At 47.0% G+C, this 57671-nt stretch carries 57 protein-coding genes and 2 riboswitches (2 of these 59 cut by a window edge); of the genes, 20 read left to right on the plus strand and 37 right to left on the minus strand.

The genetic code is table 11. The annotated features are described in order from the left end of the window. Window positions 1–466 carry the 5' end (the start) of a glycosyltransferase family 4 protein gene (locus EI981_RS23520; protein ID WP_227011564.1) on the minus strand. The gene continues 725 nt to the left of window position 1, outside the view, so the window shows 466 of its 1191 coding nt (coding positions 1–466); its start codon is at window positions 464–466; the stop codon falls past the left edge of the window. A gap of 247 nt (window positions 467–713) precedes the next feature. Here EI981_RS23520 and EI981_RS23525 point away from each other — a divergent pair, with 247 nt between their 5' ends. Next, the gene (locus EI981_RS23525) at window positions 714–1799 is read left to right on the plus strand and encodes a YheC/YheD family endospore coat-associated protein (RefSeq protein ID WP_127002386.1); all 1086 of its coding nucleotides are present in this window, start codon (window positions 714–716) and stop codon (window positions 1797–1799) included. A gap of 142 nt (window positions 1800–1941) precedes the next feature. Here EI981_RS23525 and EI981_RS23530 read toward each other — a convergent pair whose 3' ends face one another. From EI981_RS23530 to EI981_RS23540, 3 genes are read right to left on the minus strand one after another with little or no spacing between them, the layout of a single operon-like run. Beyond that, window positions 1942–2742: an energy-coupling factor transporter transmembrane component T family protein gene (locus EI981_RS23530; RefSeq protein WP_127002388.1), complete on the minus strand. Its 801-nt coding sequence runs from the start codon at window positions 2740–2742 to the stop codon at window positions 1942–1944. Then, complete coding sequence (locus EI981_RS23535) at window positions 2735–4330, minus strand: ABC transporter ATP-binding protein (RefSeq protein ID WP_127004953.1); 1596 nt, start codon at window positions 4328–4330, stop codon at window positions 2735–2737. Before EI981_RS23535 ends, EI981_RS23530 begins: the two co-directional genes overlap by 8 nt. Before the next feature lie 2 nt (window positions 4331–4332). Beyond that, window positions 4333–4938 (minus strand): ECF transporter S component, encoded by a 606-nt coding sequence (locus EI981_RS23540; RefSeq protein WP_127002390.1) that lies wholly within the window; start codon window positions 4936–4938, stop codon window positions 4333–4335. A 127-nt stretch (window positions 4939–5065) separates the two neighbouring features. Next, a riboswitch (TPP riboswitch) is annotated at window positions 5066–5177 on the minus strand. 153 nt (window positions 5178–5330) lie between these two features. Between EI981_RS23540 and asd the strand changes: the two genes are divergently transcribed. Beyond that, window positions 5331–6128: an archaetidylserine decarboxylase gene (gene asd / locus EI981_RS23545; RefSeq protein ID WP_127002392.1), complete on the plus strand. Its 798-nt coding sequence runs from the start codon at window positions 5331–5333 to the stop codon at window positions 6126–6128. Window positions 6129–6198: 70 nt separating this feature from the next. On the opposite strand, the gene EI981_RS23550 is transcribed toward asd, so the two are convergent. Continuing rightward, window positions 6199–6984 carry a helix-turn-helix domain-containing protein gene (locus EI981_RS23550; protein ID WP_127002394.1) on the minus strand — a complete coding sequence of 262 codons (786 nt, stop codon included), beginning with the start codon at window positions 6982–6984 and terminating at the stop codon, window positions 6199–6201. A gap of 193 nt (window positions 6985–7177) precedes the next feature. Here EI981_RS23550 and EI981_RS23555 point away from each other — a divergent pair, with 193 nt between their 5' ends. Then, a complete protein-coding gene (locus EI981_RS23555; RefSeq protein WP_127004955.1) occupies window positions 7178–8467 on the plus strand; it encodes an aminotransferase class I/II-fold pyridoxal phosphate-dependent enzyme in 1290 nt (429 codons plus the stop codon). Window positions 8468–8575: 108 nt separating this feature from the next. Further along, on the plus strand, window positions 8576–8689 hold the full coding sequence (locus EI981_RS29815; RefSeq protein ID WP_227011565.1) for a sporulation protein YjcZ: 114 nt from the start codon (window positions 8576–8578) through the stop codon (window positions 8687–8689). Window positions 8690–8778: 89 nt separating this feature from the next. Here EI981_RS29815 and EI981_RS23560 read toward each other — a convergent pair whose 3' ends face one another. The 5 genes from EI981_RS23560 to EI981_RS23580 form a co-directional block, all read right to left on the minus strand. Further along, window positions 8779–9993, minus strand: a complete 1215-nt coding sequence (locus tag EI981_RS23560) for an ABC transporter permease (RefSeq protein WP_127002396.1) — start codon at window positions 9991–9993, stop codon at window positions 8779–8781. A gap of 3 nt (window positions 9994–9996) precedes the next feature. Then, window positions 9997–10743 carry an ABC transporter ATP-binding protein gene (locus EI981_RS23565; protein WP_127002398.1) on the minus strand — a complete coding sequence of 249 codons (747 nt, stop codon included), beginning with the start codon at window positions 10741–10743 and terminating at the stop codon, window positions 9997–9999. A gap of 29 nt (window positions 10744–10772) precedes the next feature. Beyond that, the gene (locus EI981_RS23570; protein ID WP_127002400.1) at window positions 10773–12158 is read right to left on the minus strand and encodes a DEAD/DEAH box helicase; all 1386 of its coding nucleotides are present in this window, start codon (window positions 12156–12158) and stop codon (window positions 10773–10775) included. Between the two features lie 174 nt (window positions 12159–12332). Beyond that, entirely contained in the window at window positions 12333–13109 is a 777-nt protein-coding gene (locus EI981_RS23575; protein ID WP_127002402.1) for an SDR family NAD(P)-dependent oxidoreductase, read from the minus strand. 45 nt (window positions 13110–13154) lie between these two features. Further along, entirely contained in the window at window positions 13155–13610 is a 456-nt protein-coding gene (locus EI981_RS23580; RefSeq protein ID WP_127002404.1) for a chemotaxis protein CheX, read from the minus strand. Window positions 13611–13875: 265 nt separating this feature from the next. On the opposite strand from EI981_RS23580, the gene EI981_RS23585 reads away from it, so the two are divergent. Beyond that, window positions 13876–14778, plus strand: a complete 903-nt coding sequence (locus tag EI981_RS23585) for a LysR family transcriptional regulator (protein ID WP_127002406.1) — start codon at window positions 13876–13878, stop codon at window positions 14776–14778. Window positions 14779–14816: 38 nt separating this feature from the next. Beyond that, entirely contained in the window at window positions 14817–15626 is an 810-nt protein-coding gene (locus EI981_RS23590) for a histidinol-phosphatase (RefSeq protein WP_127002408.1), read from the plus strand. 394 nt (window positions 15627–16020) lie between these two features. On the opposite strand, the gene EI981_RS23595 is transcribed toward EI981_RS23590, so the two are convergent. The 3 genes from EI981_RS23595 to EI981_RS23605 all read right to left on the minus strand — a co-directional run bounded on the left by EI981_RS23595 (window position 16021) and on the right by EI981_RS23605 (window position 18035). After that, window positions 16021–16560 (minus strand): GNAT family N-acetyltransferase, encoded by a 540-nt coding sequence (locus tag EI981_RS23595; protein WP_162616256.1) that lies wholly within the window; start codon window positions 16558–16560, stop codon window positions 16021–16023. Continuing rightward, window positions 16505–17344, minus strand: coding sequence for a DUF1361 domain-containing protein (locus EI981_RS23600; RefSeq protein ID WP_227011566.1), 840 nt, complete (start codon window positions 17342–17344; stop codon window positions 16505–16507). Before EI981_RS23600 ends, EI981_RS23595 begins: the two co-directional genes overlap by 56 nt. Window positions 17345–17477: 133 nt before the next feature. Then, window positions 17478–18035 carry a GNAT family N-acetyltransferase gene (locus EI981_RS23605; RefSeq protein WP_127002412.1) on the minus strand — a complete coding sequence of 186 codons (558 nt, stop codon included), beginning with the start codon at window positions 18033–18035 and terminating at the stop codon, window positions 17478–17480. 71 nt (window positions 18036–18106) lie between these two features. Here EI981_RS23605 and EI981_RS23610 point away from each other — a divergent pair, with 71 nt between their 5' ends. Next, window positions 18107–18454, plus strand: coding sequence for an MGMT family protein (locus tag EI981_RS23610; protein WP_127002414.1), 348 nt, complete (start codon window positions 18107–18109; stop codon window positions 18452–18454). Here the strand turns inward: EI981_RS23610 and nagZ are convergent. The 7 genes from nagZ to EI981_RS23645 form a co-directional block, all read right to left on the minus strand. Beyond that, entirely contained in the window at window positions 18446–19753 is a 1308-nt protein-coding gene (nagZ, locus tag EI981_RS23615; protein WP_227011567.1) for a beta-N-acetylhexosaminidase, read from the minus strand. The genes EI981_RS23610 and nagZ overlap by 9 nt on opposite strands. A gap of 158 nt (window positions 19754–19911) precedes the next feature. Next, window positions 19912–20946, minus strand: coding sequence for a tRNA 2-selenouridine(34) synthase MnmH (gene mnmH, locus EI981_RS23620; RefSeq protein WP_127002416.1), 1035 nt, complete (start codon window positions 20944–20946; stop codon window positions 19912–19914). A 251-nt stretch (window positions 20947–21197) separates the two neighbouring features. Next, the gene (selD, locus tag EI981_RS23625; RefSeq protein ID WP_127002418.1) at window positions 21198–22247 is read right to left on the minus strand and encodes a selenide, water dikinase SelD; all 1050 of its coding nucleotides are present in this window, start codon (window positions 22245–22247) and stop codon (window positions 21198–21200) included. A gap of 107 nt (window positions 22248–22354) precedes the next feature. After that, window positions 22355–22744: a YbaN family protein gene (locus tag EI981_RS23630; protein WP_127004961.1), complete on the minus strand. Its 390-nt coding sequence runs from the start codon at window positions 22742–22744 to the stop codon at window positions 22355–22357. Window positions 22745–22989: 245 nt separating this feature from the next. Further along, on the minus strand, window positions 22990–23754 hold the full coding sequence (gene sdhB, locus EI981_RS23635) for a succinate dehydrogenase iron-sulfur subunit (RefSeq protein WP_127004963.1): 765 nt from the start codon (window positions 23752–23754) through the stop codon (window positions 22990–22992). An 18-nt stretch (window positions 23755–23772) separates the two neighbouring features. Then, on the minus strand, window positions 23773–25518 hold the full coding sequence (sdhA, locus tag EI981_RS23640) for a succinate dehydrogenase flavoprotein subunit (RefSeq protein WP_127002420.1): 1746 nt from the start codon (window positions 25516–25518) through the stop codon (window positions 23773–23775). Between the two features lie 142 nt (window positions 25519–25660). Next, window positions 25661–26326, minus strand: coding sequence for a succinate dehydrogenase cytochrome b558 subunit (locus tag EI981_RS23645; RefSeq protein ID WP_127002422.1), 666 nt, complete (start codon window positions 26324–26326; stop codon window positions 25661–25663). Window positions 26327–26602: 276 nt separating this feature from the next. On the opposite strand from EI981_RS23645, the gene EI981_RS23650 reads away from it, so the two are divergent. Next, window positions 26603–27505 carry a LysR family transcriptional regulator gene (locus EI981_RS23650; protein ID WP_127002424.1) on the plus strand — a complete coding sequence of 301 codons (903 nt, stop codon included), beginning with the start codon at window positions 26603–26605 and terminating at the stop codon, window positions 27503–27505. A gap of 28 nt (window positions 27506–27533) precedes the next feature. Here EI981_RS23650 and EI981_RS23655 read toward each other — a convergent pair whose 3' ends face one another. From EI981_RS23655 to EI981_RS23665, 3 genes are read right to left on the minus strand one after another with little or no spacing between them, the layout of a single operon-like run. Next, a complete protein-coding gene (locus EI981_RS23655; protein ID WP_127002426.1) occupies window positions 27534–28778 on the minus strand; it encodes a cation:proton antiporter in 1245 nt (414 codons plus the stop codon). A 24-nt stretch (window positions 28779–28802) separates the two neighbouring features. Next, window positions 28803–29474, minus strand: a complete 672-nt coding sequence (locus EI981_RS23660) for a potassium channel family protein (RefSeq protein WP_127002428.1) — start codon at window positions 29472–29474, stop codon at window positions 28803–28805. A 14-nt stretch (window positions 29475–29488) separates the two neighbouring features. After that, the gene (locus EI981_RS23665; RefSeq protein WP_127004965.1) at window positions 29489–30823 is read right to left on the minus strand and encodes a TrkH family potassium uptake protein; all 1335 of its coding nucleotides are present in this window, start codon (window positions 30821–30823) and stop codon (window positions 29489–29491) included. Window positions 30824–30898: 75 nt separating this feature from the next. Continuing rightward, window positions 30899–31055, minus strand: a riboswitch (cyclic di-AMP (ydaO/yuaA leader). 352 nt (window positions 31056–31407) lie between these two features. Between EI981_RS23665 and EI981_RS23670 the strand changes: the two genes are divergently transcribed. Next, window positions 31408–33126 carry a CPBP family intramembrane glutamic endopeptidase gene (locus EI981_RS23670; protein WP_127002430.1) on the plus strand — a complete coding sequence of 573 codons (1719 nt, stop codon included), beginning with the start codon at window positions 31408–31410 and terminating at the stop codon, window positions 33124–33126. Here the strand turns inward: EI981_RS23670 and uvrC are convergent. Together uvrC and trxA are read right to left on the minus strand one after the other, a co-directional pair. Beyond that, window positions 33092–34963: an excinuclease ABC subunit UvrC gene (gene uvrC, locus EI981_RS23675; protein ID WP_227011568.1), complete on the minus strand. Its 1872-nt coding sequence runs from the start codon at window positions 34961–34963 to the stop codon at window positions 33092–33094. The genes EI981_RS23670 and uvrC overlap by 35 nt on opposite strands. A gap of 159 nt (window positions 34964–35122) precedes the next feature. Further along, on the minus strand, window positions 35123–35437 hold the full coding sequence (gene trxA / locus EI981_RS23680) for a thioredoxin (protein ID WP_068777944.1): 315 nt from the start codon (window positions 35435–35437) through the stop codon (window positions 35123–35125). Between the two features lie 344 nt (window positions 35438–35781). Between trxA and EI981_RS23685 the strand changes: the two genes are divergently transcribed. After that, window positions 35782–35937, plus strand: a complete 156-nt coding sequence (locus tag EI981_RS23685) for a YqzM family protein (RefSeq protein WP_127002435.1) — start codon at window positions 35782–35784, stop codon at window positions 35935–35937. A gap of 145 nt (window positions 35938–36082) precedes the next feature. Here the strand turns inward: EI981_RS23685 and dnaI are convergent, their stop codons facing one another. From dnaI to EI981_RS23700, 3 genes are all read right to left on the minus strand, one after another. Beyond that, window positions 36083–37039: a primosomal protein DnaI gene (gene dnaI, locus EI981_RS23690; protein WP_127002437.1), complete on the minus strand. Its 957-nt coding sequence runs from the start codon at window positions 37037–37039 to the stop codon at window positions 36083–36085. A gap of 24 nt (window positions 37040–37063) precedes the next feature. Further along, the gene (locus tag EI981_RS23695; protein WP_127002439.1) at window positions 37064–38584 is read right to left on the minus strand and encodes a replication initiation and membrane attachment family protein; all 1521 of its coding nucleotides are present in this window, start codon (window positions 38582–38584) and stop codon (window positions 37064–37066) included. A gap of 283 nt (window positions 38585–38867) precedes the next feature. Beyond that, window positions 38868–39161, minus strand: a complete 294-nt coding sequence (locus tag EI981_RS23700) for a YuiB family protein (RefSeq protein WP_127002441.1) — start codon at window positions 39159–39161, stop codon at window positions 38868–38870. 202 nt (window positions 39162–39363) lie between these two features. Here EI981_RS23700 and hemQ point away from each other — a divergent pair, with 202 nt between their 5' ends. Further along, window positions 39364–40110: a hydrogen peroxide-dependent heme synthase gene (hemQ, locus tag EI981_RS23705; protein ID WP_127002443.1), complete on the plus strand. Its 747-nt coding sequence runs from the start codon at window positions 39364–39366 to the stop codon at window positions 40108–40110. Window positions 40111–40206: 96 nt separating this feature from the next. Here hemQ and EI981_RS23710 read toward each other — a convergent pair whose 3' ends face one another. Next, a complete protein-coding gene (locus tag EI981_RS23710; RefSeq protein WP_127002445.1) occupies window positions 40207–40467 on the minus strand; it encodes a hypothetical protein in 261 nt (86 codons plus the stop codon). 1 nt (window position 40468) lies between these two features. Further along, window positions 40469–41662, minus strand: a complete 1194-nt coding sequence (locus tag EI981_RS23715; RefSeq protein ID WP_127002447.1) for an NAD(P)/FAD-dependent oxidoreductase — start codon at window positions 41660–41662, stop codon at window positions 40469–40471. A 403-nt stretch (window positions 41663–42065) separates the two neighbouring features. Here EI981_RS23715 and EI981_RS23720 point away from each other — a divergent pair, with 403 nt between their 5' ends. After that, window positions 42066–43088 carry an NAD(P)/FAD-dependent oxidoreductase gene (locus EI981_RS23720; protein WP_227011569.1) on the plus strand — a complete coding sequence of 341 codons (1023 nt, stop codon included), beginning with the start codon at window positions 42066–42068 and terminating at the stop codon, window positions 43086–43088. A gap of 226 nt (window positions 43089–43314) precedes the next feature. On the opposite strand, the gene EI981_RS29820 is transcribed toward EI981_RS23720, so the two are convergent. From EI981_RS29820 to EI981_RS23735, 3 genes are all read right to left on the minus strand, one after another. Next, window positions 43315–43509 carry a hypothetical protein gene (locus tag EI981_RS29820; protein ID WP_227011570.1) on the minus strand — a complete coding sequence of 65 codons (195 nt, stop codon included), beginning with the start codon at window positions 43507–43509 and terminating at the stop codon, window positions 43315–43317. A gap of 152 nt (window positions 43510–43661) precedes the next feature. Beyond that, window positions 43662–43805, minus strand: coding sequence for a sporulation histidine kinase inhibitor Sda (sda, locus tag EI981_RS23730; RefSeq protein ID WP_127002453.1), 144 nt, complete (start codon window positions 43803–43805; stop codon window positions 43662–43664). A 232-nt stretch (window positions 43806–44037) separates the two neighbouring features. Next, window positions 44038–44697, minus strand: a complete 660-nt coding sequence (locus EI981_RS23735) for a YheC/YheD family protein (RefSeq protein WP_418789024.1) — start codon at window positions 44695–44697, stop codon at window positions 44038–44040. 382 nt (window positions 44698–45079) lie between these two features. Between EI981_RS23735 and EI981_RS23740 the strand changes: the two genes are divergently transcribed. Both EI981_RS23740 and EI981_RS23745 read left to right on the plus strand, forming a co-directional pair. Further along, window positions 45080–45280 (plus strand): hypothetical protein, encoded by a 201-nt coding sequence (locus tag EI981_RS23740; RefSeq protein WP_127002457.1) that lies wholly within the window; start codon window positions 45080–45082, stop codon window positions 45278–45280. Window positions 45281–45422: 142 nt separating this feature from the next. Continuing rightward, window positions 45423–46631 (plus strand): AI-2E family transporter, encoded by a 1209-nt coding sequence (locus EI981_RS23745; RefSeq protein ID WP_127002459.1) that lies wholly within the window; start codon window positions 45423–45425, stop codon window positions 46629–46631. Window positions 46632–46739: 108 nt separating this feature from the next. Here EI981_RS23745 and EI981_RS23750 read toward each other — a convergent pair whose 3' ends face one another. Then, entirely contained in the window at window positions 46740–47096 is a 357-nt protein-coding gene (locus EI981_RS23750; RefSeq protein ID WP_127002461.1) for a HesB/IscA family protein, read from the minus strand. 592 nt (window positions 47097–47688) lie between these two features. On the opposite strand from EI981_RS23750, the gene mqnE reads away from it, so the two are divergent. Further along, window positions 47689–48795, plus strand: coding sequence for an aminofutalosine synthase MqnE (gene mqnE / locus EI981_RS23755; RefSeq protein ID WP_127002463.1), 1107 nt, complete (start codon window positions 47689–47691; stop codon window positions 48793–48795). An 87-nt stretch (window positions 48796–48882) separates the two neighbouring features. Here the strand turns inward: mqnE and EI981_RS23760 are convergent, their stop codons facing one another. Next, on the minus strand, window positions 48883–49125 hold the full coding sequence (locus tag EI981_RS23760; protein ID WP_227011571.1) for a YuzB family protein: 243 nt from the start codon (window positions 49123–49125) through the stop codon (window positions 48883–48885). A gap of 112 nt (window positions 49126–49237) precedes the next feature. Between EI981_RS23760 and EI981_RS23765 the strand changes: the two genes are divergently transcribed. Next, window positions 49238–49483, plus strand: a complete 246-nt coding sequence (locus tag EI981_RS23765; protein ID WP_114496928.1) for a NifU family protein — start codon at window positions 49238–49240, stop codon at window positions 49481–49483. Window positions 49484–49585: 102 nt separating this feature from the next. On the opposite strand, the gene EI981_RS23770 is transcribed toward EI981_RS23765, so the two are convergent. Beyond that, the gene (locus EI981_RS23770; RefSeq protein ID WP_127002467.1) at window positions 49586–50356 is read right to left on the minus strand and encodes an SDR family oxidoreductase; all 771 of its coding nucleotides are present in this window, start codon (window positions 50354–50356) and stop codon (window positions 49586–49588) included. 316 nt (window positions 50357–50672) lie between these two features. Here EI981_RS23770 and EI981_RS23775 point away from each other — a divergent pair, with 316 nt between their 5' ends. Together EI981_RS23775 and EI981_RS29110 are read left to right on the plus strand one after the other, a co-directional pair. Then, complete coding sequence (locus tag EI981_RS23775; protein WP_127002469.1) at window positions 50673–52421, plus strand: sensor histidine kinase; 1749 nt, start codon at window positions 50673–50675, stop codon at window positions 52419–52421. A 17-nt stretch (window positions 52422–52438) separates the two neighbouring features. Further along, window positions 52439–54034, plus strand: a complete 1596-nt coding sequence (locus EI981_RS29110) for a response regulator (protein WP_162616257.1) — start codon at window positions 52439–52441, stop codon at window positions 54032–54034. Between the two features lie 3 nt (window positions 54035–54037). Here EI981_RS29110 and EI981_RS23785 read toward each other — a convergent pair whose 3' ends face one another. Next, window positions 54038–55483: a carbohydrate ABC transporter substrate-binding protein gene (locus EI981_RS23785; protein WP_127002471.1), complete on the minus strand. Its 1446-nt coding sequence runs from the start codon at window positions 55481–55483 to the stop codon at window positions 54038–54040. Between the two features lie 334 nt (window positions 55484–55817). Between EI981_RS23785 and EI981_RS23790 the strand changes: the two genes are divergently transcribed. Together EI981_RS23790 and EI981_RS23795 are read left to right on the plus strand one after the other, a co-directional pair. Beyond that, the gene (locus EI981_RS23790) at window positions 55818–57185 is read left to right on the plus strand and encodes a carbohydrate ABC transporter substrate-binding protein (RefSeq protein ID WP_127002473.1); all 1368 of its coding nucleotides are present in this window, start codon (window positions 55818–55820) and stop codon (window positions 57183–57185) included. Window positions 57186–57283: 98 nt separating this feature from the next. Further along, window positions 57284–57671: the start of a carbohydrate ABC transporter permease gene (locus EI981_RS23795; protein WP_127002475.1), read on the plus strand. Its footprint extends 506 nt past the window's final position; only the first 388 of its 894 coding nucleotides appear in the window; its start codon is at window positions 57284–57286; the stop codon falls past the right edge of the window.

The raw sequence follows: 57671 nt of genomic DNA on the forward strand, positions 1-57671 counted from the left end.
TATTCACGACGATCCCATCTACTCGGTTCAGCCAGTGGGAAGTCTCAAACAGAGGACTATAGGCCGTACTAATAAATGTTGTAGAATGGAGCGTCAACAGAACACGAGTGAACGGGAGTTTTCTCTTGATTTGAAAAGCCAATCTAGGGCGGTTATGCACATCTATAGTATCCGGATGCCATTTACGGAGGTGTTGGAGGATCGACTGTAAGTAACGGTGCCCACCTGGCAGACGGAAACACGGAACATGGCCTACCATGCCAAAGTTCGGAAGCTGTCTGTCGGATAGCCCGAATATGCGAATATTCAATTGATCAGACGCAAGCGGTACTACCTTCTCAATCACTCTCTCAACCGAGCTGCTCCTGCCTGATGGAATAATGAAGGAGCCGGGAGTAATCACCGCTACCTTATGGCGTTCCAATACAGACTTAGATCCCCGTTCTGTCATGACGCTACTGTTCATCTCCAAACCTCCGCATAAATCTCTTCAAAGGTATTTCAATAGCTAATTTTACTCCCCCACTTCTCAGTGCTAAAAATTAGCCTTTTTGATCACTCATTATATTAGATAAATATACGACCTTACTCTGTAAAATGTGCATACAGTTAACAACAATAAAACAGGCTGTTGCCGCAGAACAGTCGTCCACGCTTTCGGGTCAGGCCAACATAGAGTGTTAAAGAAGCCTCAAGTAGGAAGGAGGAACACTATGGGACCAGACCACGTCGGAATCCTGCTTAATTCCAGCATGTTTCGTGGTATTCCCACAAGACGTACCGGTCAGGAATCGATAAATAATTACGAGGAAGTTGCTAAGGAATTCGATCTCATTCCCTGTTTCCTCCGCTTGGGTAATATCGATCTGAAACAGGGGAAGTGCATCGCCTATATCTACAACGGACGGGAATATACCAAATCTATCATTCCTATCCCCAAAGTGATTCATAACCGGGCTCTCTACTCAGATCCGGCCGCTCACAGGAATGTCCTCCAGCTCATATCACAAGGAACAACCGTGTTTAACGCCAACAATCGATATCGTAAGGATCTCATCCACAAATTGCTGTGGGACAATAAGTATCTTCGCAGTTACTTACCGGTCTCTGTTCCAGCAACATCTTCCGGACTGCAGCAAATGATGGAGCTATACTCCGACCTCATTCTCAAGCCAGTACGCGGATCGGTGGGTCACGGAATCATACGTTTGCGAAAAGGAACCAAAGGCTGGGAGATCATTCATTATTCCTTACGCCAAAAAAGCTGGATCAGAGCGCGTCTATATCCGGGAGAGCCACCGCAGTGGCTCGGAAAATTACTTGCCCGTACACCTTATTTCATACAGGAACGTATTCCCTTGCTGGAATACAATAACAGGCCGCTCGATCTTCGTGTCACTGTGCAGAAAGGGATTAACGGTACCTGGAATGTTACCGGTTTGTTCGCTAAGGTTGCCCCCTCCAATAGCTTCATCTCCAACATTGCCAAGGGAGGGACGGCATACCCAGCTCCTGTGCTGTTGGGCAACCTGCTGCCTGCCCCGATCGTCGCTAGCGTCTTGGCTCATGTTAAATCTCTGTCCTTATCAATCGCTTCAGAGTTATCCGCAAATCTTCCGCAGTTAGCCGACCTAGGGCTGGACATCGGACTTACGGATAACGGACGCCCTTACTTTATAGAATGCAACGGACGGGATCAACGCTACGGATTTCGCAAAGCGGCAATGACAAATATCTGGAAGGACACTTATCAGGCTCCAATGGCCTACGCAAGGTATTTACTGAATCATCAGAAATAGACAGAAAGCGAAAGAATAAAAGTAACTACCTAAATCTGATTAGACACAACGTTTACTATCTGCTAATTCGAACATTAATAAGGAGCTATCCCTAAACCACTAGGGACAGCTCCTTTCTGCATTAACGTGCATCTATTCATAACTAGTATCTTACATCAGCTACCCCGAAAGGCGGCAGCAAAACTGACATTAGTAGCGCAGCTCCAACGGCGGCACATAGTAAGAGCACAACCCAACAATCATTCCTCGAGTACTCTGAGGGGTAATAATAGCTTCTTCTTCCTTTCCCATCAAAAGCCTTCGTCTCCATCGCCACCGCAACCCGGTGGGCCCTCCTAATTCCTTGGACAAGCAGCGGAACGATATACAGCTTAAGGCCACCGATCCATTTCATCCCTCCTCGTAAGGAGCGGGCTCCACGGATTTTTAAGGCGTTACGGCGAATTTGCAGCTCCTCCCACACCATGGGCAGCAGCCTGATCGAAGCCATGAAGCTATAAGCAAATTTAGGTGGCAGCTTTGCCTTCTGCATCAAGGCATAGAACAGAGTGACCGACGGAGTTGTCAGCACAAACAACAGGCCTTCCGAAGCAAACGTTACAGCCTTGAACCCGATGTGTATGCCGCGATAGAAGCTCTCCTGCGAAATTTGGATCAGTCCCCATGCCCACCAGATCGTATCTCCCTTGCCAAACAGAATCATTGTTGAAGAGGAGGCTAGGAAGACGATTAGGAACGGCGTCATAATAAGTGATATTTTCCAGAGTCTATGTCCACTAAAGAACACTAGCAATAGCAGAAAGCAAGTCATCTGGTAAAAAATAAAATCAAGCCGGTGGGTGAAGAGCGTCAGCATAAATAGCGCAATCATACAAATCAGCTTAGCAACTGGATTCGCGCGATGAAATGGATTAACACGATGCGGAATTAATAAATCATTCATGCCCCATCCACGCCCCTATCGCTCCATTTCGCTTAGCCATTGTCTCTCCCCGTTTGGTCAGTCTTCTCTCCACAAGTCGCCCATTCACTACTCTCCATTCCAGGGTTGCTATCGTGTCGACCAGCCTCTCCTCATGCGTGATCATCACAATTGCAATTCCCTGCCTGCGAAGTTCCTCGCACAAGCTTAGAATCGCGAAGGTGCTCACAGCATCCTGACCAAAAGTCGGCTCATCCAGTAGCAGCACCGGCTTATTCAGCACTGTCGCTCCAGCCACACTTAGGCGCCGCTTCTGACCTAGCGAGAGCTGATAGGGATGACGGTGTTCCATTCCCTCTAATCCGAACTGCCCTATCGCCTGCCTCACTAGGGATGAAATGTTATCTTTGTCATCCCCCTCTTCATATAAGGAGAAGGCAATTTCCTCGCTCACTTGATCAGCCACGAACTGCATCTCTGGATTCTGAAATACAAAGCCAATCTTCCGAGCAGCCTTCTCGGTCCGTCTTCTCTTAGCCTTGTCTCCGCTCATATCAATCCCCTGCAGCCTGTAGGTTCCATCTGTAGGCAGAAGCCCCATCAAGCTGAGCAATAATGAACTCTTCCCTGCACCATTTGGCCCTGTAATTACGATGAAGTCTCCAGGATATATCTCGGCTTGCTCCACTTCAATCACGGGCCTCCGCTGTCTGTAGCCGTAAAATTGCTTCAACTCAATCAGTGGATCCGCCAAGGAGGAACGTGGGGCATCCATAGGGAGACTCAGAAGTTTCTCCCCGTCCCGGGACATGAAGAAGACTTCCCATACCCCAGGGTACCAGATGCCAAATTGCTCCAATTGTTCATGGAAGGAGGCAAACAGCTTCATCGGAGGAGCCTGCCCGAGAATTTGTCCGTCCGGGTTGAACAATACTACATTGTCCACAAGCCCAATCATTTCTTCAATCCGATGCTCAACAATGACTAGAGTTCGCCCTTCAGCGATAGAATGAATGGCCTCCCAGATCTGCTTGCGTCCTTCGGGATCAAGCAATGCGGAAGGCTCATCCAGGAACAGAACCTCAGGATCGGCAAGAAGCACCGAAGCAAGCGCCAGTCGCTGCTTCATTCCCTGCGACAGTGAATTAATCGGAACATGTAGATTCTCAAAGAACAAGCCTACCTGATCCAGAGCCTGCCTCATCCGTGTCTCCATCTCTTCCCTGGGAATACATAGATTCTCCAGCACGAAGGCCAGTTCTTCATCTATGTAAGGCATACAAAACTGCGTATCAGGGTCCTGAAACAATACGCCTCTTGATTCAGGAACCATTCTCTCCTTGAACCGCAGCGGTACCTCGACCATCTCAGGCATGATCCCGCTCAGCACCTGGAGCAAAGTAGACTTGCCGCAGCCGCTGGGTCCGAGCAATAGCACCTTCTCACCGCGCCTTACTGAGAGGGACAAGTCCTTGAATACGAATGCAGCTTCCCCTGGGAACTTCAGCCGAAGGTCTTGCACCCCCAAAATGATATCGGGTACCACAGCCGCTTGCTCAGCATCCTTAATATCAGACTCTGCAATCACATTTACATAAGATGTGTTCATCATTAATCATCCAACGCCGCCAGATCTTTGGATTCGACAGGACGAAGCAGATTGGTTACCCCTGTTCGCTCGACTGCTTTGGCCAAGCTGTAGGCCAGGAACCCAGCGATTACAACCGAGCTGACGGCACGCATTGAATATTTGGCAATGAACATCCACGGCGCATAATCTCCGACATATCCATAGAAAATGTCTGGAATCAGCGAGCCAATGGATGCGGCAAGACCTGCGAGACCCGCAACCGGCGCGGAGAAATTACGATAGCGGAATGCAGCAAATATGAGCTCTGCGGCAAGACCCTGAAGCAGACTATAGACAAGCAGCTGAATTCCCCAAGCGCTGCCGAATAGAACCTCTACGTGCGCGGCTGCAACTTCGGCAATCAGCGCCACACCCGGCTTGCGAATCAATAGAAATACAAGTGTCGAGGCGATGAACCACATGCCGTACACCAGTTCATCAGCCTGAAAGAACAGCGGAGATAGGAGTCCGTACACCGAGCTCCACAAATGATACACTACTCCGATTACAACCGAGATTAGCACCGTCACCAGAAGATCGCTAAGCTTCAGTCCTCTTTTTCCCTTTTGCAAGTTGACCTCTACCATTACTATCACTCCTTAATAAATTTATTGCGGGGATATTCCGTCTAGAGAACAACAAAAAACCGGCTGAATAAGCTCAGTCGGTTGTATAGTCCCAGTATGCAGACATGATGAGTCCACAAAATAAGCATGAACAGGACGATAGATTCTCTACGCTGGCATTATCCAGATCAGATTAACGGTCTGCAGCGGAGTATGCTGCCATCTCAGCCTGATTCACTCAAGCCCCCGTATCCCTATGCAATTAACATTACAATACACCACATGTTTCCAAGTTCGCAAGCATCAATTACAATATTTTTATATTTATTGCTTTCACTCTTATTCTATGTCAAGATAACGAAAGTAGATTGCGGCAGTTCCAACTGCCCTTCACCTATGGGAGGAAATAACAATTGGCTACCAAATGGATGATATGGATGACAGAGCTATCCTCGCGAAAATCGATTTGCCGGCTGACTGGCCGCTTTTCCCATTCCAAATGGAGCAGGTTCGTCATTCCACGCTTTGCTAAAGCTTATGGAATTACCCTGGATGAAGCGGAGAAAGAAATCAAAGAGTACCGCACTTTGAATGAATTCTTTACGCGCAGGCTCAAGCAAGGGATGCGCCCGATTTGCCAGGAGCCAGGCGGTGTCGTAAGCCCAGTGGATGCGCTTATTACTGCCATGGGGAAGATCCAATCCAGTACGATTCTGAATGTAAAAGGACAGGACTATTCCATTGATGAACTGCTTAACCATTCACCGAGGAGCGAGGCTTACCGCAATGGCTATGCTTATGTGCTCTATCTCAGCCCAACCGACTACCATCGCATTCATGTGCCTGTCAGCGGACGCAAGCTGGAAAGTGAGCACATACCGGGAAGAGTATATCCCGTGAATGACTTCGGCATGACCAATATGCGTTCTGTACTTAGCCGCAACGAGCGGCTCATCACATATATTTCCCATGAATACGGAGAGACCGCCGTCGTAAAAGTCGGGGCCATGAATGTCAGCAGCATCAAATATGTCGATAACGACACCAAAGAGTGGGAGCGCGGCGATGAGCTGGCCTATTTCGAATTCGGCTCCACGGTGGTTCTCCTGATGCAGAAGAACTTCCATCCGTTGTCCGGCCTGGACGTGGGAAGTAAAGTCAAAGTCGGGACCCTGCTCGGGCATTTTCACAATTCTGAGTCGGGTAAGTAATCATATAGACAAGAAAAAACCTGAGTACTCAGGTTTTTTCTTATTAACTTTATTTTCAATCCCGTATGGATCATCTTATTTCAGAAGGACTCTTCCCCGTATACTGTTTGAATTGTCGGCTGAAGAAAAATATGTCCCTATACCCCAAAGCATCGGCCACTTCGGTTACATTCATGCCTGCATGCAAGAGCAGATGCTGAGCGCGATCAATCCTGCATTTAATGATATAGGTCTGCACGGACATGCCTATAATCTCTTTAAATTTGATCGAAAAGTAGCGCGCTGACAATCCGGCCCGGGCGGCCAAATCCTCGACTTTATGCGGCAATCCGGGATGCTGTAGAACATAATTAGCCACCTCACGGATAACCTCGACCAGTTGATTGCTCATTTTCTTCTCCCGGGGTACCTCACGATCCTCGCGCAGCAAGTAGATGAGGAGTTGCTTCAGGATCAGGCGAGCCTCCTCCTCCGCTCCATATGCATGCACCAGGAACAAGCGTACATAGCGAGACAGCATATATTCAAAATCTAGGGTATTATCCAGTACCCGATAAGATTTGGGAACCTCCATTACAGGTTCATCAATGTCAAAATGAATATATGTAAGCACTAGCGGGCGTTGTGGATTATGCGTTGCTGTCGGATGATCACCTTTGCGAAACAAGAAGCAGCTTCCTTTACTCACTTGAAAAGACTGGTTGTTCAGGACGACGTTTCCTTCCCCGCTCCACACATAGAATAAATCATAGTTCTCCAGCGCTTTATCTCGCTTGCGCCACTTCCAGTTAGGTTCGCATACAATTTTGGCAAATGCCGGCTTCAGAATAAAAGATGATGGTGAAATGTGAAGCATGTCCTTCCCTCCCCCAAAAAATTTTTCTTGTCAGTATTATACTCATTTTGTTACCTGTTGAACATCTTCAAACTGTCCTATTTCCCCGAGGAATAGAAGGAAATCATCGTGACGGCTTATGTTGTAAATGTTATAATGTAAGGCAGTCTAAAACGGAAAAATAAACGATTGGAAGGATGGAACGAGAATGAGCCTGAATCCACTTGCAGAGCAGTTGAACCAGACCTTGCAGCAAGGCTATGTTTATGACATGTTATCTCAGCTGGGTAAGGAGATTTACTTCCCGAAAGAAGGGATCCTGAGCCAATCGGCTGAAGCATCCGCAGGGGCTAAGAAGTATAATGCAACGATCGGCATCGCAACCGAGAATGGCATCCCTATGCATCTTGCCGCAATTCAAGACACCTTGTCCGCCTATAAACCGCAGGATTTATACCCTTATGCACCGCCTGCAGGCAAACCGGAATTGCGTAAATTATGGCGTGAGAAGATGATCGAGGAGAATCCTGCAATTGGCGGTAAGAGCTTCGGTAGCCCGGTGGTTACTAATGCGCTTACGCATGGCCTGAGCGTAGTTGCCGATCTGTTCGCGGATGAAGGCGATGCCGTCATTTACCCGGATAAAAATTGGGAGAATTATGAGCTGACCTTCGGCATCCGTCGCCATGCTCATATTATCAACTATCCTCTCTTCACCGAAGATATGAAGTTCAACAGCGCTGGCCTTCGCGAGGCTCTGCTAGCGCAACGAGACAAGGGCAAAGCGATCGTTATCCTCAATTTCCCGAACAACCCGACAGGCTACACACCGGGAGCTAAGGAAGGCCAAGAGATCGTGTCTGCGATCCATGAAGCTGCCGAAGCCGGTATCAATGTCGTTGCCGTTACGGACGACGCCTATTTCGGCTTGTTCTTCGAAGAATCGATGACAGAATCTCTGTTCGGCAAGCTAGCTGGTCTTCATCCACGAATTCTTCCGATCAAGGTGGACGGAGCCACGAAAGAAGAGTATGTATGGGGCTTCAGAGTTGGCTTTATTACCTTTGCGAACGATAATGCTGATGTCCTTGCAGCATTAGAGCAGAAGACAACAGGCATTATTCGCGCCACGATCTCCAGCGGTTCGCATCCTTCGCAAACCTTCATTCTTCAAGCGCTCAAATCTCCTGATTTCCACGCGCAGAAGGAAGAGAAATTCCAGATCATGAAGAGACGCGCCAATAAAGTGAAAACGCTGCTCGATAGTGGAAACTACGGGGATGTGTGGGATTACTATCCTTTCAATTCCGGATACTTTATGTGTCTCAAGCTAAAGACAGTAAACGCCGAAGCACTGCGTCAGCATCTGATTCGCGAGTATGGTGTCGGTACGATCGCCCTTGGCGATACCGATCTGCGCATCGCCTTCTCCTGCATTGGCGAAGAGAATCTCGAGGATTTGTTCAATCTGATCTACCAAGGGGTTACGGACCTACAGGCTTAAATCCACTTTTCCGGGAGACCACCGATACATTCGCCCAAGCACATTCCAGGCTATAGTCATACCATACATTGTATAAATTATCTTCTTAATCAGAAAGGGGAATTGTACATGGGCGGAGTTATCGAAGAAGGAAGAGGCGGATGCGGTGGTCTGTGGACCAGTACTGGAGTTATTCTCGTGCTCTTTATCCTGCTTGTCATTGTTAGCCGTACATTTATCTAACCGACCATACCTTCAAGCAATTCAAAGGCCAGCCGGCATATCGCCGCTGGCCTGTTGTTATTATTGTGTTTGTTTTAGACTTCCTCTATTTATTCATCTTCGTCTTTCCATTTCTTGACCCAGGTAGATCTTAATCCAAATACCATAAGTACAGCGATCACAAGACTCAGCAGAACCCACATTAAATTGTCCATCCACGATGCTACCGCTAGAGGAATCCACATCAGAACTGTCAGTACCAGGAGCAAGCGCGATGCAAGGCGAATTGCCTCTGTCTTATGGGCTCCACTTGGAAGCGGATAGAAGGCCGTAGCCGGGGAATCAGCATGCATTTGGTGCAGTGAAGTAAGCTGGGTAGCGATCAGAAATGTAAAGAACAGATACAGCCCGATCCCGAGCCAGCTTGCACCGTTCCAGCCGGTGAGTGCCATCCCCAACAATGTCAATCTCGCTACAATCCCTAACAATTCACTACGTATGAACGTCTTCGTAATCAAGAAGCGGTACGCGGTAGAACGCTGCCAAGGCATTCTGTTGCCTATACCTGACAGCCAGCGTCTGCGAATCACCTTCTGTCCGTCAGCCGGAACCTCAACAAACCAGCCCAGCCACATCATGACTTTGGACGCCCCTATCTTCTCCGCCTCGATTAGATTGTCCCATGCCACCGCATGCTTCATCGGGAAGCGCAGAGCCAATACATAATTGACGCCGACTAGCAGCATAAAGATTAGGCTTTTCCAGGCGGGCTGCCATAACCAGGCGGCCAGCATAAGCAGAATGACGCACCAACGAAGCAGGCGATAGCCCATTCTGGCCCGGGCTGTTGTAATTCTAAGCTCCTGCCAAGAGCCATAGGCACTGAGTACCTTAAGTAGAAGCAGGACGTGCAAGACCATCCAGAGTGGTTTGGTATCCACTCCGCTGCGGATGTACAACGGCCAGACAAGCACTAAGATGAGAAATAGGCCGATCAGCTTGTAGATAACTCCGCTGCGGTGGGCCGGCGACAAATATTGCTTCATGTCGGCTTCCCTCGGTAGCAGAAAGATAATATCAGCGGGCTGCATATAGGTACGAAAACTGGAATAAACCGTCATCGGACCAAGTAAGAGCAGCATAATCCACAGGACCGGCAGTCCTGGCGGGATATTTTGCAGAAAATTAGTGTACCAGGCTGCGAAGGCGATCAACAGCAATAAGAACAGAACGGCAACGCCGCTCTGAATGACATATGGCACAAACGGGAGCACTTTGCTCCAAAACGAAGATTTGCGCTTTCGACGCAGCTCCTGAAGTTCCATCTTCTAATCTCCGCCTTTAACTAAAGAATAGAAAATGTCTTCCAGCGCAGCCCCCGGCAGCTTGGCCTGCTCTGCAATCTCGGCAAGCGTCCCCTGAGCGATGACCTCCCCCCGGTGTAGCACAATGAAACGATCGCAATAGTTCTCAATCGTGGACAAGATGTGAGAGCTAAGTAGAATCGACGAGCCCTGAGCCCGCATCTCAATCATGAAGTCCAGTAAAGAGCGAATGCCCAGCGGGTCCAGACCCAGAAACGGCTCATCAATGATATAAAGCGGCGGTCTGGCTACGAAGGCACACATAATCATGACCTTCTGCTTCATCCCTTTGGACAAATGCATGGACAGGCTATCAGCCTTCTCCTCCATATTGAAGAGCTTCAGCAGCCTCGCTGCCCTCTCTTCATAGTCTTCCTTCGCTACATTATATGCTCTCGCCGCGAATTCCAGATGCTCACGCACCGTCAATTCCTCGTACAGTAGCGGAGATTCCGGTACAAAAGCGAGTGAGGATTGATACGCCTCCGGATTCTCCCCCCTGGTCTTGCCTTGGACTGTGATCCCGCCACGGTGAGGCGACATAAGGCCAAGAATATGCTTCATCGTCGTACTCTTGCCTGCACCGTTCAGACCGATTAATCCGACCATTTCACCCTTGTTCACGGTGAACTGAACATCATGTAATACAGGACGTCCTATACTATAACCGCCACTTAGTTCCTCCACCTGCAATACGGGTGTCTCACTCATCGATGAATCCCCCCTTTAACATTCATGGATTAATGATTATTTTGCTTATCCTTAAGCCATTTCGGCGCCCCTTTATTCTTCCGATCCTGGTCGCGGGCTTTCTTACGGGCAGGAGCCGGTGCCGACTTGCTCGGCCGGTTCCCGGCCTTGCTGGTCTCCTTGGCCTTGGCTGGACGTCTCGGCTGGCCAGACTCCGAGATACGAGCTGAGTCAATACTCCGCTCTTTTCCTTTGGTTGTTTGTCTACCAGTAGACGCACTGCTCCTAGCTTCAGGAAGCGCGTCACCTTCAACAATCTGTCCCTTATATAAATTGCGTGGCGTTATCTCGATACCCAATTCACGCGAGAACTTGCGCATGATGAATTCTTCCTTGGACGAGACGAGCGATACTGCCAGACCAGAGTGCCCCATGCGTCCAGTTCGGCCGACGCGGTGAACATAATGATCTGCATCAATCGGCGGATCAAGGTTGATTACCAATGTCAGATTCTCAACATCGAGGCCGCGAGCGGCAACATCACTGGCAACGAGCAAGCGGATCTTGCCTTCCCTGAACCGGCGTAGCGTCACACTACGCACTGTCTTGTCCGCATCACCATAGAGCGCTCCTGCACTTAGGCCGACATAGTTCATCTTCGCCTCAACCTCGGCGATATCGGTTGTATTGTTAATAAATACGATCGCCCGCTCGGGATTAAAGTGACGTACAATCCGCCGCAACATATCGATCTTATCCCGTTCTTCACACTTGAAGTAAAGATGCTCCAGGCTTCGCGAAGTCCGCTGCTCAGGCTCGATACCTACCTCAACGGGTTCTTTCATCTCCCGCCCTGCCAGAGCACGAATATGCTCGTCAATCGTTGCCGACAGGAACATCAGCTGACGGTCGCGGAGCGTACCGCGCAGAATTCGTTCAACATCCGCCGTCCCGCCGAGCTTGAACATTTGGTCAACCTCATCCACAACGACCGTCCGTAAGGTATGCAGTTTGAGCTTCTTCATTTCGACGATCTCACGAATTCGCCCTGGAGTACCAACCACAAGCTGAGGATGCAGACGTAGCCGTTCCAGTTGTCTCTTAATCGCTGCACCACCAATCAGAGCTTGGACTGTAATTCCCAGCGCTTCCCCATATTTCTCAGCCTCGCGCTGAATCTGCATGGCCAGCTCCTGCGTAGGGGCAAGAATAAGGCCCTGCAGGGTCTTGTCAGGAGTCATCTTCTCTAGCATTGGTAGCAAATAAGCCAATGTCTTACCGGTTCCCGTCTGGGATTGGGCAAGCACATCACGGCCATCCAGAGCTGCCGGAATGCATTCCTCCTGTACGGGAGTTGGCTGCTGAATTCCATAGTCGACCAGCTTCCCCGCAAGTTTCTCGCCTATTCCGAGGCCTGTAAAAGTTGTATTAGACATTTTTTTCATCCTTATCATAAAATACTTGTTCAAATCATTTCGTTAGAGATCGTGGATTTGTAAACAACCTCTTCGTAATCATTATTTCCATTATATGCGATAACAGTAGAACACAACAAATGGTCGCTTTCACGATACAAAAGCCGGCTGCTGCCAGCCGGCTCAATAGCTCACTTATTTCTTATTCAACATACTATAACTTAAGCGATCCGCAAGCCTTGGAAACATCTGATACAGCTTGATTCCTGCAGCCGCCATCCTTGGCAGATTCACTTCTGTCTTCCGCTTCTCAATCGCTGATACCATCGCCTTGGCAACCCGTTCCGGCTTCATCATGAACCACTTCACATTGTTCACGTAATGACCTTCTGGATCGGCAATGCTGAAGAACGGTGTATCAATCGGTCCCGGATTAATTGTCGTGACCTGAATCCCATGCTCGCGAAGCTCCTGACGCAATGAATTGCTGAACCCCAGCACCGCATGCTTTGTCGCTGAATAAGCCGTTGACTTGGACGTTCCAAGCTTCCCGGCCATGGAAGCCACATTCACAATGATTCCGCTTCCTGCTTTCTTCATATGGGGAAGCACAGCCTTGGTACAGCGTACGATTCCCATATAGTTCACATTCATCATTTCTGCGAACTCCGTTACAGGCATGTCCTCACAATATTCGAACTTCCCGTAGCCGGCATTATTAACTAGACAATCAATATGTCCAAATTCCTTAATCACCTGTTCAAAAGCGGCCTGAACCGATTCATCCTGACTTACATCGAGTTCAAGCATTCTGCAAGGCCCCATCATTCCAGTGCTTACGCTCTGCAATTTATGTAATGATCTCGCAGCGATTACAACCGTTGCTCCCCGCTCCGACAGCATCTGCGCCGTCAATGCACCGATACCACTAGAAGCCCCTGTCACAACGATCACTTTATTAGTCAGCGTCATGGTTTATTCAACTCCTAGCTTCTATTATATGCCAGGCTCTACCTCTTATGAAACCATGACTTGAATATCCAGTTCGCCGATGCCTTCCATTAATAACGGGATACATAAAGCCTTCCGTACCGGTAGGTCATTCTGCCCAGTCTTGATGACGCGAGGTGGAGTAATATCTACAACAATCCCTTGATTTGACAAAATTGTACTCGCATTGCCACTAATCATATTTCCAAGCTCAGAGATCGCGCTCTGTCCCATCTCATCCATTTCCGTCAATACGAACCCGCCCATCATTGCCGATACGATCCGCAGAGCTACGCTCTCCTGTAGTCCAAAGACAACCATACCGCTAAAATGACCACTCATATCAATCTGAATCCAAATATGATCCCGGGCCGGCACTACGTCCTTAACCCCCAAATTGCCAGTAGAAGGGCTAACCTGTACTACTTGTTCAATCACAGATCGAGCTGACTCAAGAAAAGGATTTATCATTTCCGCTTTCACTATTTGGTCCCCTTTTCACAGAAAGTTAATCGATACTAAAGTCCCGTAATTTGATTAAATTTATTATACTTTATTACCAGATATAAGTCATTATAAATTGAATTATGCTGAATGAACTAGATCTTTGTCACGTGACAAAGAGGTCGGCACCATGTCATTGCCTTAGGCTATAAAAATCACCTATAATTATTAAAATAAATATAATAAGGTTTATGACCGCACTCAGCGGACTAGTGGAGTACGGTGGAAGAAAGGAGGATGTGGGATGAATATCAGTCAACTGGAGACACTAATCACCATTTCCAAAACGAAAAGCTTCCGCAAAGCAGGAGAATTGCTGAATCTGACTCAGCCAGCCGTCTCTGCGCAAATCAAAAGCTTGGAAGATGAATTCAAAAGCGTCTTAGTCGACCGCAATCAGCCGGTGACACTCACGGACCGCGGCCAGGTATTCCTGGAGAAGGCGGAACAAATTCTAGATATCGTGGAAGAACTGAAGCAGAAGCTATCCGATATGGAGCATACGCCTCAAGGGCATATTGTGCTTGGCACAACGACCTCTATCGCCATTCAGATATTGCCTCGGATTCTATCCTATTTCCAAGATCAATTTCCAATGATCAAGACGACGATTCAGTCCATGCCTTCATCTCTTATTTATCAGAACGTGGAGCAAGGATTGGTGGATATCGGTATAGGCTATCTGATTGAGAATAATCCCCATGTATTATCCTCAGTGCTATACTACGATACGTTTGAATTGGCAGTATCTCCGCTTCACCCATTGGCTAGTATGCCCGCGCCTACACTGGATACGTTGAAGGATGTTCCACTGATTATGCTCTCCCCTGATACTGTCGGACGGATGTTCGTTGACAATCTTTTTAAGCGGCATGGCATTGAACCTCATATCGTCATGGAGTTGTCCAGCAGTGAGGAAGTGAAGCGTATGATCGAGATTAATCTCGGAGCTGCTATCATCTCCAAGCAATCCATTCTGCGCGAGCTTCGCCAGGGAGGCTTGAAGACAATCCCTATTCCTGAACTGGAGGTTACTCACCCAGTTGGCGTCATTTATAAGTCCAGTAGATATATTAACTCCGCCATGCAGCAATTTCTCGGTGATTTAAAAGGGATGCCTGAGACCCACTTTATTAGTTCAGAATAATCCCAGGCTTGAGACAGCTAAGAAAGGAGTCCTTAATTATGAAATTTGATCTTCATACTCATCATTTCCGCTGCGGTCATGCCGATGGCAACATCTCCGATTATATTGAAGCGGGAATCGCTGCCGGATTGTCCGTCATTGGTATCAGTGATCATACCCCTTACTTCGGGAGTAAGGAGGATCAAGCTCATCCGCGCATTGCCATGGCCAAATCCGCATTTGCAGGCTATGTTGAGGAAGTGCTATCCCTCAAGCAGAAGTACGCAGGAAAAATCGATGTTCTTCTTGGTATCGAATCTGATTATTTCCCTGAGCACGTCGAGATTTATAGAGATATCCTAAGTCAGTACCCGTTTGATTATGTGATCGGCTCTGTGCACAGCGTCAAGGATGTGAGTATCTTCAACAAGAACCGCTGGAAGCGGCTCAGTACAGAAGAACAAATTGCCGACAAAGAAGCCTACTATGAATTGATCCGAAATTCGGCACGCTCCGGAATGTTCCAGATTCTCGGCCATATCGATGCCATGAAGGGCAATTATCCCGCCTTCTCGGATATCCCCGCTACTGCAGCGATCGATGAAACATTGCAGGTGATCGCCGACCACAAGGTCGCGATCGAGATCAACACCTCCGGCAAGACAAAGCTGTCTGGGGGATGGTATCCTGCCGATTCAATCCTGGAGCGAGCGCTTCATTATGGAGTTGAGGTCACCTTCGGATCTGACGCCCATATTCCATCCCGGGTTGGGGATGAATGGGATGACGTAGCCGCCCGGCTGCGCGAGATTGGATTTGATCATTGGGTATATTTCAAGAACAAACAAAAGGTAAGTGTACCTCTGTAAGAGGTAGTTCAAAAAGACACTTTTGATCACGAAGTAATTCAAGAGGTGGACTCGGCATCGAATCTTGAATTCACCCGGGCCTTCCGATGCTCACGTACAAACTACGTACGCTGCGCTTCTCAGACCCTAGCTTCATCCAACCTTCTCGGTGCTGAAAACTGCCTTTTTGAAACTTTATTTATACTAGGAAGTTCAAAAAGAATCTTTTGATCATGTACATGCTCATATAGACAAAAAAAGGGAACCCGTGCATTCCGCCGGATTCCAGATACAAATATATTCAAAAGGGGGTCATGTATTAAGTGTACCCCCTGACTATTAGGGTTCGATCACAGCAATATTTCATTTGTGTAACAAATCACTTCGAAATCAAAACGAGCTTTTGAACCGCCTTTTACAATGCCTTTTTAATATGTAGCGAGTACACTTTCAATCGGCAATATTCATTGCTACGATAACCTACGCTATTATCCGCGTAAGCCTGAAGGGACAACCCCAGCTTCTTCAGCACCCGTTCGGAAGCAGGATTGTCTACCCCGCATCTTGCCTCAACTTCATTCAGTCCAAGCACCTCAGCACCAAAGCGAAGCAATAATCCCGCGGCCTCCGTCGCGATCCCTAGGTTCCAGAAGGACGGCGATATCAAGTACCCTAGCCGTGCCTTACCGTTCAGCTCTGACCACTGTTGCAGAGAACAAATGCCAATAACCTCCCCTGTCTCTTTCCAGATCACCGCAAAATGCAAATCATTCAGACTCCTATAAGTCTCCTCAAAATAACGAAATAGCCGCTTCGGAAAGAGCAAGGTGTCCGGTTGAAAAGACATATGCCGTTCGATTCGAGGATCCGTTACATATTGAAATAATAACTCACTATCCTCAGACTCTATTCTTCGCAGCCGTAGCCGTTCGTTCTCCAATACGGGAAATTTCATTCTCAGCTGCTGCTGCATGCTTAGCTGCTGCTTCATGTCCACGTTCTCGCTCCCTTTCAATAGAAGCCATACTGCTCCCGAGTCTCCCGAATAAATAGAGCAACAAATAACAAAAAGCGGTAATCAGAAAAATCCATTTGCAGAAGCCCAGCGCATGCCGTAAATTATCAATTTGCATAAAATACTTCGCCGTCTCCCGCAATACAATGATCGGGCTGCGCAGAATATCCCAACTATTCCAGCGGATGAAGCGGCCTAGATAAACCCCGAAGCTGCTGAGCAGCAGGACGCCGATAGCAAAGCACCAGCCGACGAAGCTGCCGTAGGCTCTCCTCACCAGTTGGTGTACCGAAGCGAGCGCCAGCGAGCCTAGAGCCAGGCCGATAATAGCGGTAAAGAATACCGTATTCAAATGGTTCCAGAAGGAAATATCCTCCCAGAAACGTGAAGATTGGGTAGGGTACCGCACGAAGGGATGCAATAGATCAGTAATTAGATAAGCTGCATTCGGATAGAAGAACAGCCATAGCAAACCGACTATCAAATACAACCCTCTTCTTACGGAACGGGAATGAAGCAGGCTGACCAGATCTAGCATTACGGCAAGTCCGAGTGGAATCCAGGCAAGAAAAGTGTTCCAGATCAAAAATAAATAAGGGGGTCTGCCCCCACTCGGCAATCTCGTCTCCGCTACATATTTCATTCCAATAATCGTTGCGATGAATAGCATTATATAGATAACGAGCTTCATCGGATAACCTAATTCCTTGAGTCGCTGTTGCAAGGCATTCTCCTCCTCTCTGCCTACTAACGAAGCATGTTCAGATTCTGTACCTCATATACGTATCGGGGCAACAGATAGTTACGGCTCAGATTTGGGGATGTATTTATGAGCGGAGATTACAAGATTGAATCCTCTATTTTTCCATCGCTTCATTTCTCAATACCATATGAATATGATCCTCCCAGACGCCATTGATCTTCAAATACTTATAAGCCATTCCTTCATGATAGAAGCCAAGCTTCTCTACAACCTTCAAGGACGCACCATTCCTTGGCATAATATTAGCCTCAATCCTATGCAAGCCCAGTTCTCCAAAGGCGTATTCAATAACTCCCTGCAGCGCCTCTGTCATGAATCCCTTATTCCGCTCCCGCCCATCCAGGCCATACCCTAAATGGCAGGACTGAAACGCTCCTCTTGCAATATTACTAAGTGAGATAGACCCGATAATCCGTTCTGGCTCATCTTTGCGGGCTATCCACCACTTGCACATTTCGCCTCGATAGCTCATCATTATACTTTGTCTGAGCTGTTCTTTTTGATACAATTCTGAATAGTAATCTTCCGATCTAAGCGGCTCCCATTCAGCCAGCGAAACACGGTTATCCTGCAGGTACTGGACTACAGTAACACTGTCCTGGTCATCCAGCATTCTCAAGATTAGGCGATCCGTATAAAGTATAGATTTCATAATTCTCCTCACATTTTCATATCAGTTCATAAATTTAAATGAATTCCGCAGCGATAAAGGAGTGCATCCTAATGCAGCCGTTTACTACTCAGGTAATCCATATTATATCATCCATTCCGGAAGGAACGGTGATGACCTACGGTCAGATCGCCAAAGAGGCCGGAAGCCCTCGCGCGGCCAGACAGGTCGTGCGTATCCTCCATTCCATGAGCCGCAAATATCAGCTTCCCTGGCATAGAGTAGTGAACTCACGGGGAGAAATTGCCCTTCAGGATGATGAGGGTGCTTCGCTTCAGAGAATGCTTTTGGAGGCAGAGGGCGTATACATAGGGCTTGGAGGAGGGATCGATTTGCAACAATACCTGCATCAACCCACTCCCTCATCCGCGCAAAACAGCCCTGAACAAGAACTACTTTAATTTATACTCACTTAAAAATTGTTGGATACGCTTGTTGACCTGCTTGATACCCGGCCCTTTCGCCGGGTCATCGCTCAACTTATATTTCTCCTTCAGCTCAAGCACCTTATACACGCGATCATCGAGTACGTCCATCGGGATCGTTCCCTGTTCTACAGCATCGGTGATCGCTTGAATGGCCGCCTTCTCTTTCTCGAGTTCATGTCCGATTAATACGATATTGCCACCCGCCAGAATGAACTGGACCGCGGCATCCTCTATTTTATAGTGCTCGGAAATAGCTCCCATCGTCATATCGTCTGAGATAACAACCCCACCGAAGCCGAGCTCGTCGCGCAGCAGATCTTGAATGACCGCCTTAGAGAAGGATGCAGGATGATCCGGATCCAGATTCGGCATCAGCAGGTGGGCAACCATAACAGCATCAGCGTCAGCCTCAATTGCGGCCTGAAAGGGAACGAGCTCAAGCTTGCGCAGCCGCTCCATATCGTGCTTAACGACCGGAAGCCCCAAGTGAGAATCAACCGACGTATCTCCATGTCCTGGGAAATGCTTCACGACAGGGATAACTCCCTGCCCACTTAGCCCCTTGATTTCGGAAAGCCCCATCTCACTAACGGTCGAGGCAGAGGAACTGTACGAGCGGTCGCCGATCACCGGATTATCAGGGTTGCTATTGACGTCAAGCACAGGGGCGAAGTCCATATTTAGGCCAAAGCCAGCCAACTCCGTGCCAATAATGTCTCCCAGCCCTTCCGCTGCCTTGGCATCTCCTACCGCGCCGATCTTCGCCGCTGCAGGCAGTTTTGTATATTCAGCGGGCATTCGTGAGACCCGTCCGCCCTCTTCATCAACACTAAGGAATAACGGAACAGGATTGTCCCTATTCTCCTCCTTAAGCTGGTTGAACAGGGATAAAGCTTGTTTCGTGTTCTCTATATTATTCTTATAGAAAATAACCCCTCCAACATGCTGCTGTTGCAGCAGTTCCCGGATGTTGTCATTGCTCGCAGTCCCATCCATGCCAACGATGAACAATTGCCCAATTTTCTCGGCCGTGCTTAGCGAATCCAACTTCGCTTGCACAGGATCCGTTGGCTCGGGCGTCGGAGAAGCTGGTTGATTACTTTCACCAGTCTGATTTCCATTCAGATTCCCATCGGTCTCGGACGATGTATTTCCACCTTGGTTGTTACCGCTGGAGTCCGTCCCACCGCCCCCACCACCGCAACCAGCAACGAATAGGACAACTGCAAACAAGGGAACACATACATAACGAAAAATCATTCTTCCTCTCATTCCTTATGCCTCCAGTAAGTGATGTCTTGCTTGACCACTACAAATAGCTAATCCCTTTCATTGTAGCTTTATTTCCTTTATTTTTCCAGTTTGGTTAAAATAGAAGAAGGGACATCGCACCTAACGATGTCCCCCTTCTATCCCCAATGTAAAACCTCTTAATGATAGCTCTCTTGTAGAAGCTTCTCTAATTGTTGCTCCGCTTCTTCCATGGTATTGGCGGTAATCGTGATGAAATCACTCTCCGCATAATTTTTCTCCGAATAGGCATACCGCTTGTCGTAATAATGAAGCAATAGCAATTCCACGGCCCGCGCATATATTCCCTGCTCTAGGCACTCAGCAATTTCTGCAGCGATAGGCACATGAATCTTGGAACGTATCTTCTGAAAATCAAGAATGCAATCCTGCGGATATTTCCAGGGCTCGTAGTCATCCAAAATATTTTGCACGCGGACTTCGAGTGGCAGCTCCAGCTTGACATGCCTTCCATGATCCTTCTTGGACAGGATGAAGTCAGGCACGCAAACTTTACCGATTCGTCTGCTCTCTGCCTCCAGCATGATATATTCACTATGCTGCAGACGCAGCAACTCTTCCAGAAGCAGAGAATCGAACATCCTCTGATTATTGGCTTGCAGTCCAATATGTCCGAAGGCCGATCCTCGATGTCCAGCCATTCCTTCAAGATCAACAATCGGGTAGCCCTTGGCTTGCAAATTACGTAAAATCGCTGTCTTTCCATTCCCTGTATTTCCATGGATAACGAGCGCATTCGGTTTGAAATCCATGCTCTCCAAAGTCGATACGACCCATTTCCTATAGTCGCGGTAACCTCCGGCTAGTCGATAGACATGGATATCCATCAAAGACAATAAGGTCGCTGTCGTCTTACTACGCATCCCCCCACGCCAGCAGAACACCGCCTTAGGACCCTCGATTTCGGCAAATTGACGAATAAACCGGGGGAGCTTGGCGGACACAATCTCCAGGCCCCGTTCTTTGGCGGCTTCAACGCTTACCCGTGTATATATTGTACCTACCTCGGCCCGTTCCTGATCATCGAACAGAGGGATATTTACACTGCCTGGTATCGATGAATCGGCATATTCTGAAGGGGAACGTACATCGATCATCGTCATTTCCTTGTCTTTTCTCTCTAGCCACTCCGTAATGCTAAGATCCTGAAACATTAATCTCTTTCCCTTCCTGCTGCTTATAGAGGTTGTTCAAAAAGCTCACTTTTGATCACGAAGCAACACTGAAAGCAGATTCGACATCGAATCTTGAATTCAGCCGGGCCTTCCGGTGCTCACGTACACACTACGTACGCTCCGCTCCTCAGTCCCTAGCTTCATCCAACCTTCTCGGTGCTGAAAACCGGACTTTTTGAACTTACATGTATAAAGGTTGTTCAAAAAGCCCACTTCTAATCACACACTTATTATTCAACGACGATACGGCTTGGATGCTGATCTGTCACTTCACCGATCAGGCTCGCTTCAACCCCTGCTTTAACCAGCTCGTCCAGCAAGGAATCCGCTTCTGCAGCCGCAACAGCGATCAACAGACCACCTGAGGTCACTGCATCGCACAAAATCCAGCGGTCGATCTGATCCATCGTTTCCGGGAACGAAATATCCCCCTCCACATGAGCGAAGTTATTCTTCGTTCCGCCAGGGATGAACCCATTCTCAGCCAGTTCACGTACACGTGGTAATACAGGGACCTGATCCTGCTTGATACGAATTCCCGTTCCACTGCCTTTTGCCATTTCCAGAGCATGTCCCATCAACCCAAATCCAGTCACATCCGTACAAGCATGAACGTCATACGGCTCCATAGTTTCTGCCGCTTTTCTGTTCAGTGTCGACATGACACGGGTAACACGCTCTGTCTCTTCGGCAGTTAGCTGCCCTTTCTTGATCGAGGTCGTCATAATTCCAACTCCGATTGGCTTCGTCAGGATCAGCTTATCACCAGCCTTAGCACCGGCATTAGTTCTGACCTTGTCTGGATGCACTAAGCCAGTGACTGCAAGACCGAACTTCGGCTCCTTGTCATCGATCGAATGACCGCCGACCAAGGTAGCTCCGGCTTCCCGTACCTTGTCTGCAGCTCCGCGCAAAATATCAGCCAGAATGCTCTTGTCTAGCGTCGAAATTGGAAAAGCTACAATATTCATAACAGTCAAAGGCTTACCGCCCATCGCATATATATCGCTGATCGCGTTAGCCGCTGCGATCTGTCCGAAGGAATACGGATCATCGACAATTGGCGTAAAGAAGTCTAGCGTTTGCACCAGGGCAAGATCCTCGCTGATTTTATATACCCCTGCATCATCGCTTGTGTCTAAGCCGACCAATAAATCGGGGTTCGGCTCTGTTGGCGGCAGACTACGGATGACCTGCATAAGATCTGCAGGACCGATCTTGCAGCCACACCCTCCCTTGGTTGTTAAAGTTGTTAATTTCACTGTATTGGAAGCTTCCATAAGTAATTTTCACTTTCCTTCCTATCATTTATTGCTTGCCATAAATTTTATATATTAATCGTACTCCTATAATGTAATGTAAGGCAACTATCATTCCGTAGTATTATTTACTCTTCGATAGAAGCGATAGTCTCCGACCTTTTCACCGTTTTAATGCGAAAAATAAAATAATAGTACATAAACGAGATAAGAAGTAGGATACAGCCTCTGCCGATCCAATTCTTCATCAGAATAAAAGCTATCGTCAACATAGAAGTAGCTAGTACAAGAATACCGAGTTTGGCGCGGAGCGTCATTGATCGTGAATTGATAAAACCCTCCAAATGTTCCCTGTACAGCTTCGTACCGCAGAACCAACGGTGAAACCGATCAGAACCTTTGGAGAGGAAGAACGAGGCGAGCAGCAGGAACGGGGTCGTAGGCAGTACAGGAAGAAATACTCCAACCGCCCCCAAACCTAGAAATAAAAAACCTAATGTCAAGTAAAGATACTTCATCATTGGCCTCCTTAAGTTAAGTAAAAGGTCAATTAAATATTTCAATTTTAAGTGAAATAGTTCACGTAAATAGAAACAAGCTAATATCATAATTAGCTTCGCTAACCTTAGCATGTGGCAGCAGAGATCGTCAATCAGAACGACTAACGGGCTACTCTCTGGTGTATTATCTTTCCTTTGGAGACAAAAAAATTCCTATACCCCAGTCTATTCATGGGATATAGGAATCTATTCTACGCTCGGTATTACACCCCTAACCAGCGCTTGAACATATGCTTGGTCGTATCTTTATTCATCTCGGCAATCGAGGTCGTCAACGGAATGCCTTTCGGACATGCTCGTACGCAGTTCTGCGAGTTGCCACAGCCCTCGATGCCGCCGGCTTCCATCAATGCCTCAAGTCTCTCCTCAGCATTCATTTCACCGGTCGGATGAGCATTGAACAGACGCACTTGGGAGATCGGTGCCGGACCTATAAAGTCTGTCTTCTCATTCACATTCGGGCAAGCCTCGAGACAGACGCCGCAAGTCATACATTTCGAGAGCTCATATGCCCATTGCCGCTTCTTCTCCGCCATCCGTGGTCCTGGACCGAGATCATACGTACCATCAATCGGAATCCAAGCTTTAACTTTCTTCAGAGCGTTGAACATCCGACTGCGGTCGATGATGAGGTCACGTACTACAGGGAAGGTACGCATCGGCTCGATGCGAATTGGCTGCTCCAAATTATCAATCAGAGCGGCACAAGCCTGACGCGGCTTGCCGTTAATTACCATTGAACAAGCCCCACACACTTCCTCTAGACAATTCGATTCCCAGCACACTGGCGAAATATGCTCGCCTTTCATATTAACTGGATTGCGCTGAATTTCCATCAAGGAACTGATCACATTCATACCTGGACGATAATCAAGCTCGAATTCCTCGGTATAAGGCTTTGTCTCCGGGCCATCCTGGCGAGTTATAATAAACTTTACCTTTCTAATTGTTGCTTTTGTTTCCGCCATTGCCATTGCTCTCCCCTCCTACTTATCCTTCGAATAGTCGCGAATACGCGGCGGAATCAGTGACACATCGACCTCTTCATATGAAATTTGCGGGCCATCCGGTGTCCAAGTCGCTTTGGTCGTCTTCAGGAACTCCTCATCATTACGCTCCGGATAGTCCGGCTTATAATGGGCGCCACGGCTTTCATTGCGGAGCAACGCGCCAAGCGTCATCGCTTCAGCCAGCTCCAGCATGTTCCACAGCTGACGGGTAAAGGCAGCCCCCGTGTTGTTCCAACGCGAAGTATCGTTCACATTGATATCTTTATAGCGAACTTTCAGTTCTTTAATTTTGTTAATCGTCGCTTCCAGTCGATGGTTATGGCGAACCACTGTCATATTGTCCGTCATCCAATCACCTAGCTCTTTATGAAGTACATAGGCATTTTCCTTGCCTTCCATCTTCAGCAGCTTCTCGAATTTGTCCTCTTGCACCTTGCGAGCATTGTCTAGCATCGCAGAATTCATATCTTCGACCGAATTCTTCAGACCGCGGATATATTCTACCGCTTTTGGACCGGCTACCATGCCACCGAAAATAGCGGATACGAGTGAGTTCGCACCTAGGCGGTTGGCCCCATGATATTGATAATCGCATTCGCCTGCAGCGAATAGACCTGGAATATTTGTCATCTGATTATAATCAACCCACATGCCGCCCATCGAGTAATGGACCGCCGGGAAGATCTTCATCGGAACCTTACGCGGATCATCGCCTACGAATTTCTCATAGATTTCGATGATGCCGCCAAGCTTAACGTCCAGTTCCTTTGGATCTTTGTGCGACAAATCAAGATACACCATGTTCTCACCATTAATGCCAAGCTTCTGGTCAACACATACAGAGAAGATCTCCCGTGTTGCGATATCTCGTGGAACGAGATTGCCATAGGCCGGATATTTCTCCTCAAGGAAGTACCAAGGTTTGCCATCTTTATAAGTCCAGACCCGTCCGCCCTCACCGCGGGCTGACTCCGACATCAGGCGCAGCTTGTCATCGCCTGGAATCGCTGTCGGGTGGATTTGAATGAACTCGCCATTAGCGTAATGAACGCCTTGCTGGTACACCGCGCTCGCCGCAGTTCCTGTGTTAATAACGGAGTTGGTTGTCTTGCCGAAAATAATCCCTGGCCCGCCTGTTGCCAGAATTACGGCATCCGAGGCGAAGGTTGCGACTTCCATAGAGCGAAGATTCTGCGCTGTAATACCACGGCAAGCCCCTTCATCATCAAGTACTACCGACAGGAACTCCCAGTTCTCATATTTCACCACAAGTCCTTCCGTCTCATGACGGCGAACTTGTTCATCCAGGGCATAGAGCAATTGCTGACCAGTCGTCGCGCCGGCAAAGGCCGTACGGTGGCGCTTCGTACCACCAAACCGACGGAAATCGAGTAGTCCCTCTGGAGTACGATTGAACATAACCCCCATCCGGTCCATCAGATGGATAATGCCTGGAGCCGCTTCACACATGGCTTTGACAGGTGGCTGGTTGGCGAGGAAGTCTCCGCCGTACACCGTATCATCGAAGTGCTCCCAAGGAGAGTCTCCTTCTCCCTTTGTATTTACCGCGCCGTTGATCCCACCCTGAGCACACACGGAGTGCGATCTCTTAACCGGAACGATCGAGAATAGATGAACCTGAACTCCGGCTTCGGCCGCCTTGATTGTAGCCATAAGCCCGGCAAGCCCTCCACCGACGACAACTATGCTTTGTTTCGACATCCTTTTCAACTCCTAAAAGTTTTGTGAGCTATGCTATTAGATTTACACCGTACAAAACTTGCATCGTAAGCACTCGCTTAGTTTTGTGAGCTATGCTACTTAGATTTACTTCGTACAAAACTTGCTTCGCAAGCGATCTTTCCTATCCAAGCATTCTAAAAGATTGCAGCAGAGCCGTTGATCCCGCAAATTCCACACTGCGGAATGCGAATAACGACCATACGAACATAATCGATACGATTACAAACATACTCATGCAAATATACGAGGATACACGCTGCGAGCGCGGCCCCACCGTAATTCCCCAGCTAACAAGAAACGACCATAAGCCATTGGCAAAATGAAAGGAGGCAGACACAACAGCGATCAAATAAATAATGAAAAATATCGGTTGCATCATAATATCATGCATGACTCCGCCTAACTGATCATGTGTTACATTGCCCAGCGCCACTTGGATTCTCGTCTCATACACATGCCAAATAACAAATATGAACACAATAATTCCGGTAATCCGCTGCAGCAGGTAGCGCAGATTGCGCTCCGTAGCATAATTGCCGTTATTCGGCTTCGCCTGAAAAGCGATGTATATGCCGTAAACACCGTGGTACAGCAGCGGCAAATAAATGCCCACAACCTCCAGTACCAGGATCAGCGGCAGACTGTTCAAGAATGCCACACTGTCCTTAAAGCCCTGGCTTCCCCCCTCAACTGCAGAGAAGTTCGTCAGCATGTGCTCCAGAAGGAAGAAACCTAGCGGAATAATGCCCAGAAGCGAATGCAGTTTCCTGGAATAAAACCCTTTCATAAGTTCGTGTACCCCTTTCTCGTCTCCATCGTCCTTTTACATACTCATACATTAAAATTCGACAGCAGTCTACGAAATAAATCGTAAATGAAAAATCGCACAAACCGCCATCTAAGTACTTTGTTACAAATGTAACATGTGAACAACTTGTGTCACTTTCATGTTACTCCTTTTTAGCTTATAATGGAATTGCAATATAATTATTAACCGTTATAACTATTACGCATAAGAGAATTTCATATCCGTAGAAATGATCGAATAAAGAGGAGGATCAAATTGCTGGAAGAATTGATTGTCTTTACTACCGTTGTAGAACAGTCTAGCTTAAATAAAGCTTCGAAGCTGCTTAATTTGTCTCAGCCTGCCTTATCGAGGAAAATCGTCAAGCTGGAGGAAGAATGGGGAGTCGCCCTGTTCAACCGTAATGGCAAGAAGCTTGAGTTGACTCGCGTTGGTCATGAAGCCTATCTATATGCCCTGGAGCAGCGGCAGCGCCATCAGAACTTCCTGCAGTCCGTCTCACGATTCAAAGCGGCCAATCGCAGCACCATAACCCTGGGCGCCAGCCTCACCACGTTGCAGACGACACTGCCTCCTCTTGTCACCGCACTGATGAACAACTACCCAGACATGGAGGTCAAGCTGCTCACTGGTAAAACCCATGAAATTGTCTCCTACGTAAGGGAGAAAAAAGTCGATATCGGCGTCATCGCCTCCTCCATCAGCGAGTCCGGCTTAAAATGCATTCCGCTCTTCCAGGATCACCTTGAGCTAGTCGTCCCGCGTGGACACGAGCTTGCGGATGGCGGCCCTGTGGCGATGGGCGATCTGAACGACCGCTCGATGATCATTTTCTCTAAGGGCACCTGGTATCGCAAGCTGATCGATGAGGTGTTCGTACGCTATGGCATTATCCCTGACGTCAGGATGGAGATTGACTCTTTCGAAGCGATCGTACGTCTCCTGCCGACCTGTAAATCCGCTACACTACTTCCAAAATCCTATTTGCGCAAGCAACTCCTGAAGGATAATGATCTCGTTACCCTGCCGATGAAAGAACTGGAGCAGACGCGACGGGAGACTTGTCTGATCTACGGCAGCAAGACCAATCTAAGCAGTGAAATCAAAGAATGGGTGAACGATATCCGCAGCCATTTGATCCAAGTTCTTACCATCTAATATGTATAAAAAAAGCAGCGTGCCTGTCTTACGGGCGCGCCGCTTCCTTGCTTACTTCAAGCCCCAGCTTCCGGGCTACCCAACCCGTTGTACTGGCTTGAACTATAATCGTCAGCATAATAGCCATAAAGGCAATAGCTGAAATAATCTGGGCATTAGCGACGCCCATCCCTACAATCATGCCGGATAACGCCGCGGGAATAACTCCCGTCTCCCGCACCCAACACATGAAGAGCAGTTCCTGCCAGGTCCACTTCGCTTTACGGTCTGGCCAAGCGCAGATCAATACCGTTATAGGCCGGGCCACGAACATCAATATTAAGACAGCAGCCAAACTTTGCCAGAAGTAATGTCCCAGCGTCGTGAAATTCACCTGACTGCCTAGAAGGATAAAAATAAGCATGCGCATCATTAAAGTAATGTTGTCGGAGACGGCTCCGATCTCTGAACGCTTCTCCTCCATATTCAGATTGAATATGTCCGCATTCCCCCATATAACTCCAGCTACGAAAGTAGCCATAAATCCGCTAAAGCCAAGCAAATCCGCAATCAGATAGCTGGCCAGTGCACATACGATCATAACGAGGGTCGTATATTCACTTAGAATCCCGCGCTTTATATGTCCGGTAAAATACGATAGACATCCGGCTATAATAAGACCGACAGCAATGCCACCAAAGGCTGTCTTCACGAAATCCCAGCCCATCATACCGATGTTCAGCTCCCCGCCGCTGGCAACTGCGGCCAGAAAGGAAAAGGTTAGAATCGAGCCGGTAGCATCATTAAAAGCCGATTCGCTCTCTACAGTCTCCCGGACCCGCTTCTTGATGTTCACCTGCCTGAACACCGGAATGATGGATGCCGGGTCCGTTGAAGCGATCACTGCACCTGCCAGGAACGAGAACACCCAACTGACCCCAAATAAATAATGAACACCTATACCAACTACGACCATCGTAATTAGCACTCCCAATACACTTAACAACGAGAGGCTGATCCATATTTCCTTTAGCCCACTAAGCCTTAAGTTGCGTCCCCCATCAAACAGAATCAGGACCGAGCCAACGGTCAGAATGATCTGATTGATCAGCGAGCCACTCGCTTCATGAATCCAACCGAGCCCCGGGCCCAGCAGCATCCCTGTTGCAATATAGACTGCTACATCCGGGAGCTTGAGAATGGAAGCAATTTTCCCCGAAATCATGCCCACGGTAATAACAAATAAAATCAAAATAAGTAAGTGCCTGATGGCCTCGGTAGCTGCAGATTCCATCTATTATCACATCCCAGGGATAGATTAGGAAATATTCTCGTTGACCATCATCTCGAACTCTTCAACATTCTCATTGGAGCCGATAATGACCATGATGTCTCCGGTTTTCAATTGATCCATCGCTGTCGGCGCAACGATAACGCCATTCTCGCGATGAATAGCCACAATCGTGCAGCCAAAGCGAGCTCGTGGATGAAGCTCCCCTACATTTTTACCGTTAAGGCATTCAGGAACGTTCATCTCCACGATGCTGTAATTTTTGGACAATTGGATATAATCCAGCAGATTCGGCGTCACCAATTGGTGCGCTACCCGAATGCCCATATCCCGCTCCGGAGAAATAACCCGATCCACGCCCAGCTTCTCCAGTGCCCTACCGTGTAGTACAGAGATCGCCTTGGCTACTACCATCGGCAAGCCGAGATCTTTAAGCAGAATCGCCGCCAGTATGCTCATTTGAATATCATTGCCAATCGCTACGATCCCGCAATCAAAGTTACGCACTCCTAGCGATTTGAGAACCTCTTCATCCGTTGCGTCAGCCACGACGGTATGGGTCAGCTTATCGCTCCATTCATTTACAATTTCCTCATCCCTGTCGATTCCCAGTACCTCATAACCGAGATCCATCAGTTCCAGTGCCAAACTAGATCCGAAACGCCCCAGTCCGATCACTACAAACTGCTGTGTTTTCATGCTTAACCTTCCCCTTATCCAATAATAATTTTACCTTCCGGATGTCTATATAATTCTTTGCCTTTCTTCGGCCCAAGCGCATAGGCCATCGTCAGTGGCCCAAGCCGTCCGGCAAACATAGTGAAGCTGATAATAAATTTACCTATCACTGTTAATTTACCCGTTAACCCCACTGTCAAGCCAACCGTGCCAAAAGCCGAAGTCGTCTCGAACAGGATGCTCAGGAAGCTTGCACTCTCGGTCGTCGATAGCACCATTGATACCGCGATGACGAGGAACAAGGATAACATCGTCAGCGTGACCGCTTTGAAGATACGGTCCTGAGTCAGACGATAGCGGAACAGCACAAGATCAGACCGCCCGCGAATCATCGAGATTACAGCGCCGATCAGAATCATAAAGGTCGTTGTCTTAATCCCACCCCCGGTAGAGCTCGGGGAAGCACCGATAAACATAAGGATGACCATAAAGAATTGAGTTGCCTGCCTTAGCGAGCCCAGGTCGACCGTATTTGCCCCCGCCGTCCGCGGCGATACCGACTGGAAGAAGGAAGCCCATATCTTTTCTCCCCAGCTAAGGCTTGAGAATGTGCCTGGATTCGTAAACTCAAATACGTAAATAACCAAAGCCCCAACCAAAATAAGCGAAGCTGTCATCGTCAATACCACTTTGGAATGAAGCGATAACTTACGGTGTTTCCGGAAGTCAACGAGATCCGACAACACGATGAATCCAAGGCCCCCAGATACAATCAGGAACATCGTCACCAGGTTAACAATCGGATCGCCTACATAGCGAGTAAGGCTCTGGTAATGACCGAACAAGTCAAAACCAGCATTATTAAACATGGACACTCCATGGAATATTCCAAAATATAGCGCGCGTCCAAACGGCATATCAAAGGACCAGCGAATCGTATAGATTAACGCGGCGCTACTCTCAATGACCAGGGAATAGATCAGAACCTTGCGAATCAAGCGGACGATCCCTTCCATCGTGTTCTGGTTCATCGCCTCTTGCAGCAAAAGACGGTCCTTGAGCGATATTCTACGTTTGAATACGAGCGAGAATAAGGTTGCCACGGTCATGAACCCGAGACCGCCCGTCTGAATCAGCAGCATAATCACGACCTGACCGAACGTAGAATAATATGTCCCTGTATCCACGACGATCAATCCAGTCACACAGGTTGCTGAAGTTGCGGTAAACAGCGCATCAACGAATGGTAAGGATTCCCCTGTTGTACTTGAGATCGGCAGCATTAACAGTAGTGCTCCAACGAGAATAATGGCTGCGAAGCCCAATACTAAAATCTGTGGCGGGGAAAACCTGAACCATTTTACCCACATGTTTAACTGCAACTTAATCACTCCATCCTTTTTGTAGCAAAGAAAAAAAGCACTGGAAATCCAATGCTTATTGATTGGTCCCTGCTCAAAGGCCTACGAGGTTAGCTGACGGATTCGGACATGAACGGTTGCCCTATTCGCTTGAATCCTTGGAATATCCAGGAATTCAGCGAAACTCACCCCTAAAAATCGGTTCCCCCGTTTTCGTAAAGAAATTCGGCCATTTAATATTTTATTGTTTCATTGTTTTTCATTTCATTTTCGTCAAATGGATTATAAGCCTTATCGGCGTGTAATAACAAAGTTTCTTTTGGATTAAATAACTCGAAAAAGACGTAAAAGGCGTGAAACTATGATTATGATACTCCATTATCTGAGCCGTGCGAGACCTTACCAGAGATATTGCAGATTCTCGTGAACTATAGCCCGATTGGCGAACCTAAGGTCCCCTATGTTATCTTTAATTGAATGTGTTTTTTAAGAATTACGCCCAATGTCACCCCCGCTTCTAACTCACTGGTTACGACAAGCGGACACATTGAACAATTCCTTGTTTAGAAAAAAGTGTAAAAGGAGCTGTAAAAATGCAAACTTCCAAGAACTCACCTGGGATCTTGCTCAAACCTAAAGCACTCTGGATACTTGCTGCGATTGGATTGGTCCTCTTCATCGTCCTGCAGCTTTGGCTCCCTTCCGTGAACGAGCCGGAGCAACAATTAAGCAAGACCATCAGCAAAGATCAAGCCAGGCAAGCCGCCGCTTCGTTCGCTCAGACGGAGCTTGGCATCAACGGCAATTTTCAGAATGCTCACGTTACATACGATACAAAGCCTGAACTGTTCGGATATTTGACGAAGGAAAATTTAGTCGGCAAATATTCTAAATCCTATGGCAAACAATTTCCTTATGACGTCTTCCATGTTACCTTTACAGACCCGGATGACATATTAAGCCTCTTAAGCATCGACATAAATATGCAGGAGGGCAATGTCGTTGCCTTTGAGAAGGTCATCTCGACAAGTAATGCCACCAAGCAAACTTTACTCGACTACGGTCGCGAGAATACACTGTCTCTGGTGGCCCGGGAAGGCGATATCAGCCTGACTGATAAAGAGCAGCTAGTCCGCCCTTACCTGAAGACTCTAGGAGTGAGTGAAGCCGATCTGAAGTTGGCTACCACCGAAGGGCAATACGGTCTACTGTATGAATTGCCAAATTACGAGATCGGACAGTCACAGGCCCAGATACAATTTCATTTCGAATATGGCGCGGTAGCTTCAATGGAGACGAAGTTCACCGTTCCGAGTTCCTACAACGATTATCTCAGCGGTCAGAAGACGCTCGCCTACATCCTTACCTTTGCAGGCTATGGGCTACTCACCTTCGTTCTGGCTATTCTGGCGATCGTGTACAGCATAGTGACAAGAGCCTACACCTCTTTTAAGCGTGGTCTCTTACTAGCTTCTCTTTATTTTGTCCTAAGTATGGTCGGAGCAATCAACATGCTGCCCTATTTACAGAAGGATAGTCTGAGCAGCTCCATACTCATCTTGAGCTTCGTTATTCAGGGCGTAGTAACTCTACTGCTGTCCGGCTCCATCTATGTATCGCTAGTAGGTGGCGATGCGCTCTGGAGACAGAAGGGGCGGATCCTCTGGCCAAGGGCCAAAGAGCCCGGTTATGGCCGCCACGTGCTGACAGCGATGACGAACGGGTATGCCTGGGCGCTGATTTTGCTTGGGGTACAGTCCGTTATTTTCCTGGCTCTCGAGAATACGATTCATACCTGGTCGACGACAGATGCCTCCCAATCGACGTATAACATGCTTCTGCCGCTGCTATTCCCGCTGCTGGCTTGGGTAGCTGGTATCGGAGAGGAGGCCGTATACCGACTGTTCGGGATCGCTATGCTAAAGAAGATGTTCCGTAGTACATTTGTAGCAAGTTTGATTACTTCTCTGATCTGGGCCTTCGGTCATACCCTATATCCGATATATCCAGTTATTTCGCGGCCTATTGAACTCATGTTCATCGGCTTACTGTTCAGCTTCGTGTTCCTGCGCTATGGATTTATTACCGCCGTCTTCTCCCACGTCATCTTCGATACGATTCTGATGTCAATCAGTCTGATGGTCATGGGCGGAGGACTGAATATTGCTGCTGGGTTATTCTATCTGGTACTGCCGGCCATTGTCGGTTATCTGATCTACCGCTTCAACCCAGCGTATAAGGAACGTCCGATTTCGCCAACAAAAAAAGAGGAGCCGTTTATTCCGGCTCCTCATCCCGAAGCGAATCAATAATTGTCTGTGCGAGTTTATCCCCGATAGAAAGAGGCCGAAAATCTTCGATGGAGGCCTCTTTTATTTTTTTCAGTGAGCCGAAGTGCTTCAACAGCAGTTTGCGTCGTTTCTCACCTACGCCGGGTATCGCATCAAGCTGCGATACGACCATCGATTTAGCTCGCTGCTCACGATGGAAAGAGATCGCGAAGCGGTGCACCTCATCCTGAATGCGCTGCAGCAAGTAGAACTCCTGGCTATCCCGGGCCAGATTCACCGGCTCCGGCGGATCGCCGATAATAAGTTGGGCCGTCTTATGCTTCGTATCCTTCACGAGGCCGCAGACAGGAATGAACAATCCTAGCTCATTCTCCAGCACATCCTTAGCCGCAGCCATCTGCCCCTTGCCGCCGTCCATGACAATCAAATCAGGGAGCAGCAGATCCTCCTTGAGCACGCGCTCATATCTGCGCCGTACAACCTCACGCATCGTCTCCACATCGTCGGGGCCCTGAACTGTACGGACCTTGTACTTGCGGTATTCCTTCTTGGCCGGCTTCCCATCGATGAATACTACCATCGCAGATACTGGATTGGTTCCTTGAATATTCGAGTTATCGAACGCTTCGATCCGAGACAGTTCGGTCAAGCCGAGAGCAACGCCCAGATTCTCCGCCGCCCGAGAGGTTCGTTCCACATCCCGCTCGATCAGACGGAACTTCTCGTCCAACGCAACACGGGCATTCTCAACGGCCATCTGCGTCATCTGACGCTTCAGTCCCCGCTTGGGAACCAGCGTCTTCACATTCAGCCAGTTCTGCAGAGCGGCTGCCCCACTCTCCGCATCAAGCAGTTCCCCACCTTCATCAGAGGCCTCGCTAACCTGCTCTTCAACCTGTTCCTCTGTCTGTTCCTCCTGCTGCCCCGATTTCCTATCTGGCAGCAGAATCTCCTGTGGAAGCGCTGGATTGTCACTATAATATTGTGTTACGTAAGACAAGAAGTCACCATAGGCCTCTCCATAGAACGGAAATACCGAGGCATGACGTTCGATCATTTTCCCTTGTCGTACATATAAAATCTGCACACACATCCAGCCCTTATCGACCGCAAAGCCGAATACATCACGATTTCTCGCATCATTCATCGTAATCTTCTGCTTCTCCATCAGGGCGTCTATACTTCTGATCTGATCACGCAGCTCCTTCGCCCGCTCGAAGTACAACTCCTCAGCTGCTTCTTCCATCTTGCGTTGAAGCTCCTGCTTGATCTCCTCATGCCCGCCATTCAGGAAGGATACGATCTCTTGAATCATCTCATCATACGTCTGCTGCGGCACTTCCTTCACACAGGGTGCCAAGCATTGGCCCATATGATAATACAGACATACCTCCTTCGGCATCACATTACACTTGCGCAGCGGGTACATTCGGTCAAGCAGCTTCTTCGTCTGCTGTGCTGCATAAGCGTTCGGATACGGTCCAAAATACTTAGCCTTATCCTTAAGAATCTTCCGCGTGACTTCCAACCGTGGATGAGGTTCATTTGTAATTTTGATATATGGGTAGGTCTTGTCATCTTTCAACAGTACGTTATAACGGGGAGAATGCGTCTTGATCAGGTTGCACTCCAGAATGAGCGCCTCCATATTGCTGCCGGTAACGATATACTCGAAATCGCGAATCTCCGAGACGAGCCGTTGTGTCTTCCCATCATGACTGCCAGTGAAATAGGAGCGCACACGGTTCTTCAGGATTTTGGCCTTCCCGACATAAATAATCGTACCGTTCTTGTTCTTCATCAAATAGCAGCCTGGTAGATCCGGCAGCAGTGCAAGCTTGTGACGGATTGCTTCCATCGCCTGCTCCTTCTCCTGCATTTCCTTGGCATAAGTATCCGAATGATGGCTATTGCTAATTGTCCTCTCCCCCTCTCACTTCATAATGCTGTTCTGCACAGAAAACGCCCCCGGGCATGCCGGAGGCGTAGTTGTAGCACTCTGAATCAGCTAGCCAAATTAATGTTTGGCAATCATGTTTTTCAGCGCGTCTTTGGAGTTCAAACCAACAACTTTGTCGACAGGTTGGCCGTCTTTGAACAAGATAAGAGTTGGGATACTCATTACGCCAAAGCGGGATGCAGATTCAGGGTTCTCGTCCACATTTACCTTCGCGATTTTAACCGAATCGCCCAGATCACCAGACAATTCTTCCAAAATTGGCGCTATCATTTTGCAAGGACCACACCAAGGCGCCCAAAAGTCAACCAGAACGGTACCCGTACTTTCGACTTCACTGTTAAAAGATTGATCGGAAACATTTACAATTGCCATGATATCTCCTCCTTGTATGTTACTGGAATGCCTGCTTGAAGTCAGCCACAACATTCCCTAACTAATCAGTATTGTTATAGTTGCGCCCTATGTTGACGCTATGGATTACATTATAACATAACTTTTTAGTAAATGGGAATTCGCGTTCAGGCATCATCTTTACAAACTTGAAAGCGATTGGTTATACTAAGAATATCCAAATATCAATTTGTCTATGATATTTTTAATTGACAGTACATAAAATGCGTGTTCAAAAAGTACGGTTTTCAGCGCCGAGAAGGTTAGATGAAGCTAGTGTCTTTTTGAACTACCTTTTAAAACCAATTTAAGGAGGCCTCGCCCGCATGGATGCTAACCCGCATGTGAACGACCCGCGCCAGCATATCAATGAAGAGCCACGCAACGACTTGTTTGATCTGATGAATGGTTTTTTCGGTATGCTCACCCTTATGGCCGTTATTTTCTTCGGCATGGTCATTTTGAAATTTATCGCCAGTTAGCATGATCGCTGTCGGTCAAGCAGCCCGGCCGGTATTTTCCAAATGTACGTTAAAAGAAGACCTCGCAATCCCATTCAAGGGTTGTTGCCGAGGTCTTCTTTTGTGTTTGATGATATATATAACCGATGATTTCTATTCATCCGATTTATGATCTCTTACCGCGCTTATTGCTGCCGGTGACTGTAACCACGTCCACGAATGGAGCGATCCGGTCCATCAGTCGCTGGCCTTTATACCGTTCCTCCCCGTCCTTGCTTGTAAAGCTCAAATGCTGCTCCAGCGCTTCCAGGGAATAATTGGAGGTATAGAAGGTTGGCTTACGATTCATCCGATAATTCAATATTGAGCCCATTACATGGTCGCGAACCCATGGGTTCAAATTCTCCGCTCCGATATCATCAAAGATGAGCAGATCCGCCTGCTTCATCACTTCGACGGTCTCCTTCAGCTTCTGTGAATCCTGAAGCATCGACTTCAGGTCCTCTACAAATTCCGGCATATACACTATTACTCCGGAATATCCCGACTTCGCCAGCTTGTGCAACAGATAACACATCAAGAAGGTTTTGCCTGTACCGAAGTTCCCTTCCAGATACAAGCCGCGCGGTTGCAGACCGCCCTCCTCTGTGGCGCTGATATAGCGAAGCACTTGGGTTACGGCAGGTGCGCGGACACGATCCTTCGTCAGAATCTCAACTTCGTCATAACCTTCCTGAAGAGCCCGCTCATCCACATAGAAGCTGCGAATCTTCTTCTGAATCGATAGCTCATTCTCCCTTTGTAGTTGTCTCGAGCAAGGAACTTGACGAGCGACGATTTGCGGGCCAAGTGTATTATTCTCCACTGTTAATTTCGTGAAATGGCCGGGAAAATCATTAGGACATTGATCGAGCCCGGGACACTTGGCACAATGACGGCTGTCATTCACGTATTGATACAGCTTGGCCATATCTCGAATCAACTGCTCTTCATCCAGCTCGGGATGCTGCGCGCGAAGTTCAAGTACAAGCGGATCGTTCAACAGCTCCGCCTTGAGTTGCTCCGACCGTCTGAGCAGGTTATTATTCTTCATCCCTGCCAGTATTTGACCGAGTGAATCCATTGCTTACGTCCCCCTCCTTCCCGATTAAGCCTCATTGTTCCTACCAGCCTGCATCCGTTCCGCAAGCTTCAGCATCTCCGCGAATTCCTCATCCGAGACACCCTCTTCCTGGGTAGAGCCCTGCACAATAGGAATTTCCGGTTTGCTCTTGCCAGTGGCTTGACGCCCTTTGTAGGTACGTCTACGGTTCGCACCATCTTGCGGCTCTGAACTGGATTTGGCCTTTACCTTAGACTGCTCGCGGATGTAGCCAACCGCCTGCTCATAAGTATTAACTTGTTTCATCAGCATATTGGAAGCGATCGCCTCCACAAAATTGCGATTAATCCGCTGCTCCGTATTGGAAGTAAGCAGCGACATCAAGTAATGAATCAGAACATTGATGACTTCACCTGGCAATTTATAATTCAAATCGATCTTCGTAAAAATATCTAGTAAATTGTCCGGAACAGCCCCTGGGAAGAAAGTTCTCAAGAGGCGCGTATATGGCTCATTACGGAGCATCATGTTGTATTGATGAATATCGCATTTATTAGTGAATTGCTTGGGTACCTCTAAATAAAATTCCATCTGTACCGGGAACTCTTCTAACTGTTCCTCTTCCTCCAGAGCAGAAGAAATAGAGACAACCTTGGCATAGGCGACTTCCCGCTCCTCATTGCGTCGCTTACCTTGACGGAAATGGAGATTAGCCCGGTACTGCAACTCATCCAGCAGGATGCCTCCGCTCGGATCAAATACTCCATCCTCGTCCAGCAGGCGGCAAAGATCCTGCACACTTAAATCAAATTTCCGGGCCACAAAATTAAGTACTCCCATCCCTTCTAGATTGAAGCGAAGCCCTTCAACATGAGTACGGTTCACCGAATCGCGCGGGAAGCGAAGAATAATATCCGCGTAGTTAATCCGCTCTTCTTCAGCATCAAGAGGGCCTCCGCTCTGACGAGCCAAGGCTGTCTCGGCAATCGCCTGCTCTAGTTCATAGTCTATGGAATGAGTATTTAATTGAAAAATATCATAAAACGGCACCGTAATATTTTCTTTGTTATGAGACAAGCCGTACATATCCCCCGGCTCCTTGCTGAAGAACCGTTCACGCAAAGATAGGACGGCAAACTTTCCGATCTTGTCGCGCAGCAGCAGCGTCAAATGCTGAGTATTAAAAAATTCTGTCGGCGATAATGGTGGCTGCAACTCGTATTCGTACATATATTCATCGCTATCCGTCATATACATGCGGCTCGTCTGTAGTAGGCCGACTGCTTCCAATTTGGAAGTCTGCTCTACGAGATAAGTGCGTCCCCTCTCGCTTGGATCAATCCCCAAAGTCAAGAAAAGCACCCGCTGCTGCTCAACCCGTGAATAGCCGACCTGATCCTGAGGCACCTGCTCCACCAGGAGCCGATATAGCGAAATAGCAAAAGCCCCGACCATGGGCTGATAGATTAGACTAAGCGTCTTCCCGTCAACAGGACTGAGACTGAAGTCACGATATACGCAATAACGATGATTTTCAGTAAAATGCAGCATGTTGTTCATGCGCACGGCTTCATCGCCCCTTCCCACAATTAAGATGGTTCATACTCTATTGAAACGTCTATCTGAGGATCTGATCCATTACGGGAATTTCGATCCTCTTAACTTGTACACGTTCGATCAATGTTTCTATATTCTATCACAAAATGATTCTACTTGAATCATTCAAACCTTACAAAAATCATGCCATTTCCCTGGCAATAATTCTAAAAAATCGACAAAACAAAGCCGATAACGCTTCAGACCGCAGCATTATCGGCTTTTTCCTATCTCTAAGTTTGGACTTGCAAATCTAGAACATCTTATACCCGGCAAAACGCAGCTTGCGTATCGTCCATCCGCTCAGGATTGCTCCTGCCAGACCAGCCAAAGCGGTCAAATAATCAACGAGACGGAATGAGGATAAATAAAGCCCCAGACTCTTATCATGATCCCATAGCGTATATACAACCACCGGAACAATGATAATGACGAACACGTAAGCGGGGAACCATGTCGTTTTCATTAGCATGTTAAGAATGAATCCGATCCCGAACATCATGACGAAAAACAATACCATCAATATCAATACGATGAGCCATCCCACGTACCTCACCCCTTATGTACACTATAACAAAGGTCACACTATTTATAACTAGTAGATAGTTTACTAAAAAAAATGTTGCAAAGCAATGAACTTTACTTATTTTTATAACGTTTTCATTTGCCCCTACCGATCATATTAGGATACAATGGTGACAGTGCATAAACTTATGCCTACCTAATGATTATTTAGGAGTGATCATAAAATGAATGAAGCTGCATTAACCCTGGAAGGCTGGTATGCTCTCCATGATTTCCGCACCATGAACTGGACAGCCTGGAAAGAGACTGATGATGAAGAGCGTGCTGGCGCCCTGGAGGAGCTTCACAACTTTCTGCAGGAATGGGACTTATTAGAGCAATCCAAAACTGGCAGTACTGCTGTTTATTCTATCCTTGGACAAAAGGCTGATTTTGTATTCATGCACCTCCGCGAATCGCTTGAGGAGCTGAATGCATTGGAGAATGCTTTTAATAAAACGACCTTTGCCGAATATACAAACAAAGCCTATTCATATGTCAGTGTAGTAGAGCTTAGCAATTACCTCGCCTCTGGCGGAGGAGATCCGAAGGAGAATCCGGAAGTTATGGCGCGATTGCAGCCAATTCTTCCTAAGTCTAAGCATATCTGCTTCTATCCTATGAATAAGAAGCGGGATTTAAGCGATAACTGGTACATGCTCTCTATGGATGAGAGACGCGCCATGATGCGAAGCCACGGTTTGATTGGACGCAGTTATGCCGGCAAAGTCAAGCAGATCATTTCCGGCTCCGTTGGTCTGGACGATTGGGAATGGGGAGTAACGCTGTTCTCGGATGACCCGCTGCATTTCAAGAAGCTTGTTTATGAGATGCGCTTTGATGAAGTAAGTGCTCGTTATGGTGAGTTCGGTTCCTTCTATGTGGGCAATTTGTTAAATGAACAGTTGTTCGAAGACATGCTCAAAATCTAATAGAGGTAGTCAAAAAGTCCGTTTTGAACACGGTTAGTCTAACCTCAAAAAAAAGGCACTCTCCGATCTATGATCGGAAGGTGCCTTTTTTTATATCTATTCTCCGTTATCGTCCTCTTCCTGAAGCCTGCGCAGCGAATCCAGAAATTCCGCAGTTGCACGGTCGCGATCTCTGCTCTTCTCCTTTAAACGTTCTATGGCAGGCAGGATTAGAATATCGACTTCTTTCTGGACAACATAGGATAAGTCATATTGCCCTTGCTTCTCCAGATAAGATCCGACCTCCATTAAGGCGTTATAACGATCCATTTCCTCTCGGGTTAACAAACCTCGCACTTGAACACTGCAATGTCTCATTTTACAGGAATCTGCCTTTCTTCAAAACGAGCGGAATCCCACCAATGATAAATAAATAACGGATATCAACCAGCTTCTTAATCTGAGCAGCTACCCAGCCTTTGTACTTCTTGCCGAATGCACTGGCTACGGCCTCGCCTTTACCCAAGGAAGCCACCGTCCCTTTGTTGCTGAAGGCGAATTTCTTGAGTTCCTTGTTACGGATCGAAGCCACAACATTCTGCGCACATGTTACCCCTTGCTGCATAGCAATTTGTGCTGTCGGCGGATATGGCCGCCCTTCCGGATTAAGCATAATAGAGTTATCTCCAATAATAAACACATGTTCATAGCCTGGTGCATGCAAGTATTCATCAACCATCACCCGGCCTCTGGATGTCTCGAAGCCAGCGGCTTCGACCAGGCGATTGCCACGGATTCCACCCGTCCATACAACGGTAGCGGAACGGATCACTTCTCCATTCGCCAGCACAACTCCGTCTTCCATGCACTCTTTGATCGCAATACCGATCTTGAATTGAACGCCCTTCTTCACAAGTACGTTCTGGGCATATTCCACCAGTTCAGAATCAAATCCTGGCAGGATCGCTGGAGCAGCCTCTACATTATAAATATTAACGAGACTAGGGTCGACATCATATTCTTTACACAGACGAGGAATACGGTCAGCCAATTCGGCGACGAATTCGATTCCACTGAAGCCAGCTCCGCCCACTACAAAATTCAGACGGTCGGTGCGGCTCTCATCCAACTTATATAGTGCGAATTGATATTCTATATGCTCGCGGATCAAGCGAACCGAGTTAATACTACGAATCGTCATCGCATATTCGGACAGCCCCGGAATACCAAATGATTCAGGTTCCCCACCCAGTGCAATGACGAGATAATCAAAAGATAAAGTTCCATCCTGAAGAATCACCTTACGGTCTGACAGACGAATTTCTTTGACATTGGATTTAACCAAGTCTATTTTGAATTCATCGATTAACTTCGAAATGGACACCCGAGTATGCTCGATCGAATCCGTTCCGGCAGCTGGCATATGCAAATGGGTAGTGAAATAATGATAATCATGACGATTAACCAAGGTTACATCTGCTTCATTATAATTCAGTTCCTTCTGCAGACGCTGCGCCGTTAAAATTCCGCCATATCCTGCACCGAGAATGACGATTTTAGGTATGGTACTCATCTCTAGTACTCCTTCCAGTCTCAAACACTCTATTTTTGTATTTTTTTCTATCCGAATCCTATTTTAATGTGAAAATAACCACATAAAAAAATAATAACCAGTTTGTATATTTGTCGATCATGAAGTTTATGATATTTCTCACAAATATTGTAACCCTAATAACCATTTTAAAGCAAAAAAATTACAATGTAAATTTTCAAATGTGCTTTTTTCGTCACAAATTTATGTGCATACAATTTGAATAATATCGACTTTTGTATAAAAGATCAAGTCTTATTTTACGCCGCTTTTGGGCATTTCTAAGGTCGCATAAATTGAAAATTCGACAAATATCGCGTTAGCTTTGCAAGTTAACAGTGGGAGATTATAATAAAGTAGAAATGACAATATAAAACTTCAAGAAATGATCTGGAGGTGTAAGTCTGTGTCATCCCTGAATACCAACGGAGAATTTACCGACCTTCTCATTATCGGAGGAGGCCCGGCAGGTATGTTCGCCGCTTTTTACGGCGGAATGAGAAAAGCTTCCGTCAAATTAATCGAAAGTATGCCTCAGTTAGGTGGACAAGTAGCAGCCCTCTATCCTGAGAAATATATTTACGATATCGCCGGCTTTCCTAAAGTTACAGGTCAGGAGCTAGTGAACAATTTAACGGAACAACTCAACATGTTCAACCCTGACATTCGTCTTGAGGAAAAAGTACTACAAATCGAGAAGAAGGATGAGCGGCATTTCATCGTAACAACCGACAAAGATGTTCATCATGCCCACGCGATTATTATCACCGCAGGCGTAGGCGCATTCGAACCGCGTCGTCTTGAGCTTGATAACGCACTTCACTTCGAGAAGCATAATCTTCATTATTTCGTTAACGATATGGAGAAATTCCGGGGACGGAAGGTACTGATCAGCGGTGGCGGTGACTCGGCCGTGGACTGGGCACTCATGCTTGAGCCGATCGCCGAGCAAGTAACGCTTGTGCATCGCCGTGATAAATTCCGGGCCCATGAACATAGCGTTGAGAAGTTGATGGCTTCCCGCGTGAATATCGTAACTCCTACAGAGATTACAGAGCTTCACGGAGAGGATCAAATCAAGCAAGTAACGCTGGCCCATGTTAAGACAAAGGAAGAATCCATCATTGATGTCGATGACGTCATCGTTAATTTTGGCTTCGTATCTTCACTGGGTCCGATTGCTGAATGGGGTCTCGATATTGAATCTAACGCCATTGTCGTAGATTCACGGATGGAGACTTCGATTCCGGGGATCTTTGCAGCTGGAGATATCACTACGTATCCTGGTAAGCTGGACTTGATCGCTGTCGGCTTCGGCGAAGCGCCTACTGCAGTGAACAACGCCAAGGTATACGTCGATCCGGAAGCGAAGCTATCGCCAGGTCATAGCAGCAATATGAAACTATAATATTGGTTATTCAAAAAGTCCGCTTTTGATCACGAAGTGAATCAGGAGGTTTATGCGGCATCGAATCTTGAATTCAGCCGGGATTTCCGGTGCTCACGTACAAACTACGTACGCTCCGCTCCTCGATCCCTAGCTTTATCCAACCTTCTCGGTGCTGAAAACCGAACTTTTTGAACTTCTACCAGAATAATCTACATGAGATTCAAATAAAAAGGGTATCTTAACTTTACGCAGGAAAATGATGTCGTAAAGGAGAGATACCCTTTGCCTTATGTCTGCCCGTTATGCAACGGCCTGGCCCCATTAACTGCAGCTTGTCCAGACTGTGGATATACTCTGGATAATGCCGGTCGAAGAGAGGATTATGCTGGTCCATATAGTCCCTATGGCTCCGCGGACCAATATACTTCTGCTCTCTCACTCCACAGCCTGGAGGGTTGCGAGCATGTTGCCCAATGTCCACACTGCCATGAGGCTTATATTTATCGAGTTAATCTTTGGGAATCCCCTTAACTACGAGTGAAGTAAATTTAGAGATTTTTACCGGCCGGGAGAAGCCAAAGCTTGTCCAAACTAGTGCAAAATAGAACCGTCCGATGTATTGAGTTCTCGTCTATGGATCTCTGCCAACAGAAGTGCGATGAACTCCCGATCCAGGTTTAGTTCCGTGGCCATATAATAGGATTCAAGCAACATCTCATCTGTTAACATCGCCATTGATCATACACCCTTTCTATTTTTTTCTAATCATAACAAGATTCTCCGGACAGAACAAGCGTTCCGTTATCCACATACACCTGTGGAAATCCTGTGAATAACTTGTTAGTAAAATGTGTAAATGACTGTAAAATCTAATTGGATAATGTGGATAAAAGTTATTCACAGGAATTTTGTGTCAAAATTTCGCAGAAAAATTTTTTAGATATTTCTTAAATTTGTTCGAGTTTTATTACTGCGGCCTCGTGTTGACCTCGAATATCCACACCTTACCGTTGACATCGATTCCATAATCAAAGCCCAACTGCTCGATCCCCGGAAAAGAACTCTCCATAATTCCAATGCAAGTGTTCGTTAAATTACGCATCTCTGCACTTTTCTTCCTCGCCGTCCTTCTAGGCAATGAACGACTTAGACCTGAGCGAGCAGACAATTGCGTCCCGCCCTTGCACAGGTTGGTAACGAATAGACCGGGACGAGCCAATCTTCCAACCATCGCCCGATATGTCCATTTTCCATTGTGTTTAACCACCTTCACACGATAATCGATCGGTCGACTGGCTATCCTAGCCAGGTGTATGCCTTGCTGAATAATATATGAGCGGCGGACCTTCGCCCGGTTCAATGTCCGGAGCATCGCATCATAAGTTGAAAAGGATGACCTTCTTGACATATTGGTAAAAGAATAGATTCCACCTGCATAGGTTACCTTGATTACACCATAACCTCCACCGCCACGGACTGGCTTGATGACGACCATACCAAAACTATGCAACATCTGCTTCAAAGATTCAGAATTATACTTACGTGTTTGAGGTATGTGGGCAGCCACACTTTCGTTACCGAGCAGTGCTTCTGTCTTGAGCCACTTGTTGGCTAACTCTCTTCCCACGGTTGACATCCCCCTTTCCGTTATGTGATATTCATACTCGAATTAACGTATTTTTTCTTGTATGTTTGTCCACGGCAATGGCCTGTTTTATTCGCAACCGCTTTCTATGCAAAATTTCAAATTTAACGTATAGTATGTAGCAGGTATATAAGTTGAACTATTGAACGAACAGATCTAGGCAGCCGGGTGAACTGTTCCTCCGATCGCTGTTGCTCACGAATTTCTCTGATTTTATACAATCCAACATAGAAGAAATTCGTTCACAAAGGCGAACGCTTTGCTTCTCCAGAATCATTTCACCCTCTTGCCTATCACTGTTCTTGCTTCTAGTTCAACTCATATAGAATTGGAGAATTTTAAGATAACCGGGAGGGACGTTAGTATGTCGGCTTTATTTGGAGTATTGTATTGGTTCGCTATGGTTGCGATGTCGCTGGTTCTTGCAGCGATTACGGTAACTGTGTTCCTGTTCGGCTACAAGGCAATCAAGACATCAAGCAAAGGGCTTGGAATCAGCTGCATCGTCTTCTCGGTCGTCGCGGCTGGAATGGTAGTTCTCATGGTCAATAAGCAGTTCTTCTAATCGCTACATATTCAGGCAAGAAGAGATTCGTTCCTTTTCACTCCATGAAAGGGTTCGAATCTTTTTTTCTGAAAATTTGAAACTATATCAATCTTAAACGTATTATTTATATAACAGATTTCTCAGGAGGTTCTACAGCAATATGGAAAACTCACAGACATGGAGCGGACGCTTCAAAAAGCTGTTCATTAACAACCGTTTCGTTCTATTTCTATTGATCTTGCTCTTGATCGGTTTGAATATATTCGTCTTCGACAAGATTTCCTTCGTATTCAGGCCACTAACGATACTGCTTAAAACTGTATTTCCTCCAATATTATTGACAGGCGCTCTCTTTTACTTGCTAAATCCTTTAGTCAATTGGTTGGAGAAGAAGGGGATCAAACGCATCTATACGATCGCAGGCCTTTACTTGCTCATTATCGGCCTGATTACTATCGTTATCATCTCTGTAATCCCACCTCTTCAAGAGCAGATTAATCGGCTTATAGTTAATTTTCCAAAATACAGCTATGAGGTGCAGCTGCAATTCGAGAGTCTAATCGGAAGTGACTTCTATCACCAATTCCAGACGACAACGGGATTTGACCCAACAACTGTTGGAGAGACACTAACCCAGCAGGCCACAAAGCTTATGAATGGTGCTTGGTCAGGCATCGGCGGCTTCTTAGGCGCACTCAAGGATGTGATTCTTACGATCGCAACCATACCTTTTATCCTGTTCTATCTACTCAAGGACGGAAAGAAGCTCCCACATTACTTTATGAAATTTGTACCTAGTCGGTTTCGGGAGAATACACATACGGTCATGTCCGAAATGAACGAGCAGATTAGCCATTACATCCGTGGGCAAATCATCATCAGTTTCTCTGTCGGATTATTGATGTATATCGGTTTTTTGATTATTGGACTGGATTACTCATTAATTCTGGCTTTGATTGCTTCCTTTACCAATATCGTTCCTTATCTGGGGCCGGCTATCGCCTTTACGCCTGCGCTGATTATCGCAACTGTTACCTCCCCGTTAATGCTGTTCAAGCTAATTATCGTATGGGCAGTTGTGCAATTCATCGAAGCCAAACTTATTTCGCCGCAAATTATGGGCAAGAAGCTGCGGGTTCACCCGATTACGATTATTTTCGTTATTCTGACTGCAGGACATCTATACGGCTTCATCGGCATTCTGCTGGCTGTTCCAGGATATGCGGTTCTTAAAGTAATCGTGACTCATTTCTTTAAATGGTTCGAGCGCCGTTCACATTTATATGATCCGATTGAACCGGATGAGACAAATGAGGACAAGCCACAGACAATTATAGACAGTTGCGAGCCTCCACTAACAGATAATTAAAACTTTGACCAGAAATTAAAAAGCACAGCCCTTACGGAGACTTCCGTGGGAACTGTGCTTTTTGCCTTTTTTACGAGCTAAATGCTCATCATCATGAACAAGCGGTCATCAATCACAAACTTCCGGCTTACCTTCCTCATTACGCATGCGGAATGACTGTCCACAGCCGCATGAAGCGATGGCATTCGGATTGTGGATGGTGAATCCGCCGCTCATACCCGATTCCTGAAAGTCGATTTCAAGACCGTTCAGATAACGAAGATCCTCTTTCTCAACAACCACCTTCACACCCTTGATATCCATAAACACATCCGCTTCGCCCTCATCATCATCCAGACCCATATTATATGAGAAGCCGCTGCATCCGCCTGGTTTCACCGCTAAACGCAAGAACATATTCGGTATTTCCTGTTCGGCCAGCATATCTTTGATTCGTTCGATGGCACTTTCAGAAATTTCAATCATCTTACGCCCTCCTTAGGATTACTTTTCAAGAGGTATTCAAAAAATATAGCTGCTTTTTTGAATTCTCATTATTAAAAGTATACTCCACATGGCAAGTCCCCTCAAGAGATAGGTTCAATAACGCCTTATTAAATTGTCATGTTTTTCCTCTAAAATTTAAGTCTTTTCTTCCAGACTTATTGCCCCCTATAAGAGTCAAGGTTTATAATAAGGGTTGTTCTAAGAGTCCGCCCGGATTTTTAAACTCGTATTTTAAGTACGTGTTTAAAAAGTCAGACTTTCAGCACCGGAAGGTTGGATGAAGCTAGGGACGAAAGGAGCGGAGCGTACGTAGTGGGTACGTGAGCACCTAAGATGTTTCCGTAGGAAACATGACTCCGTAAGCATTTGCTTAGGCCCGGCTGAATTCAAGATTCGATGCCTTGATAGCTTCATGATTTGCTTCATGATCAAAGGGGGACTTTTTAAACTACCTCTTTATGAGGTTTTACGGGATATGATGAAAATTGCATCCATATAAGCCGAGCTACGCATCGGCTATTTCGTTCAATTTTTCACAGTTCAGATCCAAAGAAGAAACGGAGGTAGACACATGATTCCAACAGTGATTGAGACAACCGATCAAAGAATGCTTGAAATCGTTAATAAAGTAAGAAACGGTGAGCGACTGACTCTTGAGGACGGGGTATACCTGTATGAGAGCGACGATATTTTGACTATCGGCCAACTGGCTAATGAGGTCAATTTAAGAAAGAATGGCAAGAAGGTTTATTTCATCGAGAACATGACCTTGTACTTCACTAATGTCTGTGAATCGCACTGCGCATTTTGCAACTTCCGACGCGATGAAGGAGAAGAAGGCGCGTATACTCTGTCTGGTGAAGAAATGATTGCATACGTCGAACAACATATTCATCCAGGCGTGCGAGAGTTCCATATTACAGGCGGACATAATCAACATGTTCCGTTCCAATATTATGTCGACTCGTTGAAGGCACTGCATGAGCACTTCCCTGAGGTGACAATCAAAGCCTACACCGCAGCGGAAATCGAGTTCTTCACCCGTATTAGCGGGATGAGCACGAAGGAAGTATTGATGGCGCTACAGCAAGCTGGCCTTAAATCGCTAACTGGCGGCGGAGCGGAGATCCTCTCTGATCAATATCGTCAGAAGATGAAGGTCGAAAAAGCAAATGTCGACCAATATCTGGATGTCCATCGTACAGCCCATCAGTTGGGGATGAAGACACATACCACAATGCTGTACGGAGCAATCGAAAGCCATGAAGACCGTGTACGCCATATGACTCAGATTCGCGAACTGCAGGATGAGACCGGAGGCTTCATGGTATTCATTCCATTGTCTATGCAGCCACGCAACAAGAACGCAGGAATTATGCGTCGTAATTCCGCCTTCGAGGATCTGAAGACGATCGCGATTAGCCGCCTGATGCTGGACAATATTCAGCATATCAAGGCGTACTTCATCAACATCGGCGTACAGCTTACACAAATGGCGCTGGCCTTTGGAGCATCCGATGTACATGGAACGCTTGTTAGAGAACGGATTAGCCACGCAGCTGGAGCCAATACACCTGAGGGGCTAACCCGCAAGGAATTAATCTGGCTGATCAAGGGCGCCGGCAGAATTCCAGTAGAACGGGACACCTTCTACAACGAGATCGAAGTTCACGAATAAGCTGAGCATAAAAATTAACAGCCTGAGAATGGTTTCCCCCATTTCTCAGGCTGTTTTTATTTTCTCCTCAATCCAAATCAAAATTTCCTAATCTTCAATCAGTCTGATTTCCTGGATCTTGATCATAATTTGATTATATAGAGCTTCTGCAGTCTCGCCCTCGACGCTCTCTCCATTTACGAGTGCATATGGCGAGAGATAGCACAACCCGCAGCTCGTCAGGCATCCATACTCGTATACTTCACAATCGGGCAGCTGCCTTAATTTATCCATAATTTCCTCAGTACCATGAGCTGTATTGTGGGTACAATACTCTATAATGGCTCGCAAAAGAATCTCCTCCATATATCCAAGTTCACAATCGTAATTCTCAATAAACTCTATAAGCATTTAAATTTAAAGTTATTTGTACTATAATAAGATGCGAAAGGAGCTGAAGACAATGAGTGAAAACGTACAAGATAAATTATATGACGAAGTATTAGAAGTTTTGGACAAACTTCGTCCATTCCTGCAACGTGACGGCGGTGACGTAGAACTGGTCGACGTTGAAGATGGCATCGTCAAATTGAAGTTGATGGGTGCTTGCGGCAGCTGCCCAAGTTCAACGATCACCCTGAAAGCCGGGATCGAACGTGCATTGTTCGAAGAAGTAGAAGGCGTTCAAGAGGTTGTACAAGTATTCTAATGATATAGCACCGTGGAATTGAATCCAGCATTTATGCTGTATCATGAACCTGGCCCCTTCGGATATACCGAAAGGGCCAGGTTTTTTTCTATATTATCAATCCTAGGAGCGTTTGATCCAAGGCCTGATCGGGTCTAGTCCCCCGGATATATCCATCACATTCCCCGTAATAAAATCCGAATCCGGATGGCATAAGAAGGTGATAACGCGGGCGATATCCTCCCCGCTGCCCGGCCGACCTAGAGGAGTCTCTCCATCAGACAGCACGCGCGCCTCCTGTATGGAGATCTCTTTGTTGCCGCCACGAATATCTCCAGGGCATACCATATTGACGGTGATGCCAAACGATGCCTCCTCAACGGCAAGTGTCTTCGTGAAGGACACAAGCCCAGTCTTGGCAGCGGCATATACAGCTCGGTGCGGCCAAGCACGCGACTCAGCAGCATGACCGAAGCCAAAGTGAATGATCCGCCCCCAGCCCTTCTGCCGCATCCCGGGCAAGACCAGATGATCCAACAGCATCGTCCCGACCAGATTCCCATCAATCATCGCCAATATATCCGTCTGGTCATAGTCAGCGAACATACGACGCTCTCGAATGAACGGACCCGCATTGTTCACAAGAATATCCACCGTGCCCAGCTGATCATTCACCTGCTGCACCAAGCCATCAAGCTGTTCCCTGCGAGAGATATCCGTCTTTACCGCAATCGCACGAACACCCAGCCCTTCGATCTCACTCTGCAGAAGCTGTGCTTCCCGTTCGCTATGTACGTAATTAATCGCAATATCGCATCCCTGCTCCGCCAGCATTAACGCCGTCTTCTTCCCAAGACCTTTGGCGCTTCCGGTAATAAGGGCGACTTTTCGCATCTTTTGTCCTTCTCCTTCTTAAAGAGGATATTCAAGAAGTCTACTCCAACCTTCTCGGTGCTGAAAAGCAGCCTTGCTGAATTCGACTTTTTGAATACACACTTAATCCCTTTTTATTAAGTATAAGAGATTTGAAGCATTCCCTCAAACGCATTCATCCATAACGATCAAACCTTCCATTTATTTACCAATTAAAATAGACTATTTTATTTACTTTATGGATTATTCTATCTACTCGCAGCAAAAGTCCACTGAATTACTGGTGAGGCTGCAAAGCTATGATAAAATATGTTTAACAAATTGAAGGGGCAATTCTATGTTACGTCAATTTAAAATCCAGCATCGATTAATTGGTACCTTCTTAGTCGTATCCATCCTTCCGATCCTGTTCCTAGGATACTATTCCTATCAGCTCTATTCGGAATCGATCAATGATAAGCTCAGCAAATCAACCTATCAGGCACTAACCCTAGTCAACAAAAATCTGCTGGCCGAGCTGCAGAATTATCAATATCTATGCGGCTCCATCTCAACCAATAATTTCGTGCAGGAGAGCCTGTCTAAGGGATTAGATCATCAGCCAATCAATGAAACGGCCAAAGAGGATGCAATGGACGCTATATTTCGGACCATATTCCCATCTCATGTTGTCAATGTAAGCATATTCGACGCGAACCATCGTCTGTTCTATGAATTGGGCTTCGAGACGGTTGATAATCACTCTCTCGAGAAAGCGATGCATGATGTGGATGCAAATGCCCCTTATGACGGCCTTACCTATGTCAAGACGATTCGTTCCTTTGATACTGTTGTACTCGGGCGCAAAATTCATGCTATAGACGACAGTACAGTGCCTATCGGTTATGCCTTTATTTTTATCAGCGGAGATTTGTTCTCCAGGAATATTCTATCCAGCGTCAATCTTGGAACCGGTTCCAAACTGATGATTATGGGTCGCGATGGAAGCGTGTTGTCGGCCAATGACGAAGAGATTCCTCTGGGCGGGCCTTATGCAGATCCAGACCTTTTTCAGCAAATTAAAGAACATCAACAAAAGGACATCAATTCCTTCTCATTACAGGTAAACAATGCGGGGCAGCAGGTCTCCTATATATACAATGAACAAATCGGCTGGTATCTCATCTCCATGATGCCCTTCTCCTATATCAATTCGGAGACGAGCAAAATAACTGTCAGCATGACGATTATCATGATCTTGATGGCCATAACCTGCATCATTATTATCTCTTTTATGAGCAGCAGCATCGTGAAACCGATCAAGAAGATTATCAGCTTCTGCAATCAAATCTCGACCGGTAACTTCTCTAATCGTATTAAGGATGATCAGGAGGACGAGATGGGGATTCTCTCCTATAAAATCAATATGATGGTTGATGAAATTGAGCACTTGATGCATAACCAGCGGTTGGACCAGAAACGCAAGCGGGAATTGGAGTTTCAGATGCTGCAATCGCAGATCAATCCCCACTTCCTGTTCAATACGCTAAATACGTTGCGCTGGCTGGCCATCATTAATCATGTTCCTGTGCTGAGTAACGGAATCAGTTCCTTATCAGAGCTACTACGCAGCACAATCCTGGACCGTGACGAGCAAATTACAATCCGCCAGGAAATTGATAACTTAAGCAACTATTTTGAAATACAAAAAATTCGCTATGCCGATAGCTTCCAAGTTGAATATGGCATCGATGAGGAATTGCTTGATTGCTTGATCCCGAAATTCATTCTGCAACCGGTTGCCGAGAATGCGATTATCCACGGGCTGTCGGAGCACAGTAAAGCCATTGAGATTAAGATCAAAGTCCAGCAGAAGGATGATCTTATCTGCATCGAGATTATCGACAATGGTAAAGGCTTTGATACAAGCGTGGTCCAGGACCCGGATACGGCGGCGAATAACAAGAAGCTGTCTGGGATCGGAATAACTAATGTGGATGAGCGAATCAAGCTCTATTACGGAGAAAATTACGGGTTGTTCATTACTAGTGTTATTGGTGAAGGCACCTGCTGTAAAATAATCATACCTACGCATAAGACACCTTAGATGAGGAGGTAATCTCAATGTATAATGTACTGCTGGTTGATGACGAACCTATCGTAAAAATCGCGCTGAGAACGATGATTGCCTGGGAAGCGTTAGGCTTCCCGATCTGTGGAACCGCTTCAGACGGAGCAGAGGCGTTAGCATTAATTGAGAAATTACACCCTGATATCATCATTACTGATCTGAAAATGCCGAATATGGACGGTCTGCAATTAATCCGAGAATTGAACAACCTGAACTATCCCGGCAAGGTGATCGTCGCCAGCAACTTTGGCGATTACGAGCTTGTGCGCGAAGCACTGCTTCTAGGTGCCGTCGACTATATGCTCAAGATCAGTATCAAGACCGATGATCTCATTGCCCAGCTTCACAAGACGGCCAAGCTGCTCGAGGAACAGCAGCAAACCCTGCAGGAGCAGGATATGAGACAAATGATGCAGAACAGTCTCAAAAGTGTGAAGAATTCTATTTTGAAGGACTATTTTCATGACACAGACTATGAGCTGGAGCATTTCGTACAGGACAAGCAAATCAAGCTGAATTTGACGGATACCCCGTGCTATCTGTTCTATATTACGTTCGACCTGGACAAATCCGCGGGCCATAATGAGAAATCCGACATTTCCCTAGCCTTCATTGAGAATACGATTCTAGACCTCATTGATGACGCCAGCGACGTCGAACTATTTCAGGTTGGCATGGATGGCATTGCAGCCATGATATCCAGGAAGCAGCTGGAGAAGAACCAAGGCAATCCGGTAAGCTTCATCAATAAAATACGGAAATTAATCCAGATGTACATCTCTGTGGAACCGCTTATCGTCTATTCCCGTGAGATCAAAGGGTATGTGGAGGCGAGGAAGGCATATTGGGCCTGCAAGGATGCCTTGAATGTGATCTTCTATGAGCATTCCTCCGTAATCTACGAGCAGGATATCAGATTTGTACAGGAACTAGAGCATGCTAATTACGTGGACTATTCCAACTCACTTTTGCGCCACTGGCAAGAGCTGGGCCGAGGGACCATTCCAGCTATGCTGGAGGATTTTATCAGGCTATGCAAACAGAGCGGCATCCACCCTACCGCCGTCAAAGCCTTTATGCTGAAATGCCTCGAGTATATTCCATTATGTGAGGACAAAGTACGAATCGATCATGAAGAGGAATATGAGCGTCATAAGAAAGCACTGCTGCAATGCAAAGATACAGCTTCCTTATTGAATACGGCGGCATTGGCCTTCGAGCATCTCAGTCTGGTGAATGACGCTTCCGATGCGCCTGCCCTGAAGAAGGTCGTGCTGGATGTTATGGATTATGTCGAAGCCCATTACCAGGACAAGATCACGCTGGAAATGATCTCAACATACGTGAATTTCAGTGAGAACTACCTATGTCGTGTCTTCAAAGAACAGGTCGGTATGAGCCCGATCAGTTATATTAATACTGTGAAAATGAATAAGGCCGCCGCTTTGATTGCAGGTGGACATACTTATATGAAGGAAGTAGCTGCCCTCGTTGGCATCAGCGACCAATTCTACTTCAACCGACTATTTAAGAAGCAGTTCGGCGTTTCTCCTTCGAAATATACTGGCCAGAATAAGCAAGCGAGGTAGAATTTATTTTGCGGGTGTGCGCATCTCGGCCTGAATCTGTGCGAAGACATGCTCCACCCGCTCCATCCATTGTTCAGTCGTCATCTTCCCCGTCATAATCGGAGTCATGGACTGTCTGAATAGAACATTCTTAATATCGATCTTCGATCCCTTCGGCAGCGCCTTCCAATCTTGAAAGATCGTCGTTGCACCTTCATAGGCGCTGAACATCTCGTACACGCCTGGCGTTAGGTAGGGCTTCGAGAGCTCCTGGGCCCCCTTCAGAGCAAAGGCGCCATTGGATTTCTGCGCAAACAATTTGACCGATTCATCGGTGTACAGGAACTTGAGAAACTCTTTGGCCAGCTCCGGATTTTTGGCCCGGAGGGGGATCGAGAATTGCTCATAGCTAGACAGAATATAGCGCTCGTCCTCCTTTTGGAAGACCGGCACTGGAATCATACCGAATTCAAAGCCCTCTTCCCGCGGCGAATCCTTCATTTCATTCTCCATCCAGTTCCCATTGACGATAAAAATAGCCTTGCCCTGCATCATATCGGTCTGGGATTGGGTATGGTTCAAATTCACCGTGCCATCCATTAAATAACCTTCGATGCCAATCTTTGCGAAGGTATCTAGTACCTTCTTCACCTCATCCGTCTTGAACGAACCCGGCTCATAGGAGAAAATCTTCTTCAATTGATCGATTCCCACCGCATTCGCTAGAGAAGGATACATGATCTCCTCCAGATAATCTGGATAAATCCCCTGATAAGTAAATAGAGCCCTCTTAATCTTATGGCCATTCGCATCGGTCAGATAGTTCTCCTCTTTCTCCAATTCCTTCCCGAGCTCGAAGAACTCGTCCCAGGTTTCCGGTAGCTTCCAGCCCTTCTCCCGGAACAGATTCTTATTGTAGATAAGACCCATAGGCCCTGCATTAAACGGAGCCATATATATTTTGCCATCCTGATAAGGCGAGAACCTTGTACTCTCCAGCATGCCAGGCAGAACCATGTCCTTCAGCTTCATATCTTTATCAAGTGCCTTGCTCTCGAACACATCCGTAAGATCGAGCAGGCCCTTCTCTTTCACTAGTGAAGTAATTAATCCACTCTGCTCTGTATCGGCCACAGCCAACAGATCCGGCGGATTGCCCGCAACGAGCTGAGGCCGGACAACATCGCCAATTCTCGGACTAATCGTCATATCGACCTTGACCCCGGGATAGGCTGCCTCAAATTTGCTGACGATCTCCTTCCAATATTCGGGGCCATATCCCCCCATGAATACCGCAATGCTTAATTCCTTATTTTTGAACTTTCTGGCGGCATTGTTCTGATCGCCATTCAAGACAGCTTCATCCGCAGGCCGCTCCGCCCCACGACCAATGATGATGTGGTTGCTTATATAAATAATACAGAAGAGACTTATCGCTACAATTACTAATAGGCTGACTTTTTTCTTCATTGCGCTTCGGCTCCTAGATCCTATTATGTCTTATACCTCTTTCATTCTACTATAACATTCGATCGCCCCCCGTAAACGCAAAAATCCATGTACAAAATTAGCTTTTATTCCTGGGTTATGAATGATGCCGCCCCTACCCGAATTCCGATTATAGATAATTTTTGCATATCCATGGACTATTCTCATGACATCGCCTGAACCCATTGAAAGCGATGATCCAAGTAGGCTAATTTGAATATGCCGGAAGTCATCTGCCATCATTCGCAGGAGATGGCTCCGAGAAACATCAGAATTTTCACCAATCGTTGTACAGACAATTTCAGGAGGGGTAAACATGAAAAAGCTTCTTAGCCTCGCGCTCGCAGCAACTCTTACATTAAGCCTGGCTGCATGTGGCGGCAACAACAGCAGCACAAGCTCCAATTCAGGGAATGAGCCGGCTTCGGCCAACTCTCAAACAACCGGCAACGAGAAGCGTACTTTAAAAGTAGCCGCTTTGGAAACCGCTTACGGTGCGGATGTATGGCATGAAATTGCCACCGCTTTCGAGAAGGTCAATCCGGAAGTCAAGGTTGAACTGACCATCGACAAGAGTCTTGAAGACGTGATTGGACCGGGAATGAAATCCGGTGATTTCCCTGACGTCATCCATCTGGCGGTAGGGCAGCCTAAGGGCCTGACAGAAACCTTCGTGAAGGATAATAACCTTACCGATCTTACAGATGTACTCTACATGACGGTCCCAGGTGAAAGCGCTACCGTTGGCGACAAGCTGATTCCAGGCTTTACTGACACGTCCATCACCAACCCGTATGGAGACAGCAAGACCTATCTGATGCCTATGTTCTATAGCCCATGTGGGCTGTTCTTTAACGCAGCGTTATTCGAACAGAAAGGCTGGGATGTACCGCAAACCTGGGATGAGATGTGGGCGCTGGGCGATAAAGCAAAAGCTGAAGGCATCTCTCTATTCGCCTATCCGACGACTGGATACTTCGACGCCTTCTTCTACGCTTTGTTGAATGAAGCCGGCGGACCAGAATTCTTCACAAGAGCGATGAATTACACAGAAGGAATCTGGCAGACACCAGAAGCTGCTAAAGCATTCGACGTGGTTGATAAGCTGGCCGGCTACACAGAAAAGACCGTACCTGCCAATGGCAACAAAGATAATTTCGTAAAAAATCAACAGCTGATCCTCGATAACAAAGCGCTGTTCATGCCGAACGGTACCTGGGTAGTCGGTGAGATGAGCAAGGCGCCTCGTGCCGATGGCTTCAAATGGGGCTTCACGGCATTGCCTGCCTTGACCGACGGCGGAGAACGCTATTCCTATACGTTCTTTGAGCAGGTCTGGGTTCCAGCCAAAGCAGAGAATGCGGATTTGGCTAAGCAGTTCATTGCCTATCTGTATTCCGATGAAGCAGCTTCCACCTTTGCGAAGGTTGGTGCAGTTCAGCCGATTAAGGGAATGTCCGACAAACTGGACGGCGATAACAAATTGTTCTACAGCATTTATGATTCCGGCGCCAAGGCGGCCATGGGCGCATTTGCAACTACCGACCCGGTTGAGGGCGTAAGCATCTCGGACACCGTATTCGGTACTGTAGATTCGTTGGTAACAAAGTCCAAGACGAAGGATCAATGGGTTGAAGCCATTACAAAAGCGAGCGATGCTCTGCGCGGCGCATTGAAGAAATAGAATAGTTGCCCGGTATGAGCTAAGTAAGCATATTAAAAATGATGGTGGTCAGCCCAGGCTGTCCACCGTTATTTTTACCTTAGGAGGGAGCTGGACCCATGAATAACAGAAAAGGACGCGGCCGGTTCATATTTTTCTGTCTTGCGCCTGCAGTCATTCTTTTTACCATCTTTCTGATTATTCCTACGATTGACGTTTTCCGCATGTCCCTATATAAATGGGGCGGCTATACAGATAATAAAACCTTTGTAGGAATGCAAAATTTCTCGAAGCTGTTCCAGAGCGATAAATTCTATCAATCGTTCCAGAACAGCATTCTGCTGATCGTCGTTGTGTCCATCGTGACCTTCGCCTTCGCTCTAATCTTTGCATCTATGCTGTCACGCGAGAAATTAAAAGGACAAAATTTCTTTCGGATCATCTTTTATATTCCAAACATTCTGTCCATCGTCGTCATCAGTGCTATTTTCTCAGCGATTTATGACC

Origin of the sequence: Paenibacillus lutimineralis (genome assembly GCF_003991425.1) — a bacterium.
Taxonomy (GTDB): domain Bacteria; phylum Bacillota; class Bacilli; order Paenibacillales; family Paenibacillaceae; genus Fontibacillus; species Fontibacillus lutimineralis.

Coding starts and splice junctions, on each gene's coding strand:
- EI981_RS23670 (WP_127002430.1), top strand. CDS start 31,408: ATGCAAACTTCCAAGAACTCACCTGGGATCTTGCTCAAACCTAAAGCA.
- EI981_RS23665 (WP_127004965.1), bottom strand. CDS start 30,823: ATGTGGGTAAAATGGTTCAGGTTTTCCCCGCCACAGATTTTAGTATTG.
- dnaI (WP_127002437.1), bottom strand. CDS start 37,039: ATGGATTCACTCGGTCAAATACTGGCAGGGATGAAGAATAATAACCTG.
- EI981_RS23655 (WP_127002426.1), bottom strand. CDS start 28,778: ATGGAATCTGCAGCTACCGAGGCCATCAGGCACTTACTTATTTTGATT.
- EI981_RS23590 (WP_127002408.1), top strand. CDS start 14,817: ATGAAATTTGATCTTCATACTCATCATTTCCGCTGCGGTCATGCCGAT.
- EI981_RS23660 (WP_127002428.1), bottom strand. CDS start 29,474: ATGAAAACACAGCAGTTTGTAGTGATCGGACTGGGGCGTTTCGGATCT.
- EI981_RS23720 (WP_227011569.1), top strand. CDS start 42,066: ATGATCTGGAGGTGTAAGTCTGTGTCATCCCTGAATACCAACGGAGAA.
- EI981_RS23685 (WP_127002435.1), top strand. CDS start 35,782: ATGGATGCTAACCCGCATGTGAACGACCCGCGCCAGCATATCAATGAA.
- EI981_RS23790 (WP_127002473.1), top strand. CDS start 55,818: ATGAAAAAGCTTCTTAGCCTCGCGCTCGCAGCAACTCTTACATTAAGC.
- EI981_RS23765 (WP_114496928.1), top strand. CDS start 49,238: ATGAGTGAAAACGTACAAGATAAATTATATGACGAAGTATTAGAAGTT.
- sdhB (WP_127004963.1), bottom strand. CDS start 23,754: ATGGCGGAAACAAAAGCAACAATTAGAAAGGTAAAGTTTATTATAACT.
- EI981_RS23605 (WP_127002412.1), bottom strand. CDS start 18,035: ATGAAATCTATACTTTATACGGATCGCCTAATCTTGAGAATGCTGGAT.
- mqnE (WP_127002463.1), top strand. CDS start 47,689: ATGATTCCAACAGTGATTGAGACAACCGATCAAAGAATGCTTGAAATC.
- EI981_RS23565 (WP_127002398.1), bottom strand. CDS start 10,743: ATGAGTGAGACACCCGTATTGCAGGTGGAGGAACTAAGTGGCGGTTAT.
- EI981_RS29110 (WP_162616257.1), top strand. CDS start 52,439: ATGTATAATGTACTGCTGGTTGATGACGAACCTATCGTAAAAATCGCG.
- mnmH (WP_127002416.1), bottom strand. CDS start 20,946: ATGTTTCAGGATCTTAGCATTACGGAGTGGCTAGAGAGAAAAGACAAG.
- EI981_RS23745 (WP_127002459.1), top strand. CDS start 45,423: ATGGAAAACTCACAGACATGGAGCGGACGCTTCAAAAAGCTGTTCATT.
- EI981_RS23710 (WP_127002445.1), bottom strand. CDS start 40,467: ATGAGACATTGCAGTGTTCAAGTGCGAGGTTTGTTAACCCGAGAGGAA.
- nagZ (WP_227011567.1), bottom strand. CDS start 19,753: ATGAGAGGAAGAATGATTTTTCGTTATGTATGTGTTCCCTTGTTTGCA.
- EI981_RS23785 (WP_127002471.1), bottom strand. CDS start 55,483: ATGAAGAAAAAAGTCAGCCTATTAGTAATTGTAGCGATAAGTCTCTTC.
- EI981_RS23525 (WP_127002386.1), top strand. CDS start 714: ATGGGACCAGACCACGTCGGAATCCTGCTTAATTCCAGCATGTTTCGT.
- EI981_RS23570 (WP_127002400.1), bottom strand. CDS start 12,158: ATGTCTAATACAACTTTTACAGGCCTCGGAATAGGCGAGAAACTTGCG.
- EI981_RS23550 (WP_127002394.1), bottom strand. CDS start 6,984: ATGCTTCACATTTCACCATCATCTTTTATTCTGAAGCCGGCATTTGCC.
- hemQ (WP_127002443.1), top strand. CDS start 39,364: ATGAATGAAGCTGCATTAACCCTGGAAGGCTGGTATGCTCTCCATGAT.
- EI981_RS23535 (WP_127004953.1), bottom strand. CDS start 4,330: ATGAACACATCTTATGTAAATGTGATTGCAGAGTCTGATATTAAGGAT.
- EI981_RS23585 (WP_127002406.1), top strand. CDS start 13,876: ATGAATATCAGTCAACTGGAGACACTAATCACCATTTCCAAAACGAAA.
- EI981_RS23770 (WP_127002467.1), bottom strand. CDS start 50,356: ATGCGAAAAGTCGCCCTTATTACCGGAAGCGCCAAAGGTCTTGGGAAG.
- selD (WP_127002418.1), bottom strand. CDS start 22,247: ATGGAAGCTTCCAATACAGTGAAATTAACAACTTTAACAACCAAGGGA.
- sda (WP_127002453.1), bottom strand. CDS start 43,805: ATGGCGATGTTAACAGATGAGATGTTGCTTGAATCCTATTATATGGCC.
- sdhA (WP_127002420.1), bottom strand. CDS start 25,518: ATGTCGAAACAAAGCATAGTTGTCGTCGGTGGAGGGCTTGCCGGGCTT.
- EI981_RS23560 (WP_127002396.1), bottom strand. CDS start 9,993: ATGGAACTTCAGGAGCTGCGTCGAAAGCGCAAATCTTCGTTTTGGAGC.
- EI981_RS23715 (WP_127002447.1), bottom strand. CDS start 41,662: ATGAGTACCATACCTAAAATCGTCATTCTCGGTGCAGGATATGGCGGA.
- EI981_RS23575 (WP_127002402.1), bottom strand. CDS start 13,109: ATGACGCTGACTAATAAAGTGATCGTTGTGACAGGGGCTTCTAGTGGT.
- EI981_RS23775 (WP_127002469.1), top strand. CDS start 50,673: ATGTTACGTCAATTTAAAATCCAGCATCGATTAATTGGTACCTTCTTA.
- EI981_RS23610 (WP_127002414.1), top strand. CDS start 18,107: ATGCAGCCGTTTACTACTCAGGTAATCCATATTATATCATCCATTCCG.
- EI981_RS29815 (WP_227011565.1), top strand. CDS start 8,576: ATGGGCGGAGTTATCGAAGAAGGAAGAGGCGGATGCGGTGGTCTGTGG.
- EI981_RS23540 (WP_127002390.1), bottom strand. CDS start 4,938: ATGGTAGAGGTCAACTTGCAAAAGGGAAAAAGAGGACTGAAGCTTAGC.
- EI981_RS23740 (WP_127002457.1), top strand. CDS start 45,080: ATGTCGGCTTTATTTGGAGTATTGTATTGGTTCGCTATGGTTGCGATG.
- EI981_RS23750 (WP_127002461.1), bottom strand. CDS start 47,096: ATGATTGAAATTTCTGAAAGTGCCATCGAACGAATCAAAGATATGCTG.
- EI981_RS23630 (WP_127004961.1), bottom strand. CDS start 22,744: ATGAAGTATCTTTACTTGACATTAGGTTTTTTATTTCTAGGTTTGGGG.
- EI981_RS23645 (WP_127002422.1), bottom strand. CDS start 26,326: ATGAAAGGGTTTTATTCCAGGAAACTGCATTCGCTTCTGGGCATTATT.
- uvrC (WP_227011568.1), bottom strand. CDS start 34,963: ATGGAAGCAATCCGTCACAAGCTTGCACTGCTGCCGGATCTACCAGGC.
- EI981_RS23530 (WP_127002388.1), bottom strand. CDS start 2,742: ATGAATGATTTATTAATTCCGCATCGTGTTAATCCATTTCATCGCGCG.
- trxA (WP_068777944.1), bottom strand. CDS start 35,437: ATGGCAATTGTAAATGTTTCCGATCAATCTTTTAACAGTGAAGTCGAA.
- EI981_RS23595 (WP_162616256.1), bottom strand. CDS start 16,560: ATGAAATTTCCCGTATTGGAGAACGAACGGCTACGGCTGCGAAGAATA.